Source organism: Streptococcus sp. ELY_86 (genome assembly GCF_058314495.1).
In genome coordinates, this window is sequence record NZ_JBZFUK010000002.1 from 115,343 (window position 1) to 173,013 (window position 57,671).

A 57,671-nucleotide genomic window follows, 5' to 3' on the forward strand; every position below is an offset into this window, starting at 1 on the left:
TTTTATTCCTTATCATCTTTAACCCATCTCTTCTTCCCATATTTCCAGAGTCTGACGAAAATAATTAGTCCGCCTATGTGTTTTTAAATTAAGGTGGGGAAATTGGGAAATCAGCTGTTTAACATTGGCCAGTCCGGTTCCTCGGCTCTCCCCCTTGCTAGAGCTGCCGAGCTCATATAATTGGTTTAAATTGATCTTTTCAGAATAATCATCTAAGGAATTACCAACAATAAGAACCGTCTTGTTGCCGTCCTTAAAATAGGAAAATTGCAGGAGGTGGTCTTTTGTCCCTTGAGCAGCCTCGATAGCATTATCCATAAGGATAGAGATAATACGGATAAAATCTACTAAAGGCATATTGGGTTTGCCTATAGGGCTAACAATCTCAAGGGTTAGATCGAGACCTTTATAGTGAGCCTGATTGATCTTGGACAGCACTACACTTTTAATGGCTTCATCTTCAATCAAGGAAAGATCTCCTATATCAAACTTTGGCGATTGTACATAGTCAGAAGTCTCACTTAAGATGCCCTCATAGATTTGCCGGATACTCTCTAAGTCTCCTTGGTTAATGCTATATTGCAAACTGGCCAGAATGTTTGTATAGTCATGCCGAAAGGCACGCAAATCATTGTACAGGGACTCAATCTGGTGGGTATAAGCTATTAAATTGTTATATTGCTCTTCTTCTTTTTGAAGGAGTTCTTCTTCCAGTCCCTCATTTACCCTTTGGTTCAGTCTGACAACAAAGAATATCAAAGTAAACATAGCGATTAAAGAAATATACTGCCGAATAGTCAGTTCAGTATTTTTACTTATTACGCCAAAAAAATTGAATAATATATAGCTTAACCATTGCGTACTGTAATAAATCAATAACAAGACTGAGGTGGCTCGGAATATCTTTAATACATTATTATAAGCTGATAATTTTTGAAATTTTACAAAATCTACTTTTAAAATTCTTATAAACAATTCATTCGTTGCCACTGCTAACAGGCATTGGACTAATATCAATACCGGTGACGCAATGACATCTGCTCCCGTTATTTTGGTGACACTTGGATATATCTGACTAATGACGTTTAAGGAATAAAAGCGAGCCGTAAGTTCATATATTCCTCTAGAGTAAAGCACAATAAAAATTTTCACCCAACGTATTTCGTAGTGCTGACGGCTTCTTGAGTATAGCCAATATAAAAGAGAGAGATCAAAAAAATAATCTAAATAATAAACATTGGATAAGGGGACATATAAGAGCAAACTAATCAGAAAAAAGACAATTAAGTCTTTTTTTCGATAGCTTATTTTGGTATTTCTTTTCAGAATGAATAAACTGGTTAGCAATACAACTATTCTTGAAATATACAAGGAGATCACTACTGCCATATCACTTTACCCCACTCTTTTGGTTAGACATCAGCTGAGTGATTTTTTTGAGGTTCTTTTTACTAACACTGCATTTCTCACCATTAGGAAAATAGACAAGGCCTTTCGTTTTATCCACATGAGTCATATTTTGAGGATTTAACGCAAAAGAACGATGACACCTGACCAGAGCTGTTTTCTCAGCAATCTCTGCAATCGTACCATAAAATTCCATATAGTCGTATTTACCATGAAGGATAAGCTTATGGACTGTTTCTGAAGTTTCAATAAAGTAAATTTCATCATAAGACAGCCGAATACGGCTGAAACGATTTTCAAAAATAAAGAGACCTTCCTTTTTAGTACTAAAGTTGCTCTTAGCATAATTGAGGGTATCAAAAATCTTTTGCTTGTACAATTCTTCATTAACATTCTTATCAATAAAATCCAAGGCCGAAACCTGATACTAAAAAGTCAGAGGCATATACTCCGAGTGTGTCGTTACAAAAACAATAACAGCCGATTGGTTCATCTCACGAATAGCCTTAGCAACCTCTAACCCCTTCTTGGTCTCCTCTTTAATCTCAATATCTAGAAAAAAGACCTGATTGCTGCCCTTAACAGAGATAGCCTCTAATAGCTGTTCGGACTTCCCATGTACCTCCAGCCGATAGGGAGTGTCTGTTTCATGACCATAATTTTTGATAACAGATTCGAGGCGGCTCTGCTGCTGAAAATCATCTTCTAATATATATATGGAGAGCATTGCGAGTACTCCTTTATTACTATTGGATTGCAGATAAATAAACTGACTAATATTCTTATTTTACCTTAATATTCTTATGCTAACAGATGAAAATGTCAAGCAAGTAGATAAGGAGTAACATTCCTATTACATACAACATCATTCAAAAATTTTTCTTACACTCAGAAAATCACACATAGCTCTCAAACCATAACCGAACAAGACAGTGATTGCCGACGATAATACCGCTCCAAGCTAGAATTGAAGAAATCAGCTAGCTCTTTTCCCAAACAGCCTTATAGCCTCTCTTTCAGCTTTTCCACAAAAAGATAGGCAGCCGGGCAGGTTAAGGTATTTTTTAGGGTCAGGTGATTAATCTGGTAAATCTTTTTACGGTCTGTATGCGGAAATTCGCGGCAGGCTTTAGGGCGCATGTCATAAATAGAACAGAGATTGTCATCACCTAAGAAGGGACAGGGCATACTTTTGAAAACCTTGTCGCCATCTTCATCCACGCGCAGATACAAATCTTCAAAAACTGGAAGTCTCATGCGAAAGTGCTTGGCAATTCTGGTGATGTCAGCTTCTGTGAAGAGCGGCCCCAAAGTTCTGCAGCAATTGGCACAGGCTGTACAGTCAATTTCCTCAAATACTTGGCTGTGCACTTCCTGAACAATTCTGTCTAAATTTTTCGGGGCTTTTTTCTTCAATGCCGCCAAAAAGAGACGGTGCTCCTTTTGCTTTTGCAGGGCTAATTCATGGTATTTGTCAATATCAAGGCTTGTCTGAGGCATATCGTTGCTTTCTAAAAATGTTATCAATAACATTATAACATAGAAAAAACACCTCAATCTTTAGCTTTTCTGTCTGACTTCTAAGACAAGGTTACTAAAATACCTGCCACATAAATTTACTTCTGTACTTTATTTTCTAAAATCTTTTTCTTTCTTCTCTTAAATTCTTTATACAGATCTGTACTATTTCCATAGAAGATTAGCAAGACAGTGTCTATAAGTAACCAATAAACCTTATTGACATCATTACCAGTATTATTTAATATTTTGAAAATCAAAACTATAAGAGCAATTGCCAAAGCCATTAATACAGCTACAATTGCTGGAGTGTATTAAAAATTAATAAGGGCTCAGCTCTCATTTCCAGTTGCCTTTTTACCAAATAGGCTGACAAACCAGACAAAGCCACTGTATTCATTCAGAAACTGCGAACAGCCAATATTAAAAGCCAATCCTCTATCACCTGTATAAGTAAAATTAAATGAGCAATCTAGTGTTTTTTATGTAATTTGATAAATCTTATCAAATTACAAATGATAGTAATAATTAAAATGATTAGAACAATAATTAAGGCCGCTCGTTGAGCTTCATCACCAGTGGTAACTGCTACATATAAAAGAAGAAAAAAAGTCAAAAATGCAACTATGAGTATACCAATCTGAGTTTGGTACTGTGTAAAGCTTTGTTCTTCTATAGGACGCCTTTTTATCTCTTTATAAGCAACATAGGTTACCACGAAAGATAATCCAGACAAAACACCTAGCGGCAGCCAGAGCCATATAGCATTATTATTATCTACAGCATAGATACAAAGATGAGCATTTAAAAGCCCCATGAGGCTAGCTCCCAGTCTGATGAACCGTAAAGTAGTAGAACTTAATTTTTTCATATACATTATTATGCTTCTAGTAACTACAAATAAGCAAAGTTTAGTAACTCCGTGTACACATAATTAATGAGGAAATACTATATTCATACCTGCACCAACCGCTCCACAAACTGCGAGATGGGCGGGAACAATAATACCATTAGTCGCACAAGCAGTTACACCCTGAGCAGCACCAGCAACACCGGAAAGAAATAAATCTCCATTTCTCTTACTGCCCCCAAAAATTTCTGATAATTCATTGTCATTTAAATTTCTGTAATTATTCATATACACCTCTATTTCTTTCTTATTTTCTAAGCAATCCCCAAGTGCCTACGCAATATGGAGTAATAAGAGTTGCACCTGCCAGTCCTCCAACAGCTGCTGAAGCAGTGGCACATATTCCAATTGCTGAAACTGCTTCTCCACCCAATACCTTCCCGCCTTCAACAGCAGCGAGTGCTTGGCTATCCATTGCTTCAAATTGTTCAAATATCATTGTATTCATACCAAAACTCCTTTTTCATTTTTTGATCTTATCCCTTGGCCATGAAACACTCATAGTATAACTTATTTTGATCCGTTTGTGTGGTGATTGTCGTAAATGGTATCAAATAGGTCGTGAATGGTCATTTTATTGAAAAATCAAGAACTATTTTCCCCATTCACGACATATTTAAGGGCGTTCACGACACTTGCCCCTAGCTCTTGCGAATTTTTTGCACAGTAAATATATAAGCCGCCATCAAAAAAGAGAAACCTAGGTTTGAGTCTCTCTTCTTGACTATCAGTAATTAGTAATTGACCGGAACTCAACGAACTTTAGCTTCCCAGGGAGAGGCCGTCTCTTCAAGTACCTTGTTGAGTTCGTCAATATTTCTGAATCCTTCTGTCCGCAGCCAATCTCTGGCTGCTGCTTCTCCTTTTTCAATATAAACCGGCACACAGCCTGACCAAGTCGCCCGACCGCAGAGAACACCGTTGAATTGGGCACCAGCTTCGTGAGCAAATACCAAGGTTTCTTGAAACAGCCGAGCACTGACCCCCGCACTCAGGTAAATATAAGGCAGATCAGTGGCGGCGTCTTGCTCCTGAAAGGCTTGAGCAGCCTCAGTTTTTGTGAAAAGAACCTCACCATCAGCATAGCCTTCCACAAAATGCATATCCACCGGCACTTCTACTTTCAAAACATCTACTCTAAACCGAGGGTCAGAAAAGACTGTCATAGCACCGTTTACCTTGTAAGGTTTTACTTTGGCAAAATCAGCACTGCTCTTGTCTTCAATACCTTCATCATAAGTCAGAATTTCAAGGAAGAAAGGAAGATCTTCTGCCTGGCACTCAGCCCCTATACGTTCGATATAGGCCTGCTTTTGCTGATTGACGTCGGCATTCCCATCAACATCATAATAAAGCAGAAATTTAACCGCATCAGCCCCCTGCTCTTTCAAACGTTTGACTGACCATTCCGGCAGGCAATCAGGCAGACGGCTGGTGGTTGTCGTGTCATAGCCTGTTTTTTCGTAAGCCATCAAGAGTCCTGACTGCTCATCCTTGACTTTGGCAGCAGGAAGACCGTATTCTGGATCCAGTAAGATAGATGAGGCGTATTTTGTCAGTTCCTCAGACACCAAAGCTTTCAGACGCACCATCTGTTCGCTCACCGGGGTGCTGTCTTGATAACGTGCCATCATTTTGCGAAGAGCGCCACGCTGATCAAATGCCAATGCGGAAATAATCCCCTTTCGGCTTATCTTTTCCAGACAAGCTCTTTTGTTAGGCGTTAATGTTAACATAGTACTTTTTTCATCCTACTTTCTATTAAAAACATATTGAATCAGACCCCCAATTGATCTTCGAGCAGCTCTTTTAACTCACTGGATGTCTGAGCAGCTTCAAAAGCTTTTTTGAAATCATCCCTCATCAGCAAACGCGCCAGCTGAGATAGTAATTTTAAGTGGGTTGTGCCGGCTTCGTTCTCCGGAATAAAGAGGGCAACAATATATTGAGCCGGTTTTCCGTCCATTGATTCCCAATCAATCCCTGCTGCCAGTTTTAAGATGGCAACGCCAGGCTTAGTGATAGTACTTGATTTTGCATGAGGAATAGCAAAGCCGTCCATCATTCCTGTCGTTCCTTCTGCTTCTCTGCCTTTTAACGCTTTTAAAACGTCGTCAGCTTCTTTCGCATAGCCTTCTTTAACGACCAGCTCAGACAGATAACGAAAAACGCCTTCTTGACTTTCCAAAGTCAAAGCGATTTTAATTAGCGATTCATCAATCATACTGTCCACCTCCTTTATGCTTTCTTAACTTTTGATTTTTGGATAAAACCCATAAGAATGCCTGAAACCACGGCACCGATGGCGATAGCCAGTACCCAGAGAAAGGCGTGCGTAACAACCGGCAGGACCAAAAAGCCGCCGTGCGGAGCAGGTACTTTCACCTTCCACATATAAGTCAGAACAGCTCCTATGGATGAGCCTAGCATAAGAGTGGGAATGTTGCGCAGCGGATCTTTGGCAGCAAAAGGAATGGCGCCTTCAGTAATATGGGTAGAACCCAGAATAAGATTTGCTAAGCCGGCATTACGGTCTTCAGCGCTGTAGGAATCTTTAAAAAGAGTGGTTGCAACAAAGGTTGTCAGCGGCGGTACAATACAAGCCGCCGACACTCCAGCCATAAAGGAGGTATTTCCCTGCGCCAAAAGGGCTGTTCCTGTAACATAGGCCGCCTTATTAACAGGTCCGCCCATATCAAAAGCACTCATGCAGCCAATAATAATACCCAAAACCAGCGGATTGGCATTTTCAAAGTCAGCCAGCCACTTCATCAAGCTAGTATTCACCCATACCATCGGAGAATTAATGAGGGCCATGACAAGACCTGTCAGCAAAACACCAAACACAGGATAAAGGAAAATTGCTTTCAAGCCATCTAATGACTTTGGCAGACCGCTGAATACTTTCATTAAGACTAAAACGATGTAACCTGCAGCAAAACCGCCGAGTATTCCTCCCAAAAATCCGGAACCGCCGTTTGCCGCCATCAAACCGGCTACAAGACCGGCTACAAAGCCTGGACGTTTGGCAATGGACTCAGCAATAAAGGCAGCTAAGACCGGCGTCATCATGCCCATGGCCACACCGCCAATATCGGTTTTTAAAAGGGCTGCAAACCAGTTATACTGAGCGCTGCTTTTGTCAGCGGAATAAATTCCAAAGAGAAAGGAAACAGCTACCAGCACACCGCCGGCTACAACAAAGGGCAGCATGTGCGAAACACCGTTCATTAAATGTTTATATATCTGGCGGCCGATACTTTCCTGCCCAGGATTATCTTTGCTTTTTGAGAATTCTTTTTGCTGCTTGCCTTCTTTAATACGGCCTTTGCCGGCAAGAGCATCGTCAATTAACTGATCGGCTTTTTTGATACCGTCTGCTACAGATACTTCAATCAGGCGCTTGCCGGCAAAACGCTCGGCTTGAACGTCTTTATCCGCTGCAATGATAACCGCATCTGCTGCAGCAATTTCTTCCGGTAACAGGGCATTTTCCACACCAACTTGTCCATGCGTTTCAACTTTGATGCTGACCCCTCTGTCAGCTGCTGCTTTTTCCAAAGCTTCCTGTGCCATAAATGTATGAGCAATTCCTGTCGGGCAGCCAGTTGCTGCAATAATTTTATATTTTGCCATTTTCTAACTCCTATATCTGATGACATTTAATTTGTTTTTGCAATAATTCAACATCGCTAAAATCTGTCAAGCCGCTTCGAAAAGCTGTCGATGAGCCGGCCGCAACGCTTCTCGGCAATACAGCAGCAATGGTCTCCTCTTTGATCAAGCCTGCTAAAAAGGCTGCAAGCAGGGTATCACCTGCACAGGCTGTATTGACGACTTCACCTTGCGGGGCGTTGCATTCAAAGACATCCAAAGCTGAATTCACAGCCACAGCACCTGCTCCGCCCAGTGAAACCAGAATGTTTTGGGCGCCTCGCTTTACCAGTTCCTTAGCACAGTCAATGACTTCATTGTGGCTGAGCGATTCTTTGCCAAACCAGTCGGCCAGCTCTTCTTCATTGGGTTTCAGCAGGTAAGGCCTGTAGGCTAAACTCTCCAAAATCGTCGGGTGACTGACATCGAAAATCAGATGCAGGCCTTTCTTCTTACCGATTTTAGCGATTTCTGTCAAAATTTCAGGCTTCACGCCTCGGGGCAGACTTCCTGAGACGACCAGATAATCTCCCTCCTCGAAACTTTTGATTTGTTCTAAAAGTTTTCTCTGAGCCTCTGTACCGACCAGCGGACCCCGGTTAACCAGTTTGAATTCTTTGTGATCGGCATTTACTTTGGTAAAGACATTGATACGGGTGAGACCGTCAACCTCAACAAACTGCGCCCCGATATCTTTAGACACTAAGGTATCAGCAATGAACTTGCCTGTAAAACCGCCTGCAAAGCCAATAGCCGTTGTCGGAATGCCCAGCTGCTTCATGATAAAGGAAACATTGACCCCTTTCCCGTTGGCTTGAACATCGTCGGATAAGGTACGATTCACTTTTGAGGCCAGCATGTGCTCAGTTTCGATAAACAAATCAATAGCCAAGTTCATCGTACACGTGTAAATCCTCGACATTATTTCCCTCCTCTCGTTTTTTTGATATAATCTTTTTACAGTCCTTATCTTACTATTTTATTGTTGAAAGTGTTTCCAAAAATAAGGGGAAGTCTGAAACGATTTTCAGGAGTTGTCATGAACAAACCAACAAAGCTGACAGATACCGAAAACTATCTCTGGTCTTATATCACTAAAAATACCGGTTCTATTGCAGATTACAGCATTTCCGAGCTCAGTGAAGCAGCCAATGTTTCAAATGCCACGATTACAAGAACCCTTCAGAAGAAAGGCTATACCGGTTTTTCTGACTTTAAACATTCTATTCTTATTCAAAAGAAAGATCAGCTCAACATCCTTGACTGTAAAAAAATGACCATGGATACCAAGCATTCCATCGTCAAAAATTATCAGGAGGTTGTCAGAACCCTAAACATGCTTGATGTAGATGCTTTAGAACAAGCTATCCCTCAGCTGACTGCAGCTAAAAGGATTATTATTTTTGCCAGAGGGTTTTCCGAAATGCTGGGCAATGAGATGCTGGTGAAATTTCAGCTGCTGCATAAATACTGTGAGATGCATACCGATCCAAATATCATTGTGCCTGTCAGCAAACAGCTGTCGCTGCATGATTTTGTTCTCTTTATTTCCTTAAACGGTGAGACCGCATCTCTTGTTGCGGCAGCCAAAAACTGCCAAAAAAACAAGATTCCCAATCTATTAATCACCGCTAACAAATCCGGAAGTCTGGCTAAATTTGCCGGATTAACAATATACGGCTTTAAAACAGAACTGTCCTATTTCCCGGATTTCGAGGTGCATTCCCGCCTGCCGCTTTATATTTTAGGCAGAGTTTTACTGGATACGTTTTCAGCCAGTATCCAATCAAAATAAAAACCATCTTCTGCTGAATGCAAAGATGGTTCCAATTGTTCTGTTGCTGTATTCATATAACCAGTGCTGCGGCAGCGCTAAAACTTGCTCTGCCGCTGGCACTGTCTATTTTTGAGGGATTTGTCATGACTTTTGAACAACTGCTCTATGCCGAAATTTTAGCACAGCACCATTCCATGCAAAAAGCTGCCGATGCACTCCACATCAGCAAATCCGGTCTGAGTCTAGCCATCACTCAGCTGGAAAACGAATTGGGGGTCAAACTTTTTGAACGTTCAGCTAAAGGAACTTATCTGACGAAAAACGGCCGCCAGCTTCTGGCTTCTATTTCCGATATTCTGCGGCATAAAAATAATCTTGAGAGTACTGCCAAACAAATCGCTGCTCATGATTATCAAAGAGTGGCTGTTCATTATATGAATACCTTGTTAAAACCCTTTATGACACCTTTTATCAGGGATTTTCATACTAAGTACAGCCACGTTCAGTTTGACATCAGCTGCCACGAGCTGGATTCTATCATCAGGCGCCTTCACAGTCAGGAAATTGATGCTGGTTTTATTGCCATCAAACAAAGTGATGACGACTTGCTGCAGCATCTGATTTTCACACCTGTCTGCGACACTAAGCTAAAGCTCATCTGTTCTCCGAACAATCCGTTGAGCCGATTAAAGCGGCCTATTACACTGGAGGATTTAAAAACCCAAAAATTTAGTCTTTTTAATGACCGCTTTCACGATAGCTTGTTTGAGCGCCTTCAGTTTCAAGGCGGTCCTTTGCAGCTTGTCCTGCGCGTTGACGATGCTTGGGCTATGAAAGAAGCTATCAGCAAACTCAATACCGTCTGCTTTGGCAGAACCCTGCAAAGCAGCCTCTCCAGCAGTACCGACTTTTCAGAATTTGTCAGTATTGATATCGGTCATCTTATTGATGATAATTTTAAACTCGGCTGGCTGACGAATCCCAACCACATGTTATCAAGCAAAGCTCAAGATTTAATGGCGGACATTACCGCTGAGATACAAATTTTAAACACTTAATACAGTGACTCGATACGTCAACAGTCTAAACTTATTGAATAAAGTAATAAAAAAGGAATACAGCAAAACACAAAAATTGATTTTGGCTGTATTCTTTTTTCTTTTACCAAAAACAGACAAACTAGATCCGACAAGCCAAAATCTGGTTATAAAAGGCAGTATTATTGGGTACCATCGTGGGTAACAACATCATCAAGACTGGTTGTTGATAGAGTTTTCAGATAATCCATACCCGGCATGGCAAAGTATTCAGCATTCGCTAGCAGATCAATCAAGCCCGGTGTCAGGTGAGAATTTTTAACCGATTCTTCATTAAATTCCAAGAAAATCTTATCTGCCTGACCCGTTTGTAATTTATGAGCAATTTGCGGATCAATCAGCGTTGCGCGGCCAAGCGCTGCAATATCCACATAATTCAGGGCATCTTCCATTTTTTCAACGGTGTGAATACCGCCGGCAATCAGCTCTAAAGTTGGTGCCTGAATCCCTTCACCCAGCAATTGGGCAAAATTCTTATCCGAATCAGCAGGAGTCGATGTGTAATCATTGGTTGAGAGATGAACATAGTCAAATTCAAAGGTTTCCGTCAGCTTTTTAACCAGCTGCTGCGACTCATGCCAGGTGTAGCCGACATTATCGCCATGGATTTCTTCCGGGCTGATGCGGTAGCCAATAATAAAATCTTTAGGGGCTAATTCTTCGGCAACTTTGAACACTTCACGCGCTACTTCAATAGCAAAATTCATACGTTTTTCCAGCGATCCGCCCCAGAAATCTGTACGAAGATTGGAAAAAGCCGAGAAAAATTCCTGATGGAGATAGTGGTTGGCACCATGAATTTCAACACCGTCAAAACCGCAGTCGATCGCACGTTTGGTCGCAGCACCAAAATCTTTGACAATTTGCCAGACCTCATCTTCAGTCAATTCATGCAAAGGGTAGTCAATCCAAGGAAAATCGATTGCGGACGGCACTTCAACACGGCCGCCGAGGACATGGCGGTACTGAGCTTCGCGCCCAGAATGCACCAGCTGCAAAATGGCCTTATTGCCATCTTTTTTAAGAACCTCAGCAATTTTAGCAAAGCCCGGCTTAAAATCATCGTTGTAAATGGCTAGCTGTTCACGGTCTTTTGCCCATGAGCGTGAGGGACCGCCATTTGGACTGACACTGGTATATTCTACAATAACCATGCCTGCAGACTGTGAACGTGCTGCATAATAATCAATGGTGTCCTGAGTTACTTTTTCGTCCAAGCCGCTGTTGGTCAGCATGGGGGACTGAGCTGTCCGCGTTTTAATACTTGCGCCATGGCGAAAAGTCACCGTATCTGTTAATTTTTTCATAATGAAAGCGCCTCCTTATTCTGATAAATCAAGTTTAACATTTCACAAGTTATTTAGGAAGTTCAGGAAACTTGATACTGTGTTGACTGTAACTAAACACTGAAAGTCACCGTACAATATCATAAAAATAAGGACTGGAAACTAACTGTTTCCAATCCCATTTTCTATCTATTAAGTCAGATAAATTTTACAGCACTTAGTCTTTTAAAGACAAGCTGAGGGTCACTTCCCCTTTCCCCGGAAGCTGCTTTAGCTGCTTGCCTGAGTATCCGGGTATATGGCCAAGTTTCGTATAAGACCAGCTGTTGGAACCGTAGAAAATCACTAATTTGTCACCCTGATATAGCATGACATCCCCTGCTTCAGCTGTTTGGTGAGTGTCCTCCGTCGGCAGAGAAAAAGGCAAGTCGCCTACTTTTTCAAAACCGCCGTAATCTGACAGAGAAATTTCGATATCACCCTGCGATAATTTATCTACTAAGGTGCGGGTAGCTTGATTATCCTTTAATTCCAGAGAAATTGTCTGATTTTTGAGTTTCAGAGTAATGTGATCTGTCATCTTATCCCTTTTCTCTTCTTTTGCCGTACGAGATTGATATCTTCTTGATTCAGGCCCTGCTTTTCTTGGCTGGCGGCAGGCACATAAGGCAGCAGCCGTCCAGCAGATAAGACACGAGAAGAAAAGGCGCTTGATCATAGGTTTTCTTTGACAAACTTTTCGATGTCCTCAAAAGGAATCTTATCCTTTTGATCATAAAGGTCAACATGACTTGCCCCTTTGATGGTAATCATCTTTTTGTTATCCCCTTTGAGTTTGGTAAAAGCGTCTTTACCCATATAGTAAGAATGGGCAGCATCCCCATGCACTAAGAGAACGCTGTTTCGGATTTCATCGCTGTAGTAGAGAAAACGCGTATTAGCAAAGCTGGTATTGGCTTGAACAGCCCAGCCATCATTTGAATTGACACTGCGGGCATGGTAACCGCGCGGCTGTTTATAGTAAGCATAATAGTCTTTGACAAACTGCGGCGCATCCTCAGGCAAGGGATCGACTACACCGCCGGCAAGAGCATAGCTGCCATTTTTATAATCAAGTGTCCGTTGCTTAGCCAAGTTCAAGCGCTGTTGGTAGCGGGCTTCTTCATTATCCCCTTCATCAAAGTAGCCATTTCCGGCAACACGCGACATGTCATACATGGTAGAGACCACAGTCACCTTGATACGAGGATCGATAGCCGCCGCATTGAGGGCAATACCGCCAAAACCACAGATACCAATGATTCCAATCTTTTCAGGATCTACTAGGTCACTGCTACTCAAATAATCAACTGCAGCTTGGAAATCTTCGGTATTGATATCCGGTGACTGCATAAAGCGCGGAAAACCAGTAGATTCACCAGTATAGGACGGGTCAAAAGCTATCGTTACAAAGCCGCGCTCTGCCATTTCTTGAGCGTAAAGTCCTGAAGACTGCTCTTTAACAGCCCCGAAAGGTCCGGCTACGGCAAGTCCCGGTAATTTAGCATCAGCATTTTTAGGAATATATAAATCAGCAGCCAAAGTGATGCCAAAATGATTTTGGAAAGTCACCTTTTGGTGATTCACGTGATTGCTCTTAGGAAAGACCTTATCCCATTCCTGTGTCAGGTTAAATCGTTGTTCAGTCATTTATCTTTCTCCTTGTTTTCTTTGTTTGTAAATACAGTATAAGCCAACAGTCGTGTTATTACAAATACTTATATTGTATTTATAAAATGCTTTTTAAGCATACATTTAATTTTCATGCTATACTATTTTAGAAAGGACTGTAACTAACTATGGATATACGTGTTTTACAATACTTTGTAACTATCGCTGAAGAAAAATCGATTTCCAAAGCTGCCCAGAAACGTCACATCACACAGCCAACCCTATCACGCCAAATGAAGGATTTAGAAGAGGAGCTTGGTACCCAGCTCCTCTATCGCGGGAGCCGTGAAGTAAGTCTGACTGAGGATGGTCACTACCTCTACAATCGGGCCTTAGAAATCCTAGCCCTGGTTGATAGAACCACCAATAATCTAATCGATAAAGACCCCATCTCAGGTCCGATCGCTATCGGTGCTGCAGAAGGACGGTCTGTTAAAACCATCATTGACCACGCTAAAGCTTTCCAAGAGAAATTCCCCAATACCAGATTTGATGTAACCAGCGGAAACGCCGATGATATTATCGAAAAGATTAATGCCGGTATCCTGGATTTAGGGATTGTTACGCGCGATGTCAATCATGAACAATTCAAGAGCATGACCTTGCCGTCTCAGGAAACTTGGGGTGTTCTCCTGCCGAAAGATCATCTACTTGCAGGCAAAAAGAGTCTCCACTTGAAGGACCTTGAGCCCTACCCCCTTATTATCACCAATCAGAAGGAAGCCAGAAATTTATTTCTTGAAAAGGTTGGCAAAAAAGCAAAGCTGGCTGCTACCTTTAATCTGGTTTACAATGCTAGTCTCATGGTCGAGTCCGGCATGGGGATTGCGATTGCTTGGCCCAACCTCGTCAATACCGATAGCCCAACCAGTCCTTTGGTCTTTATTCCTTTGACTGATGATTTGCCGGATATTAACCTTCATCTTATCTGGAAGCGGCACAGCCAGCAGTCACGGGTTGTCCAAAGTTTTTTAACGTTTCTCAAAGAAAATCTTTAGAAATTGGAAAAAGAGGGTGGGCAAAAACTCGTCCAGTATTCTTGTTTTGAAGTAAGTCCTTATTCCACTCTCTTTTTTCATATCCTAGATAGCATCGCCGTTCCAGATTGAGTTTTTAACAATGACATAATCAACATGCAGCAAACTCTCCAGATCACGTCCGCCGGCATAAGAGACAGCGCTTTGAAGATCCTGCTCCATTTCAAGCAGAGTATCTTTGAGATATCCCTTAGTTGGCAGAAGAATTTTTTTGCCTTCGACATTCTTGTGTTCACCCTTTTGATATTCCGAAGCAGAACCGTAATATTCTTTGAAGGTCTTGCCATCTACTTCTATCAGCTTACCCGGGCTTTCGATATGGCCGGCAAACAGTGAGCCGATCATGACCATCGTTGCGCCAAAACGGATAGATTTGGCAATGTCGCCATGGGTGCGGATACCGCCGTCTGCAATAATGGGTTTGCGTGCAGCTTTGGCACACCAGCGAAGGGCCGCCAACTGCCAACCGCCGGTTCCAAAGCCTGTTTTAACCTTAGTAATGCAGACCTTTCCCGGACCGATGCCGACCTTGGTCGCATCTGCACCTGCATTTTCCAGTTCACGAACCGCTTCAGGTGTTCCGACATTACCAGCAATGACAAAAGTCTCTGGCAGCTCGGACTTGATATGTTTAATCATCTTGATGACACTATCTGCATGTCCGTGAGCAATGTCAATGGTAATATATTCCGGTGCATCATCTTTTAAACTGCTGACAAAGCCATATTCATAATCCTTGACCCCAACTGAGACGGAAGCTATCAATTCTTGAGCATGCATGCGTGCTACAAAGGACTTACGACCTTCTTCATTAAAGCGGTGCATGATATAGAAATAACCTTCCTTTGCCAGCATCTCTGCCACATCTTCATCAATAATGGTCTGCATATTGGCAGGGACAACAGGCAGTTTGAATTGATGCTTGCCCAGTGTCACTGTCGTATCAGCCTCAGATCGACTGTCGATGATACATTTGTTGGGGATCAGCTGAATGTCTTCATAATCAAAAACGGGCAAATCATTATACATAAAAAATCCTCTTTCAGCCGCTAAACTGACAGAGGATTTTTGAGTATATCAAACGGTCACCTTCAGCTTGCAGCATTACTATGATGACCTTCCTATAACTCCGGCAGCCGATACAGCTTTCAGAGCATCGCTGGGCAATTTCTTACCCTTCCATAGCTATATTATAAAAATATCCCTCTTTTGTCTAAAAATATAATAATTTAAATAATTAATGTTCGTATTTTACTTAGTTACTGAGACAAATCAAATCAATTTTCAGATTAAGCCGACAGCACCTCAGCTGTTTTGATCTGATGACTTGAAATAGCTACATATTCGGCGCCTGACCATCGTGTGCGGCCCACTGGCAGTCTGTCAGACTAAAATCTGAGAAGACAGCCGTGAAAGAAGAATCTTCTGGTGAGCAGGCATAAACTCCAATATAGACGGTACCTGTTCCCTCATAGAAATGACAAATCCGCATCTGGCGAAAGGTCTTGCCATCCTCAGAGCATTCAATCAGAAAGTCACTTTCCCTGCGGCTGAGCCGATACCACATGCTTTTGGTACTAGCCGGAATCTCAGTCGTCGCCCAATCTGAATAACCGTGGTTGGTCACCACACTGCCTAAATGCTGGAAAGCATCATTTTCATATTCGATAGAACCCTTGATCCAGTTTTCACTGTCTTGGTAAAGCACGACCCCGCATTGGTCAAAACGATAGTGACTGTCCGCAAAGCTTGTCTTAACCGTAAATGAAAAATACTGCTCCTCTACCGGCGCCAGAAAAACAGGCGCATTGTCATTGATAAAGTGGTAATAGGTCTTCTGCCAGAGATCTGTATGCGGAGCGGTTGTGACTTGAATATCCGAAGAACCGTAAGTAACAGCTGCCGGCTGGCGCATCCAAGTAAAGTCTTTTAAATCAAGTGTTTTCATAGGCCAATCTCCAATTAAGCATTTTATTTCTATAGTTTAGTCTACTATAAATAACCTGAAATCTCTAGGACTAAGGTTGATTATAAGTGAAACTGACAGGCTCTGAAAGATCAGCCTCTAGCCAAATGCAGACCCGTATGATAAGATAAAACTATATCATATCCTAAGGAGATTAACGTGAATAAAAAACGATTACTGACAACAGCCCAAGCCATGCTTCTTTACTTCCTTTGCGTCGGCTTAGCGACTGCTATTGACTTAGTCCTTTTTAAAGTTACCAATATGGCCCACACGCCTGCCATGTCTGCCCTTTTTGCCAGCTGGGTCTATCTTGGTTTGATTAGAAAAACTGAGACTTTCGGTCCTATTACTGCCCTTGGCGCCATGATGTCCCTCTTCTTTCTGGCATCCGGACATTTTGTCGGTGCGGCACTCCCCAATATCCTCTGTGCCCTTGCGGCCGACTGCATTGCCAAGTCCGGTCAATACAGCAGTAAGAGCCGCAATCTGGTTTCCTATACTGTTTTTTCTCTGGGTAATCTGGCACCGATTCTAACCATGTGGCTGGCACCGAAAGCCTATATTGCCCAGCTCCTTGCCGAAGGTAAAACTCAGTCTTATATTGACAGTGTCATGATTCCTGCAAGTTTGTCTGAAATCAGCATGCACTTGCTGGGCATTATCCTATGTGCTCTGCTCAGCGGCTGTCTTTATCAAAAACTGACACAAAAATAATGCCAGACTTCTTGTTTTTAAAATGATTCATTAAGTATACCAACCGTAAAGAGTTTGGGACTTTTGTCTCAAACTCTTTCATTTTCTCGCTGCTGTGAGGCAGCTGGCCTTACTTCTTGGGTAACTCTTAAGAACCACGGTTGACCAAAATATCGCCTGTCAGCTCTTGCAGGTCTTTAGTCAGCACCAGACCTGCGCTTTTCTTGATATATTCCTTAAAATGCAAAGTTTCTTTGTGACTGTTATACGCTCTTTCATTAGCATAGACTTCATAAAAATACCAAGACTCAGGATCAGAATTTTCTGTTCCGGCATACATAACCAAAACACCCTCTTCTTTTTCCATGCTGACCTGCATTTCCGGCAGGACAATGGCCGCAAAGGCTTTGCTGTCACTCACCTTGATGTGGGCAAGATGGACAGACAGCTCATTGGCTTCAAAAACACGCAAGGCTTTCTCTTTTTCCAGCAAGGCTTGTGCATCTAAAGCAATCACTTCGCGGCTGGTCAGTGCTCGGGCTGCCAAACCGGCAAAAGCCTGAAAATGCGCGGAAACGGCATGTTCCTGATAAGCAGCGTCATCAGCATAGAGTTCCACAACAATCTGTCTGGCCCTGTCATCTTTAAGATGATTAGCATACATGGCAAGGGTCCCTGCCTCTTTTTCAATAGAAGTTGTCAAATTATCATAACCAACTTGAGCATAGTCCTCGGCATAAGCTTCATTTAATCCCAGTTTAAAAAGTCTAAAAATCGGTTTGGCCATCTCTTTCTCCTTCCGGCTGCCATCAAATAATATCCTGTTTTTCCTAAGAAATGCTTCCCTTGAGGAGTCATCCGTTTTGTAAAATCCAGTTTAACAGTTCAGCCTTTAACTTAAGCTTCACCGATTCCTGCTGAGACTCCTATACTGATGACAAGTCTAGCTTTGATTGCTAGAACAGTCCTTCTCTCCTATCTTTGCCAGCTCTCAATCAGCAGCAGAGCTAAGCTCAGTCTGTCCAAATTTCTTTAGCCAGATTAAAAACTGCCCAGCCCTTTGGCCAGCCGACATAGAAGGCTGCGTGCGTAATGATAGCTACAATTTCTTCTTTGCTGACACCGTTGTTTTTAGCATTTAACAAGTGGTACTTCAAAGAAGAATCCGTAATCCCTGATGACATAAGCGCAACGACCGTAATAATCGTTCTTGTTTTTAAATCAATATCTTCATTGTTCCAATTTTCACCAAAAAGAATATCATCGTTATAATGAGCAAATTCTGGTGCAAAATCGCCTAAACGGTCCCGTCCGGCAGTTTGTTTAATGGTCATAAAATTTACCTTCTTTTCTGCTTAATTGAACTGCCAGTTTCTTAGTTGGCCTTAGCGTATTGGCCGTTGCTGACAGCTTTCGATCATACAGCATTCTAAGCAGCAGCTGCAAGATAGCGGAACGGCGAATGGCCGCTTGCCAGCCTCTTTGCCGCCTAAAAAGAATAGCTGTTTTCAAAATTCTTATAGAATGTTAATCATGAATTTTAAGATTGAGGACACTTCTGACAAAATCGGGGTCAAAGTGCTTGGTGCGCGTATCTCCGTAACCCATATCCAAAGAAGCTATCTTAGCCATTTCATCATCAGTCAGCTTGAAATCCCAAATATCAAAGTTTTCTTCGATACGCTCTTTGTGGGTTGATTTTGGAATGACAACCACACCGCGCTGAACATTCCAACGCAGCATGACTTGTCCAACCGTTTTTTGATGAGTGCCGGCAATTGCTTTTAAAACATCATTATCAAAAGCCTCATACCGACCGCCCCCCAGAGGAGCCCATGCTTCTGCTACAACACCATAATGTTTAGCTGTCTCAAGAGCATCTTCTTGGATGAAAAAAGGATGCAGCTCAATTTGGTTAACCGCCGGAATGACATTAACGGTCTCACAAAAATTGGTCAAAACGTTGGGATAGAAATTACTGACACCAATAGCTTTTAGTTTACCTGCATGGTAAGCCTCTTCTAAGGCACGATAGGCGCCGAAATAATCACGCATAGCCTGATGCAGCAGATACAAATCAAGATAATCCAAGCCAAGATTTGCCAAAGAACGCTCAATCCCCTTCTTGGCAGCGTCATAGTCCATATCCTGAACCCAGAGTTTTGAGGTGATAAAAAGTTCTTCCCGACTGACTAGCCCTTGCTCAATCGCCTCACGGATTGCTTCTCCCAGCGCTTGTTCATTGCCATAAACTGCCGCCGTATCAAAGAGCCGGTAGCCTGTTTTGATAGCATCCAGTACAGACTGCTTACAAATATCCGGATCGGTCACTTGAAAAACACCGAACCCTTCCATGGGCATCTTAGCCCCTGTATTTAAACTAATATATTCCATAATTTCCTCCATCTATGATTTGCCGGAAACACATCTGCTGCAGGTAGGCAGCATCTGATAGGATAGCTTTCACTTTGGTGCAAACAAAGAATCTCTGCCAAATCAGGAACTTGATAGAGATCAAAGCCAAGAATCGGCATTTGCACGCCGTTTGATAAGCTAATATATTCCATCAGTTTTCTTCACTTTCATCGAACAATTCATGCTCTCGCTTTTGAATTTTATTTTCATAGTTTTCGATTTTATAATTCAGACGCTCACGAGCCTGATTGAGTTCATAAATCCGAGCATCCATTTCTTCACGCTGCTCTACAAGCAAAGCCAAGCGAGCCTCTTCGGTACCTTCCCCTTTTTCCAATAAGGCAATATACTCAATAAGCGACTCCACGCTCATACCGGCCTTACGAAAGCAGCGGACAAACTCCAAAATACCGATTTCATGTTCTGTAAAATTCCGGACACCTGACTTCTGGCGCGGCACAGGCGGAATCAGACCAATCCGCTCGTAATAGCGAATGGTATCTGCAGACACGCCTGTCAGTTCACTGACTTTTTTTATATTCATTGTCTCTCCTTGATTTTTTAAAACATAGCAGAGCTTAAGAGCTAGCTTTCACTGACAACAATCAAAGATTTGACAGCCTCACGCTTATCCATCGCTTCATAGGCTGCTTGGATATCATCCAGCCGGAAACGCTTGGTAAAGACGCGGCCGGGGTGGATATCACCATTTAAAACAGCATCCAAAAGAATTTCCTTATCATAGGTTGTCACAGATGCTATACCGCCGCGCAGCCCGATATTCTTCCAAAACAAGTCATTGGTAGCAATCTCCGAATTGTGCGGTACACCGACACGGCCGATAATGGCACCCGGACGGCAGATTTTTGTGGCTGTATCAACAGACTGATCTGTTCCGACGCATTCAAGAACAGCGTCAGCTCCATTGCCTTCGGTCAACTCAAGAACCCTTGCCACACCTTCATCGCCGCGCTCTGCCACAATGTCTGTCGCACCAAATTCCTCAGCCAGAGCCTGACGATCGGCATGGCGGCTCATGGCAATAATACGGCCGGCACCCAACAGCTTAGCACCGATAACTCCGCAAAGGCCGACAGCACCGTCTCCCATAACAACAACTGTATCGCCTGCTTTCACTTCTGCTGTCTTAGCCGCATGATAGCCAGTGGCCATCACATCTGCAAGCGTTAAAAAAGAATTCAGCTGCTCATCAGAATAGTCGGAAGGCTGACCCGGAATTTTGACCAGAGCCCAGTTGGCATTGGTATAGCGCAAATACTCTCCCTGATAGCCTGCATTGCCGCCCTGTTCTTTGTTGGTACAGTTGCCGTCAAAGCCGGCCCGGCACGCCGCACAGTGCCCGCAGCCGTGTGTGAAAGGAACAACAACGAAGTCCCCAGCCTTTATGTCTGTCACAGCAGCACCAACCTCTTGGACAATTCCGATAGCCTCGTGGCCGGTAAACGAGCCCTTTTCACGCTGGGAAATACCGCGGAACCACCACAAATCAGACCCGCACACACAGGCACGTACAATTTTAATAATAGCATCCGTATCTTTTTGCAGTTCAGGCTTGGTTGCCTCAGTCACAGTCATTTCCCCCGGTTCAATAAATGTCGCTACTTTCATCTACATTCCTTCTTTCCTTAATCTTAGCCGGGCATCCGTGCTGATTTGCTCAGACTCACCCGCTGACACCTATCATTATACACCTTGGAGTGAACTTCAAGGCAAGAAAAAACTTCAGGGAAACAAATTTCTCCCTGAAGCAGTGAAATATAACTACAATAAGCTACTACAACAAAATTACAGATAACTTGTCAATGCAGACAAAAACAATATTTCTAGTTTTTTATATTCTTAAATTAAAATAGTTTTTTCTTTAAAAAATTTTTCATATCATTCCAAGCTTTTGTTGCCTGTTGTTCATTGTATTCGCTAAAGCAATCGTGTGTAAAACCATGCATACATTCTGGAAATACTTTATACTCAGCTTTAATTCCCGAAGAAATAAGATTATTATAAAATTCTTTTTCTTCTTCTGCTAAAGAATCATATTCTGCCGAAATAATTAGCGCTGAAGGGAAAATTTCGCCAGGTGCATTGCAAGGGGAGGCTAGCCATTCCGATGGATTATCCTCGGGATTAAAGTACCAGTTATAATACTGCTGCATTCTTGATACTGAGATTGCTTTATTCGTATCAATAACCTTTCTAAACATAGGATTTTTATCTTGCCTCAATACAGCGTAATCAGCAATCAAAGCTTTAAAGAACAAAGTGGGGTTTTCAGCATCTAGAATACACAATGCTGCGGAAATATAACCACCAGCACTATGTCCCATCACAGCAATATTATTTGGATTGAGATGGTATTTTTCAGCATCTCGTTTCATGGCCACGGTGAATTGATAAGATGCAAGAATAGGCAAGGGGTATTTATATTCAGGAGCTACTGGATAGTCAACATTAATAACCGCTGCTTGGATGTCATCAGCAATAGATTGGCAATATTTACCATCTTGTTCACAATAAGCCAGTACCATACCTCCGCCATGAAAATTAAAGACAATTGGTAATCGATCCTTCCCGTCATAATTAGAAGGTCTGTAAATATAACCATCTACATAGCCACACTCTTTTGTAAAATAAGAAACTTTTTCCGCGCGGCCTAACAAGCGTTCTTTTTTGATTAAGTCAGTATATTTAATTTCTTTTCCCATTCGATATTCAAAAATACTTAAATCTTCTTTTCTCATCCTAGCTTTTACTTTCTATTCTAAATTTTAACCAATTAAAGGCTAAGGGAAGCCACAAAGCAATTCTTTGGTTAATGTCTTCATTTGTTTTTGCATAAAGCTCATTTGCTGCAGCCAAGCCATGCTTCCCACCGCTAAAAAGATGATACTCAGTTTCAATTCCTATTTCTTGTAAACGAGCAACAAATGCTGTTGTCACTTTTGCATCTGTCACATCATCCCCTGTTGTATGCCAAACAAAAGTTGGAATCGTCAGAGGTGATACAGCACGAATTAACTCTAAATTCTCTCTTTCAGATAGAGAAGGATTTTTATGCCCATAAAGACAGCGCTCCATTAATAATGTCTGTTTTTGGAGAGCTTCATTTGGATGGGAAGCTATCGGTCCAGTTAACATGGGATAGCATAAAATACATCCAGCTAATTGTAATTCATCTTTCTTAGGAACAAATGACAATAAATTAGAAAAATATCTATCGTTCCATCTTGTTGCAGCCATTCCTACGATGTGAGCACCTGCAGAAAAGCCAGTAGCAAATATTAAATCAGTATCTATATTCCATCTATCTGCATTTTCTCTGATAAGATGAATAGATTCTAGTAATTCTACAATCTGTCTAGGATAGTAGGCTTTTTCATTAATATTTGGAGAAGCAAGAAACAAACTTTCTCTATCACGCAAAAACGTTGAATATCTCAAAACAAAACAGGAGAACCCTTGAGAAAGAAATTGAGATGCCACTGCTTCTCCTTCTTTAATAGCTGAGATAAGATAAGCACCACCAGGACAAATAATCATTGCAGGTCTTCTTCGACTAGTCTGATATGAAATTTCAGCATCTAGAGCATACACTTCTAAAAAAGCTGTTTTTTCTCCATCGAAATAAATTTTCTCATGTAACATATTTTACCCTTTAACATCAGAATCATTTTTATCAAATCCAAAGAAGTAAGTTACCAATGCCGCTACAACCAATGCAATAATGGAAGCAATGGTTCCATTAGTAATATTAGCAGACGATTTTCCTAAAAACGCAAATAAAGCTGTTACACTTGATGAAGGTACCAATGTTGCAGAAATAACCTTGGTTAAACCGCCATATAAGCCTCCAACAAAGCCTCCGGCCATCAAGCCAATAAACGGTTTTTTATATCTTGTACAAATACCGTAAATTGTAGGCTCAGACGTTCCTGCAACTAAGGCAGTAATAGCGTAGCTTGCTGCTAATGATTTTTGCTCTTTATTTTTTAGTCTAAAGAAAGCTCCAATACCCACACCCATTACTGAAAAGCTAGCATAACACAAAGCAGGAGCTGCAAAACCATCCCAGCCTTTAGTTGCAAAAATTTGGAAAAGCGTTATAATCAAGACCATGTGCATTCCAGTCATGACTAAAATCGGATATAAAGCTGCAATAACTGCAATTCCTAAAAATCCAACATAACCTTCCAGCGCAAATAAACCATGAACAATATAATTCCCTAAAAATGCACCTGCTGGGGCCAGTAAACATAGTGATAGAGGAACCATTACAAGCAATGTCAAAGCGGGTGCAAAAACACTCCTGATTGATTGCGAAATATGCTTATTAAAAAAAGCTTCAACATAACTCATTACCCATACAGATAAAATGGCAGGAATAATTGTGCTGCTATAATTTGATAAATACATTGGAATGCCAAAAACATCAAAAGGTTTACCTTTTGTAACAATTTGAAGCAATGTTGGGTGAATTAATATGGCTCCCATCAAAATCCCCAAAGTAGGTGTAGTATTAAATTTTTTAGCAGCTGTATATCCAACAATTACTGGGAAAAAATAGAATCCAGCATCACCAACAAACGATAAAACTGTATAAACGTTACTTTCAGTGGAAAGAATTTTTAGCATATCTGGTCCCAAAATGGCAACGGCCATTTTAAAGAAAGCACAAGCCACAATAGCAGGAATAACAGGTCCCATGGTTCCAGACAGGACGTCTAAGATATTTGAGACGATCACTTTTAGAGACAGTTTTTGTTTTTCTTGATCAGCATCAACATAGTAATCTTCAAGATTACTACCATCAAGATCCATTACTTTTGCTATTTCTTCAAATACTTTTTCAACATCAGTTCCAATAACCACTTGAAACTGCTCACCAACTTTCATAGTCCCTAGTACACCATCTATCTTTTCAATTTCATCGGCAGCAATATCATTGTGATAAAAATTAAAACGAAGCCTTGTTGCACAGTGCAAAACTTGCTTAATATTTTGCTTACCGCCTACTGCTTCAATAATTTGTTTAGCAAGTTGTTGATAATCTCTTGTTACCATAATAACACTCCTTGATAGTTTTTAAAGAATGATTTGCAAATCATAAGCAATGGTTGCGCTTACATTTATATAGTAAACTTTTTTTACTTATTTAGTCAACTAGTTTATTGAAACTTTAATTTTTCCGAAAGCAGCAATAAAATAAACACCTGTAAAAATTATGTACACAATCTTTACAGGTGCTCTTCATTTCAAAAACTTAGGTTGTCCCATTTTGTTCAATTGAAACAGGAACAATAGTGACTTTATTATGGTTGTTATCATGTTCAGCTTCATTTTCAATTAAATCAACAAGCTGAGATATAGCTGTTTGAGCTATTTGTTCTGTATTTTCCTTAATATAAGACAATTTCGGGTAGGTATAATCACTCAAACTTGAGTTACCATATCCCATAATCTTCAACTCATTTGGTACTGAAATTCCTAAATCTGCAGCAACTTGAAAGCATTTTGTGGTTAAGGAATGAGATTCTGCAAAAACGCCGTCTGCTTCGCTGTGATCAACGAACATCTGAGATATCACACTAGGGACATTCTTTTTTCTTTCATCCATTCCAGTAAAATAAGGGATAACATGCAATCCATATTGATTTGCCGTGTCAGAAAAACCTTTAAAGCGCTCATCATTTTTATCTCCAACCTGATATCCAGAAATATAAAGTAAGTGGCGACAGCCCTTACTATGTAGATGCCTTGCTGCCAACACTCCTGCCATATAATTATCTGATCGAACAACTGGTATTTTTGAAGATAATTGATATCCGATTGTAACGATTGGTAAATTTTCTTGAATCATCACATCATTTGTAAAACTTCCATAAATGACACCATTTATCTTACGCTCCTGAAGATATTTAAACAGCGCTTCTTCTTTTTCCTTATCAAAAAGAGAATTACAAATCAGCAGGCTATAACCATAACTATATGCTGCTGCCTCCAGATAAGAAGCCAAGATGCTGTAGTAAACCATATTGCTAATTGGTAAAACGGCAGCAATAATTTTAAAATCTAATTCATCAAAGGCTTGAATTTCACTCGGCAACATATAATCAAGATTCTTAGCTGTTCTGAAAACTTTAGCAATTGTTTCCTTACTAAAAGAACCCTTTCGATTTAAAATGCGTGAAACTGCTGCTTTAGAAATTCCAACTTCATTTGCAATATCTTGAATAGTTGCCATTAATGGTCACCTCTTGTTTACTATTTGTTTACTTACTAGTATACGAGACTACTAAAATAATTACAAGTGCCAATATATTTTCTCTAAAACTATACAAACTTACTAATAACACAGATATAGCTTATTGCCAACTTTATTGAATAAAATTACACTAATTACTTCAACGGTAATTGGAAATGCTTTAGGAAATCCGGCCATTGGCTGCTGACGCTTTCTTTCGTATTTTCTAAAGAATGTTCTGCAAAATGGCTGACCAAAGCAGCCAGCGACTTGCGCATGAGGCGGCGTTTGTCATCATCAAGATCTTGAAAATAATCCGTCATGACATGCCCTAATTTCTGCGGAATATCCGGATTCCAGCCTGAAAAATCATTGAGACTGTCAATGCCGTTATCTATAAAGAGATTAAAGAAAGTGTCAAAAAAGATTTTCAGCTCCTGACTGGATAATTCCTCATTCCAAGTTTTAAAGGTTTTCTCCAAGGCAAGGCTGAAGTCTGTTCCTTGGCTGACTTCGATGAACCGCCCCAGCAGCAAATCAACCTGCCAGTTAGCCACATTATGCTGATTGATGCCAAAAGAAAGACTGTCTACAATTTTAACATCAACGCCGGCAGTAAGCATAACGCCAACAATAGATTCCTTGGGACGGATTGCCAGGATTTTTGACTGAATATTGCCATAGCCAAAAGAAGACAGCACACTTTGGTGAAGTCCGGGAGCATCTAGCATGTAAACAGCTGAAATCTTTTCTTGATAGGAACTGAGCAAATGACTGGCCGCATAAACAGCCAGATTGCCGCCTTTAGAATGACCGGAAACCACTATTGACCCCTCAAAGTCCTTTAAAAAATCAGAAAGATAACGGCTGGCCATCCGCTGAGCAGGAATTTCACGCATATAGGTCATCCGAAAATCTTCCTGCCAGCCAATCAAGCTGTCATCAGTTCCCCGGAAAATCAGCTGTGTATGCCCGAGAGACGGCAAACTTAAAACCATTGCTGCGAACTGACGCTCAAATTCTTGGCTGACTTCATTGACATAGTAACTAAGAGACAAATCTGCAAAACGACGGCTGGAAAGGACACTCTCAAGCAGCAGCAGACGCTCTTTGGTCACTAAAAAGTCGCGCTTAAAACGAGCCAGCATTTCTTCATCCAGATAATCTTTAAGGCACAGGCTGTCTCTGGTTAAATACGGCTGCTGCAGCCACTCTCCCAAAGGCAGATAGCCCAGCTCATTTAAACAGGCAATATCCACTTCATTTAAAGGCAAATCCTCAAAGGACCGCTCGGCATTTGTTTTCACATAATCAATAAAATTAGCCACAGTTTTCCTACTTTAAGATTGGTTTGTTTACTTTCATTCTACAAAGTTTTTGCTTACAGGTCAATGAAAATATGATATGATAAGAAAGGTTTTACACACAGCACATTAGAAAGGTCAGTCCATGTCAAAAACACTTGTTTTTAGAATGCTTATTGCCCTGTCCGGTATTATTGGCGTTTCTATCCAAATCATGCAGTCCGGCTGGGGCATGCTTTTATACTATACAACTCTCTCCAATGTTTTCGTTTTTAGCTTTCTTATTTACCTCATTATCAAAGAAATGCTGGAGCCTCATAAACCTCTTGATTATCGGCTGCTGCGCCTCAAAGGCGGCATCACCATGATTATTGTCATGACTTTTATGGTTTATCATTTTATCTTAGCTCCTAAGGTGAGCGCCTATGATTACTACACACTGCGGAATTTTCTGGTCCACTACATTCTTCCTTTGGGAATGATTGCTGATACCTTGATTATGGATCGACCAAAAGTCTATCGCTGGTTTGACCCGCTGACTTGGACGGCTTTTCCTTTAGTGTATTTTGCGGCAGCGCTCTTTAACGGGCTTATCGTAAAATGTGAGGTACCTGGTTCTGCAGACAGCCCTTTCCCCTATTTTTTTATCAATGTGACCAACTATGGCTTCAAAAGCGTCCTGATCAATGCCCTCGGCATTGCCCTTATTTATCTTTTGTTCAGCTATATGCTGATGTTTCTCAAATGTTTTATCGGTTCCGGAAACAAAGCAGTTAAGCATCAAAGGGCAATGAACATTTCCTCAAATTAAAAAAGCGGAGCGGCAAAACTGTCAGATATAGACAGCTGTCGCTCTGCTTTTTCGTTATTCGCTATCAGATTTATAAAGAACATTCTTGCTGAAGTCATCACTTCCAAAGAGGGTTTCTGCACTGACGTAAAGACGGTCGCGGGAGGTATCTGATGTATCACTGTGACCTTCCGTAAAGAAGTCAGCAGGAATCGTTGTTCCGCCCTTAACAAACAAGAGGTTATAAACGACTGTTCCGTCAGCAGAAGTCAAGGTTGCCTGATAAATAGCATCGTTTGTAGCCTGACCGGGAGTCAGTGTAAAATCTGTTGCCTTTTGAATAGTGGCACTTTCAAGACCTGCTGCATTTAATTTCAGGCTGTCACCTGCTTCGTTGGTCCAAGTGCCTGCTGCAGAACTGTAGTCCCCTGCTGCAATGGCTGCTAGATCAAGGCTTGGCGCCGGTGCTTGCGAAGACGTTGTTGTTTCCTCTTTTTCTTCCGGATCTTTCTTCGGATTGACCACATGTGTCTGTGTTTTGCTGTCTGCAGCTTTGTCCGAATCTTTAAGATTGGCAGAAATAAAATAGACAGCCAGACCTATGATAATAAGAAGCAAACCCAGCAATAAGATACTAAGTACCGTTTTTCTTCTGGATTTTCTGCGGCTAGCACGACGTCTTGGCATAATCAGCCCTCCCATTCAATATTACTCTTGCCTTTATTTTACACAAATTTCCTTTAAAAAAACAGACTTTTTAGGGTTTTTTAAAGGATTTTTTCCATTTTGGTTTCCCTAGGTTTTAATCCCTGACGCTCATAAAAAGCCAAGGCTCCTTTATTGTCATTCCAAACATTGAGCGTTAAATTATAACAACCCTTGTCTTTAGCGTATTGTAAAGCAAATTCATACAGTTCCTGGCCAATCTTATGCCCTCTGGCTTCTTCAGACACACACAAATCATCAATAAAAAGCGTCTTCATGGGCTTGGAAACAGGAGAATCCTTACTTTCTTTCAGCACCAGAAACACGTGAGCCAAAATGCGCTCCTCATCATCGGTATAGACAAAAATCGGTCTGGATGCATCTTGTAAGAGTTCTTCCAGTTCTTTTTCAGAATATTTGCTTCCTGCCTCAGTTTCTTTAAAAAAATCCGGCCGCACCTGATAATGAACTTGAAATATCTGATGCAAGAGCTTTTCAATAGCCGGAATATCCTTTGATTGGGCTAGTCTAATGGCCATACTGCTGCTTCCTTTCCTTTTTGCCGTCAAATCATCCTCCTGCCAGTAAACGGTCTTCAAGAGACACCGGCCTAGCTTGGAGCTGATTTCTCAGTCTTACTTATCATCATCATCCATTGAAAGCACACTTAAGAAGGCTTCTTGCGGTACTTCAACCGAGCCGATAGATTTCATCCGTTTCTTGCCGGCCTTTTGTTTTTCAAGCAGTTTGCGTTTTCTGGAAACATCCCCGCCGTAACATTTGGCAAGAACATTCTTGCGCAGAGCTTTGATGTCTGAACGAGCCACAATTTTTTGACCGATAGCTGCCTGAACAGGCACCTCGAATTGCTGCCGCGGAATAATTTTCTTCAGCTTCTCAACAATTAATTTACCGCGTTCATAGGCAAATTCCTTGTGCACAATAAAGCTGAGCGCATCAACCTTGTCTCCGTTAAGCAAAATATCCATTTTAACCAGCTGTGATTTCCGATATTCAGAAATTTCATAGTCAAAGCTGGCATAGCCGCGTGTTGAGGATTTTAATTTATCGAAGAAATCAAAAACAATTTCAGCCAAGGGAATCTGATAAATAACATTGACACGGTTATTGTCAATGTAATCCATGGTCACAAAATCACCGCGCTTGCGCTGTGCCAATTCCATGACGCTGCCGACATATTCCTGCGGCACCATGATTTGTGCTTTGACATAAGGTTCTTCAATCGTATCAACCATAGTCGGATCCGGAAATTCAGACGGGTTGGATACTTCCAGCATATCACCGTCAGTCGTATTGACATGGTAAACAACCGATGGCGCTGTCATGATGAGATCAATGTTAAACTCACGTTCCAAACGCTCTTGGATGACGTCCATGTGCAGCAATCCCAAGAAACCGCAACGAAAACCAAATCCCAAAGCCTGAGAGGTTTCCGGTTCAAACTGCAAACTGGCATCGTTGAGCTGCAGTTTTTCCAAGGCTTCCCGCAGATCATTGTATTTACTGGAGTCAATCGGATAAATCCCTGCAAAAACCATAGGATTCATCTGTTTGTAGCCATGGAGCGGTTCCTCCGCCGGACGGTCAGCCAGTGTGACGGTATCGCCGACACGTGTATCTGCCACCGTTTTGATAGAAGCTGCCACATAGCCAACATCGCCGGTTGCAAGAAAGTCACGTCCTATAGCCTTAGGCGTAAAGATACCTACCTCTGTGACATCAAACGTTTTACCGTTACTCATCAGCTTGATCTTATCTCCAGGTTTAACCATGCCATCCATGACACGGATCTGCAGGATAACACCGCGATAAGCATCATAAACAGAATCAAAGATCAGCGCTTTAAGCGGTGCTTCAACATCACCCGCAGGAGCCGGAACTTTTTCCACAATCTGCTCAAGAATATCTTCAATACCAATTCCCGCCTTGGCAGAGGCTAAAACAGCTTCGCTGGCATCAAGGCCGATTACATCTTCAATCTCAGTCCGCACACGTTCTGGATCCGCAGCCGGCAGATCAATCTTATTGATGACCGGCAAAATTTCCAAATCATTATCCAGCGCCAAGTAAACATTAGCCAAAGTCTGCGCTTCAATCCCCTGCGCAGCATCAACCACCAAAATCGCTCCCTCACAGGCAGCTAAGGAGCGAGAGACTTCATAGGTAAAATCCACATGCCCCGGTGTGTCAATCAGGTGAAAAATATAAGTCTCGCCGTCTTTAGCCGTGTAATTCAGCTCAATAGCGTTTAATTTTATAGTAATACCGCGCTCACGCTCCAGATCCATGCTGTCCAAGAGCTGGGCCTGCATCTCACGGCTAGAGACTGTTTCTGTCTTTTCTAAAATACGATCCGCCAGCGTGGATTTCCCATGGTCAATATGAGCGATAATCGAGAAATTTCTAATTTTCTCCTGACGTTTTTTAAGTTTTTCAGTATCCATTTGCTGTCCTTGTCAAAATTAATCAGTAGCTCTATTATAACAAAAAAGAAGGGCTCTTACCATAGATTATTAAATGGAAGACGCAAGCATCCGGAAAGCTGATAGCCTTTAACGGTCTGCTGTTTTTTCAAAGCAGGGTAAGAGAGAAGAAATCTATATTTTTTTCTGCTAACCTCAGGTGAATACTCTCTAGTTTTGCTGTTTAGCTAGCCGCTCACCATCAGCCACCCCCAAAATGGCCGTGCACCGTACCTGTAAACAGACAAACGATTTGGACAAAACACATATGTCTGTCCTAAAAACAAAAAAACTGAGGAATAGATATCCCTCAGTTTTTTCTATCATGTCTATTGCTCTTCGCGCTTTTTAGCAGCCAACAAGGTAGCTGCGGCGAAAGCCGCTGAAACCAGACCGATAACACTCAGGCTATTATGGCGATCATCTCCGGTTTGAGGGAGAGTTGGCTGATATTCACGCTCTCTGACACGTGTCTCATCTTTTCGAGCCGGTCTAAAATCATTTGATTTAACAGCTGCCATAACGCTGGTTTTTTCTGCCCTTGGCGGAGTTGGCGGCTGCGGTGTTTGAGGCGTCGGCGGCATTGGCGGTTCCGGTGTTGGTGATTCCGGATCTTCCGGCGGAATGCTTTGTGTTTCCACAATAAAGTTTTTATGCCAAGTTACTTTCGGTTTTTCCAGTTTTGGTTCGTTGGGCTTCTTAGGTTCCTCACCCGGATTTTCAGGAACAGCCACTGTGGAGTTAGTCGCAAACCAAATAGCTGTCGGTACTCCCTGATCATTGCCCCCGACAGTAAAGGTGAACGGTTCACCCTTATAAGTCATGGCACCGGCACCGTAGTAAGCTGTGGCAGAACGAGGGTCACCGTCTGCATTGACCGCATCCCAGCCATCATCGCCGTCACCGTCAAAAGTGGCACCGTTTTTCTTATACTGATTATCATTCATCGAGTAGATCTCATTGCCATGTAAGCTTATAGATGACCCCGGAATTTGAATGAACTCATTATTTCCTAACTCAACTTTCTCAACATGATCGCCGTAATCTGCCGTCCAGTGGTTAAGCGATGACAAACTCATAATAGATCTGTTATCAAGCAAGTCAATAGCATTGCCATTTTCATCAAAGAAGGTAATATGCATCGTCACACTAATCTTACCATCTCTGCCGGCATTAGATGTCTGTGCACCGATAAAAATTGTCTTGGTCGGATCATGGAACAACTCAACAATAGCAGTTCCATCGTTATTTGTGGAGCTGTTCAGCTTATAAGTGATAACAATCTTGCTGATTTTTTGCTTATTATAACTTGAATTGACAATATTTTCATAAGTGACCGCAATCGTATCACCAACAGCCATCTTAAACCAAGTATCCTCGTTGGGATCGTAAGGATTGGTTAAAGTAAAGTCGGTATCCACATACTTATCCGTATTAAACTGTTCCAGAATATCATCTGTTTGATGAGCCGCTCTGGCTGTTTTGTTCAAATAATGGTTAACTCCATGAATAGTTATGGTAGCATGTGGCTCGTTTTCAAAAATGAGTCCCTGAGCCTTCTCAACTCTGCCGGCATCTTGACCGGAAGAAACCTGCTGCTGGTATTCATCATAGGCTGTCTTTTGGGCATCGTATTCAGCCTTTTGGGTATTATAAGCCGCTAAATCCTGTTGGTACTGATTTTGATTCTGGGCATACTGAGTTTTGGCCGCATCATAATCAGCCACTGCCTGATTAATTTTTTGTGCCTGAGCCTTGTTATCGGCATCTGCCGCTGCCACAGAAGGCTGCTCCACAGGAGAAGTTTCCGTAAGATTCAGATCGGCATTTTGCGCTGCTGCTTTTGCATCCTCTAACTCTTGAGAAGCAACTTCAGATGTTGTTACCGTCGTATTGCCTGCTGTTTCTGTATTTGTAACCGTCACTGACGGGGACTGTGTCTGCTGGCTGGAAGCCGCAGGAACTGTCTCAGCAGTGTTGCTGCTGACATTGGTATTTGCAGGCGTACTAGGTGTTTGACCGGCGGCTGCATCTTCTGCCAATACATTTGTAGTTCCAAATGCGGCTAAAGCAAGACCGCTTAATAAAGTAATCCTAGCAGTTTTCGATTTCATAAAAAGCCTTCCTTTATCGTATTAATTCTAAATATAAAATACAACTCCATTATAACAGGATATGCTGTAATTTCAACCATTTCGACTATAAATTAAGATTTTCTGAAAGGTCTGCTGATGCTTATCTTATAAAAATGAGAGAATCCTTAAATTTAACGAACAAAAGAGCCTAATTACCGTTTTTAGGCTCTTTTCCAAGTTTACTCTCTTTGAATTTCTGTTTTAAATCGGATATAGGACCTAAAAAAACAGAATCCAGATTAACATCGTAGTAATCAGCTAAAGCGTTAGCCAGATGAATGGGGATATCAGAGCTATCATCTTCATATTTCAGCAGAGTTTCTTGTTGAATGCCCAGACAATCAGCCACCTCTTTAGGACTTAAACTATAGTTCACTCTGAGAGCTCGCAATGCCAACTTCTCCACTGTCACATCCCCTTTCATCTCACCAACATTCCCACACAGCCCGTTTTTAGGAGCATGGTCAAAAATAGCAGCGTTATAGCAGCGCTCTTTACTTTCAGAAGGGGACCGACTTAGAAAAAGGGAAACCAGCCAGTCGTTTTGACGTAAACGAAGATTTTGAAATTTTAAAATAATGTTGAGGTGAAGATTTTATATTGTCAAAACTTGGCCCCAATGAAAACTATTTTTAATAGGAACATTATAATTCGTTTTAAAACGAAAGTCAAGCCTTTGCTCTTTTTTTATTTACTTTTGCGATTGAAAGCGGTATTATGTAAATAGTATTTTTCTAAAGAAGGTGAAGTATGGGACGCGGAAAATTAACGCCACAAGATTTAGAAGACATGAAAGTGATCTCCTCCAATATTCAGCGCCTGCTGGCAGAAAGCGGCATGAAACAATCTCAATTAGCATCTGTTCTCAATATTCCCAAAAGCAGCCTCAACGAATACGTCAAAGGGCGAACGCTGCCAAAGGCCGGAAATATTCAAAAGATTGCTGATTATTTTGGATTGCAGAAATCTGATATTGACCCTAGATTTTCAAAAAGATCCGGCTCTTCTGTCCTCGAAAAAATTACCTACACCGCTCGGCAGCTGGATGCAAAAAGACAGCAAAAAGTCCTTGATTTCAGCCAACAGCAGCTGACGAAACAAAGGCAAACCACAGAACTGCCTGCTCAAAAGCACTTGGTCGACAGGCAAATTTCAAAAGATACGGGCGGCGCTGAATACCAGGAAATTGTTGATAAATTTATTGCGGATGAAATAAAGCATCAGGATACTGTTCGTTTAGACAGTATTAAAAAAGCCAAGGACCTCTATCAGGCCTTGGGGCACAGTTACGAGTCTATTGTACTTTACGGGGAAGTCTCAGCCGGAACCGGCATTTGGGTCGGTCATGAAAAACAAGAAACCATTAACTATCCGGCGCCTATCCCCAAACACGATATCGCTCTCAGAGTAAACGGCAACAGTATGGAACCTCTCTTTTACAACGGGGAAGTCATCTTTGTCAAGAAAACACAGGAGATCTACCACGGCCAGTTTATTGTTGCCATCGTTAACAATGAAGCCTATCTCAAAAAACTCTACAAACAAGACCATGAGATCAGGCTGATTTCGCTCAATCCTCATTATGACGATCTCATTTTGCAGGAAGATGATGACATTGAAATTATCGGCACCGTTATCACCTGATAAACTTTGTACTTAACAGCCAAAACTGCAGCATATGCGCTGCAGTTTTTTTGATGATAAAAAAAGAAAATCCGCAGATTCTCTTTTTTCCCTTGAAATATGGTTTCACAAAATCACATAAACCATTATGAATATATTCCTTGTGGCATTGGAACCATTCGAAACAACACAGCTCTAAAACAGCCATCATAAAAAAGCCGTTTAGCCTCTTTGTTTTGGAACCATTCGAAACAACACAGCTCTAAAACATGAAATTTATCGCTTAGCATATGCGGACAGTTTTGGAACCATTCGAAACAACACAGCTCTAAAACGGTCGGATAATACGAAACGGACACTGAACAGTTTTGGAACCATTCGAAACAACACAGCTCTAAAACGCCGCGGTGTTTATCGACACGACATCATCTGTTTTGGAACCATTCGAAACAACACAGCTCTAAAACTTGTTTTTCAAAAGACCTAACTCATCTTTGGGTTTTGGAACCATTCGAAACAACACAGCTCTAAAACTTATGCTCATACTTGGCAGTACGGTTTGGTGTTTTGGAACCATTCGAAACAACACAGCTCTAAAACCTATCTTTTTGAATATAAATCGTTTCGGTAGTTTTGGAACCATTCGAAACAACACAGCTCTAAAACCTCGTGGACCAATTTTCGTCTCGAAATTTCGTAATCGCGCCATTCATCTCAGCCAGATTTCAGCTTCAAAATGATTCCTTTTTAAATGTTTTAATTACTTATATTATACTCAAAAAAGCGCTAGAAATCAAGCTTTCCAGCACTTTTATTCTTGTTTCATAATTGTAATTTCTTCTCTAAAGCCCTGGTTAATACCTCAGAATAATTCACTTGATCACGATCTGCCAATCGCACCAGCCACTCAGGAACTGTGACATTTTTCCGAATAGCTTTATTATTTCTAAGGTAGGGACTGGGATCAGCCTGAATCAGGCTAACAAAACCATCCTCAACAGATATTTTTCTTATATCACTCGGCTTAGGCAATTTCATTCCCTCATCCAGATAAGATGCCAGCACACTTTCTAACATTTGACGAGCATTCTGCATAGCTTCTTCCAAGTCTTCTCCCTGCGTACCGCCGCCAAATTCAGGAAATTCAACCCAATATCCTTCTTCTTCCTTATGAAACATTGCCGGATATGTTTTCAGCATAGCTACTCTCCCTCTATCATCGCAAACCTAAATCTTTTAAGATTTTCTTTTCAAGCCCAACTTTAACTGATTGATTCCCATGAATCGGAATCGTCACAATATAAGGTATGCCATCTTTCTTGAACTGATGATGACTCCCTCGTACTCTAACCTCTTTCCATCCATTCTTTACAGCCAGCTTAGCTAATTCTTTTCCAGTTAAGGGCAAACTGCTAACCTCATTTCTATATTATACGCATTATACGTATTTGTCAAGTAATAATAAAAGACAGTTCCCCATTTAGGAACTGTCTTATTATTCGTATTTAGTTATTGCTTTCTATCATTAAAAAATAGTCTTCATCTAAAACATACTGCGTAAAACCATCAATTTTGTGCGGTTCAAGAAATAGAACATTCATATTAGACAAGTGAATATATTCCAGAATTTGAGCTATTTCTTCCTTCTGAAAATACGACAAAGAATTGATAAAAACCAGAATTTTCTTTTTACTTAAATATTTATAAACTTGAAGGATTTCAAACATTTTTTCAAAAATAGTGTCACTTTTCGTTTCAATTTTAACACCTAAAGCCTTGATCAATTCTAAAATAGTAATTTCATCATACTCCAAATCTAATTCATTTTCTAAGCATTCATAAGCAATTAGCTCTGTAATAGTGTTAGCCAGCTTATCAATCATAGACTTCACTTCCGGCTTCTCATTAAACTGATTTTCTAAGTCAGCGTGAACCAGCTTCAAGAGCGACGGTGCATTGACATCATAGCCTAGAATATCTGTCACAAGCATCAGCTCGGATACTTTTAAACCTTTCAATTTTTCATCAAATAATTTGAGCTCACTGTCTTCGTCATATTGATACAGACTTTTTACGATTTGAGCAAAAACCTGCACATCTTCTATGACTAAAATCGTTGTTCCCTCAAGCTCAATCGGTTCATCTAATATTGGAAAATTAAGCTTCATCCAAGAAGTCCTCCCCCAGAAATACCAGACGTGAATCTGAATTAGAAATACTGGTATTGCGCTCACCGTTGAGATAAATCATGCGGGCAAACTGCTTTTCAGTCACTGTCAGCAAAGTGATGCTGCCCTTTTTAGGGTTATTTTCTTTCAAACGAGCAATCATTGCTGTATTGGCAGAGTTATTCAAAAGCAGCTTGCTGTAAACGGAAAACTGATGCATGGTAAAACCTTCGCTCAGTAAAAACTGCCTAAATTTACGATAAGCTTTGCGTTCCTCAGCAGTATCTGTTGGCATATCAAACATTAAAATCATTCGCATATATCGGTAACTCATATCCTAAACTCAGGAACTCCTTTCCCATCATTATTCAGCGCCTTAATCACCTTCTTGGTATAATCACTGACAATATTCGTCAGGTACATCTCTTTATTATTGTAAAGATAAGTATCCGAAAACATACTGAACAGCTCACGTTTTATTTTGACAAAAGTGCTGTTTCGATTTTCATAAACAATACGGTCAACGATCGGACGGAAAGGTTCCATAATATCACTGGCAAAGTTAAACTGATTAAACTGGTTAACATGCTTGAGACCAAACTGTGTCATGCAGCCAGACACAACTACTTCACGCGCAAACATGCTTAAAAGCAGAGTATAACCATAGTCAAGACCTGCATTGATATCATTATCTTGTTCCCTGGAAAAATCGTTACCAAATAAGGTATTAAAATAAATCCTCGCAGAATGTCCTTCTCTATTGCTAGGATCAAAAGGCTCTAAGCCATGGTATAAATCCATAATGGACTGGGATTTTTCAAAAAAAGAACATTCTCCCAAATAACAAGATTGGTTCAAAATCTTTTGTGCAATAATAGTCGTCCAAACATCGCATTTCACTTCTTCTGCCCAAGAAATCTGATGACTCAGCTGCAAGCTGGAATCGTGACGCGCATAATAAGGCATGAGCATAGCTGTTGGCAGACGTTTATCATCACAAAAAATGACTAAAATATTCTCATCAACCAAGCGTTTCATTAACATGGTTGATAAAACAATATCCGTTGTCTCAAGTAATAAGATGTCAATTTCAGACAGATGAATCATCTCTGTCTGATAAGCATCTTTAAAAATCAAGTGATTGTTTTTGTAAGACAACTTAGAATGCGTATTAACAACCACTGTTCTCCATCCTGCCATCAGTCTCCCCCTAATTTACTAAGATCAATCCGCGTTTCGTAAAGACCAGTGATAGATTGGTGGATGAGGGTGGCGTTGAGAATTTCAGTAGTTGAAGTATAACGTTTTCGATCGATGTTCTTATCAAAGAATTTAAAAGCAGCTGGTGCTCCTATAGCAGTAAATGTTAATAAATTGATAAATGAACTTGCTAATTCTTCGACATCTTTACCATTATTTTGTGCATATAATTCTTTTATCTTTTCTAAATTTCCTTCTGCCAAAGTATACTTTTTAGAAAAGTTTGACACTACATCTAACAATTCCTTAAATTCATCACTATATTTCTCAACATAACTTAAATGTTCTGGTTCATCAACTTTATGAATGTTTTTAGAGTGATAAAGTAATGTTTCTAAATGGTTTGGCAAAACAATTTCATTTCCCTTTTGAAGCTCTCTAGCACTTGCTAATAACCGTCTTCTCCCATTTTCTAGTTCAAATAAACTATATTTTGGCAACTTTATAATATTTTCTTCTTGAACATTTTGATAACCTTTGCGTTTTAGGAAAGCAATCGGATTTTCTTCAAAAGTCGTTCTTTCCATGATAGTAACACCAACTAGTTCTTTGACTGTTTTCAATTTCTTGGATTTGCCTTTTTCAATATCAGCAACAACTAAAATAGAATAGGCAACAGTTGGGCTATCAAATCCTCCGTATTTTTTAGTGTCCCAGTAAAAGTTCTTCGTTTTCCGGGGAATAAGCTTATTAGAGTTACCTTTGGGTAAAATAGATTCTTTAGAAAATCCTCCCGTTTGTACTTCTACTTTTTTCACAATATTAGCTTGTGGATAAGAAAGCACTCTTTTGATATTAGAAATATGCTCATCTTTTTTCCAAATAATCTCACCATTTTCATCGGTACGGACATCATCTTTTTTAAAGAAATTCATTATATTTGAATAGAAAAATTTTTTAGCAGTTGCTTTATTTTCTTTATGTCCATGAAAATGAGGATATTCACCATAGACAAATTCAGGCTCTAACTGTGGATAAACACCTAGTAAAGCTTTTCCTACAATTGCATTTAAATAAGCATCATGAGCATGGTGATAATCATTAATCTCACGCACTTTGTAGAGATCAAACTCTTTACGGAAGTTAGATACCAGATTGGATTTTAGAGTGACTACTTTGACCTTACGAATCCGTTTCTTATCTTCATCAAATTCTTTATTAAAACGTTCATCAAGAATACGTGCTACATGTTTAGTAATTTGACGTGTTTCAACTAATTGACGCTTGATAAAACCAGCTTTATCATCATCAGTTAAACCACCTCGTTCTGCTTTGGTTAGATTATCGAATTTACGTTGGGAAATGAGTTTCGCAGAGAGAAGCTTACTCCAGAATGGTTTCATTTTATGAACAACTTCTGCACTTGGTACATCATCCGATTTTCCACGGTTCTCTTTTGAATTGGTTAATACTCTATTATCAATAGAATTATCCTTAATGAAAGCTTGTGGGATAATATGGTCAATATCATATTGGCTTAGATAATCAATATCCAGCTCTTCCCCAGTATACATGTCTCTTCCGTTTTGCAAGTAATAAAGGAACAGCCTATCATTTTGTAACTGTGAATTATCAACCGGATGTTCTTTAAGAATTTGACTTCCAAATTCTTTAATAGAGTCTGTCAACCCTTTTAAACGTTGCTGCGAATTTCGCCGACCTTGATTTGTAAACTGACTTTCACGCGCCATTTCAACCACGATATTTTCAGGGTTGTGCCCCATCACTTTGACAAGTTCATCAACAATCTTTAGGCTCTGTAAAATTCCCTTTTTGATGGCAGGGCTGCCAGCAATATCACTAACAACTTGATTTAAATCATCGGTTTCTCCGATAACCTGTGCCTTAGCAATTTCTTCTTTGAAAGAAAGGGCATCGTCGTTAATCAGCTGCATAAAATTACGATTGCTATTGCCATCATCAATGAGATAATCAAGAATTGTTTTTCTGCTTTCTTTATTGCGAATACCATGAATTAACTTAGCTGATAATCTTCCCCAACCAGTGTAATGGCGCCTTTCCAGCTTTTTCATTTGTTCTTTGGTCAATAAATCACAGTAGTTTTCTAGACGTTTCCGAATCATTTCTCTATCTTCAAATAGCGTTAAGTTCAGTACAATATCCTCTAAAACCTTTTCATTCTTCGGATTATCGAGAAACTCCTTATCTAAAATTTTACGCAAGTCATGATAAGTTCCATAAGAGGCATTAAATGCTTTATTTTCTTTATCCAGACCTGTTAAATCAACAATACGGAACTCATCAAATTCTTTTTCAAGGAAGTTCATCAATTTATCTTTAGTTACTTTTCGATAAACCTTAAAGACACCATCAAAGATTTCTTGCTTCATATTGGCATCAAAAAATGATGTTTTCCCTTGCTCTGTCTTATATTTGACCTTTGTTAATTCATTGTAAACAGTAAATTTTTCATATAATAAACTATGCTTAGGAAGAACCTTTTGATTTGGCAAATATAAATCATGATTGGTCATGCGATTGATAAAAGCTTCAGCAGAAGACTCCTTATCAACAATATCGTCAAAATTCCAAGGTGTAATTTTTTCATTTGATTTTCGGCTTAACCAAGCAAAATCACTATTGCTCCGTGCTAAGGGACCGACATAGTAAGGAATACGGAAAGTCAATATTTTCTCAATCTTATCCTGATTCTTTGCTAAAAATGGATAAAATTCAGCCTGTCTGCGAATGATGGCATGCATCTCTTGAAGATGAATCTGATGCGGAATGGAACCATTATCAAAGGTACGTTGCTTTCTCAGAAAATCTTCACGATCAATTTTATCAAGAAAATAGTCACTTTCCTTAATATTATTTAATAGACCTTTAAGGTATTTATAAAAAACTTCTTGATTTGTTTTTCCATCAATATAACCAGCATAACCGTCTTTTGAAACCTCAGAAAAAACTTCATTATATTTATCTGGTAAATTCTGACGGATGAATTTCTTAAACTGAGCTAAATCAATCTGATGTTCTTCGTAACGCTGAATCATCGAAGCAGACAAAGGTGCCTTGGTGCTAACGTCAGTAACAGTTAAAATCCCTGATAAAAGAATGCTGTCATATAGTTTCTTAGCTGATAAAAAGAGCTCTGCGTAATCGTCTCCAATTTGAGCTAATAGTGCTTCTAAATCCTCTTCATAAGTATCTTTAGAAAATTGAAGCGGTGCTTTTTCTTCTAATTCAAAATGCTTTTTAAAATCAGCTTGATTCCCAACAATTAATTTTAGAAACTCTGCAAAACGACCATTAGATTTTTCATTAGGAAAGAGTTTTAAAACCCTATCTTTCTTAGCAGATTTACTAATTTTATCAGTCAGAATTTCCTCAACTTGAACATCTTGTTCTTGAAGCGGGCTATTCTCAAAAGTACTATCATAGACCGTTAAAAATTCTTGAAATAATCTTTGTACACCATTATTCTGTGTATCAAATTCTCCCTCAATTAAAAAATGACCTCTAAACTTAATCATATGTGCCAAAGTCAAATAAACCAAACGTAAATCAGCTTTTTCTGGAGTATCTGCAAGATATTTTCGTAAATGATAAATGGTAGGAAACTGTTCATGATATTTCACTTCATCCACAACATTTCCAAAAATAGGATGGTGGTCTCCTCGCTTATCTTCAGCAACAAGAAAAGAATCTTCTAAACGATGGAAAAAACTCTCATCAACCTTATTCATTTCATCTGAAAAAATATCTTGTAAATACAGCAAACGATTTCGCCGACGTGTATAACGACGGCGTGCTGTACGTTTCAAGCGTCTATCTTCCGCAGTATTTCCACTATCAAACAATAAAGCTCCCAATAAATTTTTCTTAATGTAATTTTTGTCTGTATTTCCCAGAACTTTCATCTTCTTGGCAGGAACTTTGTAGTCATCTGTTATGACAGCCCAGCCGACAGAGTTGGTACCAATATCAAGTCCAATAGAGTAAGGCTTTTTCATCAAATTCTCCTTCAAAAATCTCTTGCAAAATAGCATTAAAAATTGTAAAATAAATGTGTTGGAATTATTCGAAACAACACAGCAAGTTAAAATAAGGCCGTGATTTTTAATCCAGTCCGTACACAACTTGAAAAAGTGCGCACCGATTCGGTGCTTTTTTATTTTATAATCCCAATATCTAAATCTAAAATTTTTCCGTTTGTCATAAAGAACTCCCTTTTATTTTATGTAAGCGCTTCTATTATACCACTATCTATGAAATATTTTAACAATATAAACGAAAAAATACAGAAATATTTCTGTATTTTTTCAATTAGATATATTGGGTAAACTTTAAAAGGGTATGCCTACTTTTCTTTTAAACTGCCAGTCAGATTGATAAAACGGATAAAGTGCTGTAAGCTGCCGGCCAGGCGGGCAATGAGATCAGGGTCATTGATTTGACCGTTTTCGTCAAAAGCGGCTGAGGCGTTTTTCAGAAAGAAAGGCTTATCAGCCATGACCCATGCTTTTAAACCGGGAGCTGCGAGAACTCGTTTCAGATCTTCTTGAGCCTTTTGCGGGATATGCCCGTCAAGGGAGATTCCAACAAGCATAATCGGTTTATTTTCAAAGGGGCTCTGCTGGCGGGAAAACCATTCTAACAGAGATTTGAGATTAGGCGTCAGGCTGTGATTGTATTCTTCTACGGCTAAAATAAGGCCGTCTGCAGCTGAAATGCTGCTCTCTAATTCTTCTAAGATAGGATATTGATCAAAGCTTTCATCTTGATTAAAAAGGGGAAGCATCTCCAGTTGAATCGTTTCAAAATCAACTGCCAGTCCAAATCGCTCTTGAATAAAAGCCATCAATAAATGATTATAGGAAAAAGAGGTGCTCGTATCAACAATTCCCAGCAGTTTCATTTTTTTCTCCTTTGCACCATGATTGTTTTATTATACACAAAAATTTGGCCAGCTCCCAGAATTTGATTTGAGGAATAAAAAACGAAACAAAAGATGTTAATCTGATGTTTCGCTTGTTTGTTTTTATTCTGTCCGCAGTGCTTCTACTGGGTCCTTTTTAGCGGCCACGCGTGATGGCATAATGCCGGCAAAGACGGTCAGCAAAATCGAAATGGCAATCAGCACTACTGCTGACCAGACAGGCAGAGAAGAGATACTGCTGATATCCAGCAGATTTTTGACAATCATATTGATCGGAATATTGAGAAGGAGGGTGATCAGAATCCCAAGAATACCGGCAATGGCTCCTTCAATGACGGTTTCTGCGGTAAAAATGCGCATGACATCTTTTTTAGAAGCTCCCATCGCACGCAGAATACCAATTTCTTTGGTCCGTTCGAGAACTGAAATATAGGTGATAATACCAATCATGATAGATGACACAACCAGTGAAATAGCTACAAAACCAACCAAAATATAAGTAATGGCATTGATCATTGTAGTAACGGATGACATCATCAGGCCAATCGTATCCGTGTAATGGATGACTTTTGATTTTTGCTTATCTTTTTTGACCTGCTTATTATAATCACTAATCAAATCTTTAAGGGCTTCTTTATTTTCAAAAGAATCCGCATAAAAGTTGATGGTTTCAGGATTAGCGGTGTCTATAATGCCGATTTTTTCTAAATTGTCATCGTAGGTAGCAGTCGCATTTTCATTATAGCGATTGACATAATCTGCCATCTCCTCTGCTGACATTGAAGCCAAAGCAGCTCCCTGTTCTGCGCTTAAATTATCAGATGAGAAGGGCTTGCCGGAAGCTGAAAAATCCTGACCGGTAAAGATATTGCGCTTCTTATTGGCCAGCTGCTCTTTGGCAATGCTGCTGGCATTAATCTTTTCAGAAATATAGTTGGTTAATTTCTGGCTGTAGCCGACTCCGCCATTGGAACTGCCTGAAGCAGTCCCATCCTGAGGTTTGACAATACCCACAATTTTAATCGGTTCAGCTGCCTGTACAACCTTTTTCATATAAGCATCATTATCAGAGCGATCAACCCAGATTCTTCCTTCTTTTTGATAGACATCTGAATTGACAACCAGCTTATAGCTTTTACCGACTAAATCGGAGTACTTATAGCTGCTTTCTTTGGTATTTTTCAGATCTTTGCGGTTGTTTAATTCGCTGACGTCCTTAATTCCCAGACTGTAGAGGACATAATCATCGATTTTGTCATCTTCGTCTGCTATGAGAACAACTTCATTATATTTTTCAGGCAGATGACCGTTAACAACTTGATATTGAGAAGACAGCATTTTGGCATTTGACGACAGTTCCTGCCAAACATTAAGATTGGACAGCAAAACCTGAATGTTGCTGCCGGCATTTTTCACTTCCTTGCTCAGATTGCTGGGATTAACCGGTCTGACACCTTTAGAAGTATCAGTTTGATAAATTCTTGGTGACAGCTTATAAGAATACTGGATGTCCTTAGTGACCTTGCGGAATTTGCGGGAATGCTTTTCAATATAAGATTTAAAGGAAACTAGATCATTATCCACAACCTGAGTTGAAATCAGATTTTTCAGGATATTATCACTTTTAATAGTCTTCTTGTCTGATTTCTTCTTGTCACTGCTGCTTTCTTCATTGCCGGCTGCAAGCAAGCCCATAAAGTTTTCATTGGAAGATTTTTCAATCGATAAGGGATAAGCAACTAAGGTATCTTCCTGAGTTTTTGCGATGTATTTTTGTGCACCGTTTGAAAGAGATAAAATCAGGGCAATTCCAATGATACCAATAGAACCTGCAAAAGCGGTCAGAAAGGTTCGTCCTTTTTTGGTCAGCAAATTATTAAAGGACAGTGACAGAGCTGTCATAAAAGACATCTTGGTTTTCTTAAAATCAACTGCTGACTGATCGAGGTCCTTATCGTGATAAGGATTGCTGTCATCAATAATCCGGCCGTCCAAAACCCGAACAATGCGGTTAGAATACCGCTCAGCCAAATTCGGATTGTGAGTTACCATGATAACCAGACGTTCCTGAGCAATTTCTTTAAGCAAATCCATGATCTGCAAGGAAGTTTCCGAATCCAAAGCCCCGGTCGGTTCGTCAGCCAATAAAATATCCGGATTGTTAACTAAAGCACGCGCAATAGCAACCCGCTGTACCTGGCCGCCCGACATCTGACTGGGCTTTTTCTGGATATGATCTTCTAAGCCGACACGTTTCAAAGCTTCTAAAGCGCGGCTGCGGCGCTCTGACTTGGAAACACCTGACAGTGTCAGTGCCAACTCAACATTAGCAAGTGCTGTCTGATGTGAAATCAGATTATAGGACTGAAAGACAAAGCCAATCGTATTGTTGCGATACCGGTCCCAGCCCCTATCTTTAAAATCTTTGGTTGACTTACCGTTAATCAGCAAATCACCAGATGTATATTGATCTAAACCGCCTATAATATTCAGCAGGGTCGTTTTCCCAGATCCGGACTGCCCCAAAACAGAGACAAACTCATTGGCCCGAAAATTGATACTAACATCATCTAAGGCTGTCCGCTTAATCCCCGCTGTATCATAGATTTTAGTAATATGTTTTAGCTCTAACATGCACAGCTCCTCATTAAATAGTCATATATCATTGTAAGGGTTTAGGCCGAAAACTGCAACGAAAAACGTTAAAAAAAGTCTGTCCCACGCTAAATACATCTAAAAATCACTCAGGTATCAAAAAAAGCAAGTCCTTAGGACCCGCTAGAGCTCATTTTGCTGTGCCTTTGCCGCCGAATTTTCCATAAAAGACTGCAAAAAACAATTTCATAGATAAGGAAAAAAAGCAGAAAGCAGTGCAGGAAGAAAGACTCAGGCAAGATATAAATCACAGGATCAGTGTAGGGGTTAAAAAGCCAGGTGCTGTCTCCGGCAAATAAAACCTGATGGAAAAGCGTAAAAAACGTGTTAAAGCCAATAAGTCCTGCAACCACCGTAAACAGAACAGGGATAAGAGCGCAAATTCTGAGCGCCCGCCTGTACAAAAGACCATAGCCCTTTTGAATACTATTTTTCATAAACATCAAAAAACTCGGCAAACTTATAAGAGCAGCCAGCTGAGCCAGATGAAAGAGCAGCTTGACCTGTTTAAAATGGTGGAGGCCGTCTTTAGAAGAGGGAAAATCCGGCATAGACAGCTGCCAGTTAAAAGGATTTGTCAGATAAAGCATGAGACGGTTGAAATTATAGTGAATCTGACTGCTTTTCATATAAACCGTTTTCTCTAAGTTCAGCCAGGAAATCTCCAAAGGATAAAAAAGCCAGACGAAATAAATAGTTGCTAAAATGGAAAAAGACAGTAAGAAAAGGATTGTCAGTCCGAAATGCAGCCTATTTTTCATCGAAATCCCACTCCGCAAGACTCGATAAGACATAATCCGGCTGAATTGGCAGACCGGGCACCTCTTCTGCTTTGGTAAAGCCTGTTGTCACTAAAAGGGTAGCAATATCATTTTTGATGCCGGCTGTGATGTCCGTCAGGTAGTTGTCACCGACCATGAGTGCCTCGTGGCGCTTGACACCCAGATGCTCCAAGGCTTTATTCATAATAACAGCCTCAGGTTTACCGATAATAATGGGTTTAACCCGTGTTGCTTTTTCTAAGAGCGATAAGATAGCACCTGCTCCCGGCAGGAGGCCCCTTTCAGTAGGAATGTTAAGATCAGGGTTAGTGCCGATAAAAACAGCTCCTTTTTGAATAGCCAAGGTAGCTACCGTCAGCTTTTCGTAAGTCAGCTCTGTATCCAAGCCCACAACCACATAGGCTGGATTGCTACTGTCATGGGCATATCCCGCCTCAGCCACTGCTGTCTTCAGGCCGGTCTCCCCGATAACATAGGCTGTTTTGCCGCGTTTCATATCATTCATATAATCAATGGTCGCTAGGGTCGCTGTGTAAATAGTTTTTAGCGGCGTCTGAATATTAAAAGAAGTCGCCAGCATCTCCTGCACCATTTCAGGAGTTCGAGTTGTGTTATTGGTTACTAGGATATAAGGGATCTGCCTCTTTTGCAGCTCTTTCACGAAGTCTTCCCCTGCAGGGATTCTGTCCTTGCCCTTATAAATCGTACCATCCAGGTCAATCAGATAACCCTTATATGCCATTCGTTTTTTGCCCTCTCTCTTTTTGATTTTCTTTTGTAGCTGCCACTGTGGAGTTTTCCTGCCCTTAGCCATACAGGGTTTTTAAACAGCTGTTATTGTATACTGTCCCACTCTGTGATAGCCTGGGCGTTGATGCTGCCGTTTGACGCAATCTCATGCTTGGTCAGGAGTCCTTCTTGTTCCAGGCGTGAATTGATATCATGACCGTATTGGACTTCTTTAACATATTTAAGATTGATTTTTTTAGGAATATGGTGTTTTAAAAATTCGAAGTCAAGCACATCATACATCCATTCCAAATAGCGGCTGTTGTTGACATGCCCATTGATATCAAGGTCAAAATAGCGGACATGGTACAGTGTGCTGTCTGCATTTTCCAGCGGTCTGTACCTAGGACCCCGCAGAATTTTTCGAATTTTTTCCGATCCGTAAGGCGTAATAAGTTCCTCCGGAACATCATGAACCTTGCGCGTATCATAGTCCATGAGAACAAAGGTGGAAAGAATATCTATAATCTTTTCACCCTGAGCATCGAAAAGTCTGAATTTTCGGTAGCAAAAATAGCGGTTGTAAGAAATCGGTTCGGTTTCAATTTCCACGGTTTCTCCAAACTGAGGCAGCCGTTTAATGGTTATTTCGTGCTCGGAAACAACCCAGACCAGATTATAGTCTTCAAGCAGCCGCTCATCGCCGATGCCTAACTCTACAGACTGGCTGCTTGCAATCTGCAAAGCAACCGATAAGATATGCGGGAGCTTAACATGATGGTTGACATCGCATTCATAAAAAGGTATTTGATAACGTGTTTTGTATTTTTTTCCCATGATTTTACTCCAAAATAAATTTTTCAGCGACCGTATCCCCTAAAAAGAGGCCTTTTTCAGTCATCCTAATCCTGTCTTTATCTGCTGTAATCAAGCCGTTTGCTTCTAAATCACGAAGAGCCGGACCGTAAACTTCCTCAAGCGGCCGACCAAATTTTTCTTCAAAGCGCTTGACAGAAACACCTGATTTCTTGCGCAGGCCCAGAAAAAGTTCTTCTTCCATTTTTTCGGACTGACTCAGTCTTTCCTCCTGCAATCTGGCATGTCCGTCTTCCTTGATGGCCTTTAAATAATGCTGAATAGGTCCGCGGTTCCGATAGCGGACACCATTGATATAACCTGAAGCACCGGCACCGCAGCCAAAATATTCGACATTGTCCCAGTACATGAGATTGTGGCGGCTTTCAAAGCCGGGCTTGGTAAAATTGGAAATTTCATAATGGTCAAAGCCGTTATTTTCAAGTTCTTTAATAATGTACTCAAACATTTCGGCTTCTAAATCTTCTGTCGGCAAGTTCAGCTTGCCGCGGCGCATTTTATTCATAAAAACAGTATGGTGTTCCAAAATCAAACTGTAAAGACTGAGATGAGGAATATCCAAGGCCAGAGCCTTAGCAACATTTTCTCTGACATCGGCCATGGTTTGATTGGGCAGGGCATAGATCAGATCAATCGAAATATTGTCAAAGCCTGCCTTTTTCAGACTGTCAATGCTGTCATAAATCTGCGCCTCATTGTGCCCTCGGCCAATTTGTTTGAGATGTTTATCATTAAAAGTCTGCACCCCCAAAGACACACGGTTGACCGCTGATTGCTCCAAAACTGCTATCTTATCCGGAGTCAGATCACCAGGGTTAGCCTCAATGGTAAATTCTTCCAGCATGTCTAAATTAAGATTTTTGGACAAATGGCTCAGCAAATAATCCAGCTGCTCTGCTGAAATGGCTGTCGGTGTACCGCCGCCGATATAAAGGGTTCGCAAATCCTTAATTTGATAATAATCGTTAAATTCTTTAATCAAAGCTTGCAGATAAGCATCAACAGGCTGATTTTGGATAAAAACTTTTGAAAAATCACAATAGTAACAAATCTGTGTGCAAAACGGAATATGCACATAAGCTGATCTTGGTTTTGAATACATGATATTATTTTACCACTTTTAGTTTAAAATAGCAGAAAATCCTAATTTTTACAGCAGCGACTTGACAAAATAAAGTAGACAGTGTAAACTTATTTCAAAAAAGTAGACACTGACTACTTTTTGGAAACCACAAAGAAACAAAGCAGAAAAAAATAACGACCGAATCAGAAATAATTGCTGCCTTTGTCAGATTAAGGAGATTTTACCATGAAGCGAAATACTGCAGAACTCAAAGAAAAACTGATCCAAACCGGTATGGCTGAGATAAAAAAACACGGCATTGACAGACTCTCTTTACGGACAGTAGCCAAGACTTGCGGGGTGACTCACGCCACCCCCTACCGCCATTTTAAAAGTAAAGAAGACTACCTGAGGGTCGTTTTAAAGCGTCTTTCTGCTTTTCTCAGTCAGGAGATGCAGCAAGGACTTCAGCAAGAGACATCTGCCCGCAGTCAGCTGGCAAAGATAGGCTTTAATTTCATTGCTTTTGCCCAGACCTATCCGTATTTTTTCGAGGCTCTCTTTGTCAAATTCCCCTTTAAATATATGGAAGTCACTCAGGAAACTATCGTGACCTATTATGATTTGCCGGGATTTGACCTTTTCAAAAGCATCGTTAAAAAGGTTCGCAAAGAAGAAAACTTTTCAAACAGTGAAACGGAAACCCTTTTTCATTTTTGGAGCTTTATTTCAGGCTTAGCGATTTTGACCAAGAGCCCGATTGGCGCGGACTTAGATAATAAGGCCATTCAAACAACCATCAATCACATGCTTGATATCTATATCAAAGGAGAACGCTCATGAATACCTTAATCGTTTATGCACACCCCAACCCTAAAAGTTTCAATGCTGAAATTCTCAAAACGGTTCAGACTAACCTCTCCAAGGCTCATACAGTTAAAACCATTGACTTGTATGCTGAAGCGTTTGATCCGCTGCTGCGATTCGACGAGCAGCATAAACGCCGCGATTTAGATAAGGTCGCTGAAATGGAAAACTATCGCCAATCTGTCACTTGGGCGGACCAGCTGATTTTTATTTTTCCAATCTGGTGGAGCGGCATGCCGGCTATTCTCAAAGGATTTATTGATCGGGTCTTTGTCAGCGGTTTTGCCTATTCCTATAAAAAAACAGGACTTGCAGGCCATTTAAAGGGAAAATCTGCCTGGATTATTACGACTCACAATACACCGGCCTTAATTACTCCTTTTGCTCAGGATTACGGAAAGGTCTTAAAACGTCAAATTTTAAAATCCTGCGGTATTTGGCCAGTGAAACTAACCCAGTTAACCCCTGTCGAAAAAATATCTGCTGGCAAACGTCAGAAACTGCTGGACAAGATTGCTCAGACAGCATGCAGCATATAATTTGAATCAAAGAAGGGACCGAAATTATTTCTCGATCCCTTTTAATTTGTCAGCTCTAAGCCTTGTTGCTTAGAATATCAAGCTGTAAGCATCTTCCAAGTAGGAAACAATTGTTCCTAGGAATTCAGCAGCAGGTGCACCGTCTAAAACTTGATGGTCAAAGGTCAAGCTAAGCGGCAGGTATTGTTTTTCGACTACTTGTCCTTCTTCATCTAAAGCAAGAGCTTTTTGAATAGTACCGACACCCAAGATAGCCACTTCCGGCGTGTTCAAAATTGGGGTAAAGTATTCAACGCCCTGACCGCCAAGACTGGTGATACTGAATGTTGAGCCAGAATAAAGTGAAGCATCTAAAGTTCCCTTTCTGGCCTGTGCTGCCTGTTCTTTAATAGTCCGTCCCAAATCCGACAAGGTCCGCTTGTCTGCATTATGGATAACCGGCACTACTAAACCATCGCTTAAAGCAGTCGCTATACCAATGTGAATTTCCGACTGCAGCTGGTACTGTCCGTCAGCATACCAGGCATTAGCTTCTGGGTGATCCCGCAAAGCTTTAGTAACTGCCTTGGTTAAGAGTGTTGTGATTCCGATTTCGCCGTTTTCCAACGGTTCCTTAACCTTAGACTGGATATCTTTTCGGAAAGCCAGCAAAGATGTTATATCTGCCTTACGGTGAATGGTTAACTGCGCACCTGTCTGCAGACTCTTCATCATGCGCTCAGCGATAACTTTGCGCATACCTGTCAAACCAGCTCCGTATTCAGCAGACACTGGAGCTGCTGCCTTGACAGCGGCAGGCTGAGCAGCTGGAACACTTGCCGGATTAAAGGCTTCAACATCCCGCCGTGTAATTCGGCCATTACCGCCTGTTCCTTTAATAGAGGAAATATCCAAACCTTTTTCCGCAGCAATTTTACGTGCCAGAGGTGTAATAAAGATTCGTCCGCCTTCGTGCTTAACAGCTACCGCAGCCGGAGCTGCTTCTGTCGCTTCAGCTGCGGTTGAGGAAGTGCTGCTTTCTTCTGCTGTCAGATCCGGTTCAGGCTCTGTACTTTCTGCATCGGGAACAGCTTCACCTTCTTGGCCTACCCAGGCAATGACTTGCTTGCAAGGGACAGTTTCCCCTTCGTCTTTGAGAATCTTTAAAATGACACCGGCTGCCGGAGCTTCAACTTCACTTGTTAATTTTTCAGAACTGATTTCCAATACAGGATCGCCCATAGCAACGGTGTCGCCTTCTTTGACGAGCCACTGATTAATCAGTCCTTCTGACATCGTTAAACCTAATTTAGGCATCACAATTTCTGTTGCCATATTATCCCCCCTTCTAGGCCTTCAAGTCATCAATTAATTCAGCTGCTTCTTCAATGACACGGTCTGCATTAGGGATGTATAGCTGTTCAAGGTTGGTGGCAAATGGCACCGGCACATTTGGTGCACAGACACATTTGATTGGGCCGTCTAAGTAGTCAAATGCTTTATCATTAACCACAGAAGCAATATCTGTCGCGGTGTTGTTATGCGGATTGGATTCATCCACAACAATCAAGCGTCCGGTCTTTTTAACTGATTCGATGACTGTTTCCTGATCCCAAGGCGCAACAGTTCTCAAGTCAATAACTTCAACAGAAATACCATCTTGTGCCAAGCGATCAGCCACTTCATAGGCTACATAGAGCATCTTGCCGATCGTTACAATAGTCAAATCACTGCCTTCGCGGCGAACAGCAGCCTTTCCGATTGGAACCGTATAATATTCTTCCGGAACTTCGCCTTTTAATCCATAGAGGGTCTTGTCTTCTGAAAAGATGACAATGTTGTTGTCCTCAATAGATGAAAGAAGGAGACCTTTAGCATCATAAGGTGTTGCCGGAACAACAACCTTAAGGCCCGGAATCGAACCAAAAATACCATAGTAGGTGCCTGAGTGCTGAGCTGCTGCTGAAGCTCCTGCTCCGTGCATGGTTCTTACAGTCATAGGCACCTTGGCCTTACCGCCAAACATGTAGCGTACTTTAGAGCCTTGACCGATAAGAGCATCAAAACAAAAGCCCAGGAAATCATTGAACATGAGCTCAGGAATCGGACGTAAGCCCGTCAGAGCCATGCCGACAGCTGCTGACATGTAGCCGTGTTCTGAAAGAGGAGTGTCAATGACACGGTCACGGCCGTATTTAGGCATAAGTCCCATCGTAACGCCCATAACGCCGCCCCAAGCTTCTTCATTTTGTTCTTCCAAACGTCTAACTTCGACACCGCCTGCGATATCTTCACCAAGTAAAACGACTGTGTCATCTTTGGCCATTGCCATATCAAGCGCTTCGTTAATTGCTTTCATAAATAACAGTTCTCTAGCCATTTCTAACCTCCTTCATTTACTCAGCAAATACATCTTCAAGCAGGGATTCCGGAGCAGGAATCGGACTGTCTTGGGCGTATTGAATAGCCTCTTCGACATCTTTTTTGGATTCTTCCAGAATTTCATCCAATTCTTCTTCTGTCAGCAAATCGTGTTCAATCACATGATCGCGGAAGACTTCCAAAGGATCAACATCTGCCCATTCCTTTTCTTCACCCTCAAGTGCCTTGTATTTTTGCTCATCACCTTCAAAGTGACCGTAATTACGGTAAGTAACAGCTTCGATAAGAGTCGGTCCTTCACCTCTTCTAGCCCGTTCAACTGCTTCTTTAGCCACTTGGTAAACAGCAAAGAGGTCTTTACCGTTAACCCGGATACCCGGCATGTCGTAAGCCAGAGCTCTTTCAGCAATTGTTGGAGATGCGGATGAATACCACTGAGGTGTTGATTCAGCAAAGAAATTGTTTTCATTGACAAAGATGACAGGCAGTTTCCAAATAGACGCCATGTTCAGGCATTCGTGAAACAGCCCTTCATTAGCAGCACCGTCACCGAAAAAGCAGACAGCGACATTGTCGGTTTTGAGATACTTGTTGCGCATAGCTGCTCCGGTTGCCAGGCCGAAACCGCCGCCAACCATGCCGTTGGCACCTAAAATGCCCTTATCGATGTCCGCAATGTGCATGGAGCCGCCCTTGCCTTTGCCAAGACCGGTCGCCTTACCGAAAATTTCAGCCATCATGCCTTTCAGATCGCCGCCCTTAGCCACACAGTGGCCGTGACCGCGGTGAGTACTGGTAATGTAATCTTTGTCTGTCAGATTGGCACAGACCCCTGTAGCAACTGCTTCTTCACCTGCATAAAGGTGAACAAAGCCCGGAATTTGTCCTGCTGCAAAAAAGCGGCGGGCATTTTCTTCAAAATTCCGGATATCCCACATGGTCTTGTACATGGCCTTAGCCTTTTCTTTTGAAACTTCCTCAGCTTCAATGTCCGTTGCTGTATGAACCTTCAGGTCAACAAGTTCTGAAACAGATGTATTGCTTCTGGTTCTCGTTAATTCTTGTGGTAAATCTTTATAGTTTGGCATTCTGCTTCCCTCCTATGTTAAAGTCTTTACTGAACAATTCGTTTAGCAACTTCCTGTATCAGTTCTGAAATAGTTGGGTGAGCAAAGACAGTGTCAACAACTTGATCCAAGGTTCCCTCTGCCTGCCTCAGTAAAATCAGCTGCTGCAGTAAATCTGTTGCGTGCTCGCCAACAATAACAGCTCCTAATAATTGGTGGTACCTCCTTTCTGAAATGATTTTGACAAATCCGTCTGATTCAGCTGCTGCCAGAGCCCGGCCGTTGAAAGAAAACGGCAGCTGCTCAGTCTGAACATCGTAGCCTTGTTTTTTAGCTTCTTCTTCACTGAGTCCAAAAGAAGCTACTTCCGGGCTTGTATAAAGCGAACGAGGCACTCCTAAAGCATCAACAGGCTCTTCTGCCTTTCGGCAAATAGCCTTGACTGCCTTGATACCTTCCATGCTGGCAACATGAGCCAGCATATAACTTTCTGTCAGATCACCAATAGCGTAGACATGGGGAATTGATGTTTCATAGTAGTCATCAACCTTGATGAATCCTCGCTCTGTTAAAGCGACACCCATTTCCTGAGCCAGTTTTGTGTTTGGTTTTCGTCCTGTCGCCACCAATAATTGGTCAAACTCCTGAGCACCGCCGTCTTCCAAGACCACCGCCTGTTTTGTTACTTCTTTTATTACTGCGCCTTCAAAAATACGCACTCCTAATGCCTTTAACTTATTTCTGATAATGCTGCGGGCAGCTTCATCTTCTGTTAAGAGAATTTGCGGTGCTACTTCAATAACCGTAACGTCCACGCCCAGCGGTTTCATGGCAAAAGCCAATTCAATAGCAATAACGCCGCCGCCAATAATGACAAACTTCTCAGGCAGAACCTTTAGATCGAAAAAGGTATCTGTTGTCAGATAAGCTGCCGAGTCAATCCCCTTAATGGGCGGGATAAAAGGATAGCTTCCAGTTGCCAGAATAACATCTTTTCCGGAAATTTTTTCGCCATTGACAATAAAGGTCTTATCCTTATCAAATATCGCCTCACCTTCATAGTAATCGATTTTCAGTGTTTTAAAAGTTGCATGGATCCCGCCCTGCAGGGCAGAAACAACCTGATCTTTGCGATGGACCAGTTTTTCAAAGTCAATGCCTTCAAGATTAGCTGAGATTCCGTGCTTTGCGGCCTCTTTCATTGACAAAAGCCAATGGCTGTGCTGAAGATAGGCTTTCGAGGGAATACAGCCAACATTCAGACATGACCCGCCAATCGACTTCTTTTCAACAACGGCAACTTTTTTGCCAAGCCTGGCAGCTTCTTCAGCAGCCACATAGCCGCCAGGTCCGGCACCAATAATTAAAACATCGTATTTAGCCAAAATATCACGCTCCTTTCTCCTAAAACCAAAGGGCATTAGATACTGTTGCTGAAAACGCTTTCTATAACTTGATTGTAGTACTTTCCATAAGGAATTTCAAGCAAAAAAAGTTTGTGAAATTTATTTTTTATCATAATTTTTTAAAAGAAAAAACCACCGGTTAAGGTGGTTTTATCAAGCGATTTCCCAATAAATTATTTTCCAAAAAATCAAAAAATTAGTGAAACATTAAAAACTAAGAAAAGCTAAAGGAAAGCTTCCCATCTTTGAGCGAGACCTTGGCAAAAAGGTCTTTTTTAGAGTCTGTCTGGTTCTTAATAATATGCAGAGCAAGCGGATTTTCCAGTTCCTGCATGATTGTTCTCTGTATGGGACGGGCACCAAAGGCCACATCAAATCCTTTTTCTGCCAAAAATGAATAGACAGCTTCTGTCAGCTCAAGATGGACAGCCTTATCCAAGAGACGTTTCTGCAGATCAGCGACCATGACTTTAACTACACCAATCATATTTTCTGCAGAGAGTGCGTTAAAGACAACGGTCTCATCGATCCGATTGAGAAATTCAGGCCTGAAACTATGATTTAACTCCTCTAAAACTTCTTGCCGAATGTCATCAGTCAGATGGCCATAGTCATGCAGACTCTGCAAGATCTTAGATGATCCGATATTGCTGGTCATGATCAGAATCGTATTTTTAAAGTCAATGGTCCGCCCCTTGGAATCAGTCAAGCGGCCTTCATCAAGAACCTGCAAAAGCGTGTTAAAAACATCCGGATGAGCTTTTTCAATCTCATCAAGAAGAACGATGGAATACAGCCGCTGGCGGACAGCTTCTGTCAGCTGGCCGCCCTCCTCATAGCCGACATAGCCCGGAGGCGGTCCGACCAAACGGGCAACGGCATGCTTTTCCATATATTCAGACATGTCCAGACGCACCATTTCAAGTTCACTGCCAAAAAGGACTTCGGCCAAGCGCTTGGCTAAGGCAGTCTTTCCGACACCTGTCGGACCAAGAAAAAGGAATGAGCCGATCGGCCGTTTAGGATTTTGAATCCCGGCACGCGAACGAATAATAGCTTGTGATACCTTTTGAACAGCCTGATTTTGGCCGATGATTTTTTCATGCAGCAAATCTTCTAAGTGCAAGAGTCGGTCACGCTCGTTTTCCATAACACCTTGTACTTTAATACCGGTCAAGCGCTCAACAATGGCCGCAATATCTTCTCTCGTGACTGAAATGTCAATCATTGATGTTTGAGACAGGCGCTCCTGCTCCAAGTCTTTGATAATCTGATGCTGCTTGGCAATTTTACTGTCTTTTAACTCAACGTACTCAGCAATCTGATTGTTTTCTAAGGCACGGTCAGCTTGATCTTCCAATTCTGCCAGTTTCAAATGAATGTCCTGTTCCTGATCCAAAAGCTGACGCTCATTTTGCCACTGTGCCAACAAAGCGTTTTGTTGATCTTCCAATTTTGCCAAACGATCTGTTAACGGGTCTGTTTCTTCGGCATCCGCCAAGCGCAGGAGATGAATCTTCTGGGAAACAATCTGTACGGACAGATCATCGATTTGCTTAGGATAGGCTCTGGCAGCAATTTGTTTGACCGCACAGGCTTCATCTATCAAATCCAAAGCCTTATCCGGCAAAAAACGATCAGAAATGTAACGTTTGGACAGTGATACTGCTGCTTCGAGCGTGTCGTCTGCAAGCCTGACCCCGTGAAAATTTTCATAGATCGGCTGCAGGCCCTTCAAAATGTCCATGGTCTGCTCTGTATCCGGTTCATGGATCAGAATCCTTTGAAAACGTCTTTCCAGAGCCTTGTCATATTCAATGCTCTCCCGATATTCCGCATAGGTCGTTGATCCTAAAATCCGAATATCACCTCTTGCCAGAAGCGGCTTTAAAATGCTGGCGGCATCAACCGAGCCTTCTGTCCGCCCGGCACTGACAATGGAGTGGATCTCATCCACAAAAAGAATAATTTTACCTTCTGAAGCTACAACTTCATTTAAGAGAGCCTTGAAACGCTCTTCAAATTCACCTCTGTATTTGGTTCCTGCTAGCAGTGCCCCCATATCAAGGCTGTAAATCAATTTTCCTTGAAGATTTTTAGGAACCTGATTTTTGACCAAACGCTGGACAAAGCCTTCCATAACAGCTGTCTTACCGACACCCGGATGTCCTACCAAAACGGCATTGTTTTTAGTTTTCCGTGACAAAATCCGGATGATGTCAT

57 protein-coding genes and 1 CRISPR repeat array (1 of these 58 cut by a window edge) are annotated in these 57,671 nt (G+C 41.1%); of the genes, 8 read left to right on the forward strand and 49 right to left on the reverse strand.

Annotated elements, in window-relative coordinates; translation table 11 throughout:
* Positions 1 to 18: 18 nt before the first annotated feature.
* The 11 genes from AC4HAN_RS03575 to pfkB form a co-directional block, all read right to left on the reverse strand.
* Entirely contained in the window at positions 19 to 1,389 is a 1,371-nt protein-coding gene (locus tag AC4HAN_RS03575) for a sensor histidine kinase (RefSeq protein WP_491091226.1), read from the reverse strand.
* 1 nt (position 1,390) lies between these two features.
* Positions 1,391 to 1,819, reverse strand: coding sequence for a LytTR family DNA-binding domain-containing protein (locus AC4HAN_RS03580; protein WP_491091227.1), 429 nt, complete (start codon positions 1,817 to 1,819; stop codon positions 1,391 to 1,393).
* Between the two features lie 15 nt (positions 1,820 to 1,834).
* On the reverse strand, positions 1,835 to 2,134 hold the full coding sequence (locus tag AC4HAN_RS03585; RefSeq protein WP_491091228.1) for a response regulator: 300 nt from the start codon (positions 2,132 to 2,134) through the stop codon (positions 1,835 to 1,837).
* Positions 2,135 to 2,409: 275 nt separating this feature from the next.
* A complete protein-coding gene (locus AC4HAN_RS03590; RefSeq protein ID WP_491091580.1) occupies positions 2,410 to 2,907 on the reverse strand; it encodes a YkgJ family cysteine cluster protein in 498 nt (165 codons plus the stop codon).
* 490 nt (positions 2,908 to 3,397) lie between these two features.
* A complete protein-coding gene (locus AC4HAN_RS03595) occupies positions 3,398 to 3,796 on the reverse strand; it encodes a hypothetical protein (protein WP_491091229.1) in 399 nt (132 codons plus the stop codon).
* 63 nt (positions 3,797 to 3,859) lie between these two features.
* Complete coding sequence (locus AC4HAN_RS03600; RefSeq protein ID WP_491091581.1) at positions 3,860 to 4,075, reverse strand: Blp family class II bacteriocin; 216 nt, start codon at positions 4,073 to 4,075, stop codon at positions 3,860 to 3,862.
* A gap of 7 nt (positions 4,076 to 4,082) precedes the next feature.
* Positions 4,083 to 4,283: a Blp family class II bacteriocin gene (locus tag AC4HAN_RS03605; protein WP_491091230.1), complete on the reverse strand. Its 201-nt coding sequence runs from the start codon at positions 4,281 to 4,283 to the stop codon at positions 4,083 to 4,085.
* Between the two features lie 304 nt (positions 4,284 to 4,587).
* Positions 4,588 to 5,571: a tagatose-bisphosphate aldolase gene (gene lacD, locus AC4HAN_RS03610; RefSeq protein ID WP_491091231.1), complete on the reverse strand. Its 984-nt coding sequence runs from the start codon at positions 5,569 to 5,571 to the stop codon at positions 4,588 to 4,590.
* Between the two features lie 41 nt (positions 5,572 to 5,612).
* Positions 5,613 to 6,059, reverse strand: coding sequence for a PTS sugar transporter subunit IIA (locus AC4HAN_RS03615; RefSeq protein ID WP_491091232.1), 447 nt, complete (start codon positions 6,057 to 6,059; stop codon positions 5,613 to 5,615).
* A gap of 14 nt (positions 6,060 to 6,073) precedes the next feature.
* Positions 6,074 to 7,471, reverse strand: coding sequence for a PTS fructose transporter subunit IIC (locus tag AC4HAN_RS03620; protein ID WP_491091233.1), 1,398 nt, complete (start codon positions 7,469 to 7,471; stop codon positions 6,074 to 6,076).
* 10 nt (positions 7,472 to 7,481) lie between these two features.
* Positions 7,482 to 8,411 (reverse strand): 1-phosphofructokinase, encoded by a 930-nt coding sequence (gene pfkB, locus AC4HAN_RS03625; protein ID WP_491091234.1) that lies wholly within the window; start codon positions 8,409 to 8,411, stop codon positions 7,482 to 7,484.
* 117 nt (positions 8,412 to 8,528) lie between these two features.
* Between pfkB and AC4HAN_RS03630 the strand changes: the two genes are divergently transcribed.
* Together AC4HAN_RS03630 and AC4HAN_RS03635 are read left to right on the forward strand one after the other, a co-directional pair.
* The gene (locus AC4HAN_RS03630; RefSeq protein ID WP_491091235.1) at positions 8,529 to 9,284 is read left to right on the forward strand and encodes a MurR/RpiR family transcriptional regulator; all 756 of its coding nucleotides are present in this window, start codon (positions 8,529 to 8,531) and stop codon (positions 9,282 to 9,284) included.
* A 125-nt stretch (positions 9,285 to 9,409) separates the two neighbouring features.
* Positions 9,410 to 10,324 (forward strand): LysR family transcriptional regulator, encoded by a 915-nt coding sequence (locus tag AC4HAN_RS03635; protein ID WP_491091236.1) that lies wholly within the window; start codon positions 9,410 to 9,412, stop codon positions 10,322 to 10,324.
* A gap of 161 nt (positions 10,325 to 10,485) precedes the next feature.
* Here the strand turns inward: AC4HAN_RS03635 and AC4HAN_RS03640 are convergent, their stop codons facing one another.
* The 3 genes from AC4HAN_RS03640 to AC4HAN_RS03650 all read right to left on the reverse strand — a co-directional run bounded on the left by AC4HAN_RS03640 (position 10,486) and on the right by AC4HAN_RS03650 (position 13,338).
* On the reverse strand, positions 10,486 to 11,670 hold the full coding sequence (locus tag AC4HAN_RS03640; protein ID WP_491091237.1) for an oxidoreductase: 1,185 nt from the start codon (positions 11,668 to 11,670) through the stop codon (positions 10,486 to 10,488).
* Positions 11,671 to 11,866: 196 nt separating this feature from the next.
* Entirely contained in the window at positions 11,867 to 12,229 is a 363-nt protein-coding gene (locus tag AC4HAN_RS03645) for a cyclophilin-like fold protein (RefSeq protein WP_491091238.1), read from the reverse strand.
* Positions 12,230 to 12,363: 134 nt separating this feature from the next.
* Positions 12,364 to 13,338, reverse strand: a complete 975-nt coding sequence (locus AC4HAN_RS03650) for an alpha/beta hydrolase (protein WP_491091239.1) — start codon at positions 13,336 to 13,338, stop codon at positions 12,364 to 12,366.
* Between the two features lie 149 nt (positions 13,339 to 13,487).
* Between AC4HAN_RS03650 and AC4HAN_RS03655 the strand changes: the two genes are divergently transcribed.
* Entirely contained in the window at positions 13,488 to 14,357 is an 870-nt protein-coding gene (locus AC4HAN_RS03655; protein ID WP_491091240.1) for a LysR family transcriptional regulator, read from the forward strand.
* An 84-nt stretch (positions 14,358 to 14,441) separates the two neighbouring features.
* On the opposite strand, the gene guaC is transcribed toward AC4HAN_RS03655, so the two are convergent.
* Together guaC and AC4HAN_RS03665 are read right to left on the reverse strand one after the other, a co-directional pair.
* Positions 14,442 to 15,425 carry a GMP reductase gene (gene guaC, locus AC4HAN_RS03660; protein ID WP_491091241.1) on the reverse strand — a complete coding sequence of 328 codons (984 nt, stop codon included), beginning with the start codon at positions 15,423 to 15,425 and terminating at the stop codon, positions 14,442 to 14,444.
* Positions 15,426 to 15,732: 307 nt separating this feature from the next.
* Entirely contained in the window at positions 15,733 to 16,344 is a 612-nt protein-coding gene (locus tag AC4HAN_RS03665) for a DUF1349 domain-containing protein (protein ID WP_491091242.1), read from the reverse strand.
* A gap of 177 nt (positions 16,345 to 16,521) precedes the next feature.
* Between AC4HAN_RS03665 and AC4HAN_RS03670 the strand changes: the two genes are divergently transcribed.
* Positions 16,522 to 17,079, forward strand: coding sequence for an MptD family putative ECF transporter S component (locus tag AC4HAN_RS03670; RefSeq protein ID WP_491091243.1), 558 nt, complete (start codon positions 16,522 to 16,524; stop codon positions 17,077 to 17,079).
* Between the two features lie 127 nt (positions 17,080 to 17,206).
* Here the strand turns inward: AC4HAN_RS03670 and AC4HAN_RS03675 are convergent, their stop codons facing one another.
* From AC4HAN_RS03675 to AC4HAN_RS03725, 11 genes are all read right to left on the reverse strand, one after another.
* Positions 17,207 to 17,845 carry a putative quinol monooxygenase gene (locus AC4HAN_RS03675; RefSeq protein WP_491091244.1) on the reverse strand — a complete coding sequence of 213 codons (639 nt, stop codon included), beginning with the start codon at positions 17,843 to 17,845 and terminating at the stop codon, positions 17,207 to 17,209.
* Between the two features lie 226 nt (positions 17,846 to 18,071).
* Positions 18,072 to 18,392 (reverse strand): carboxymuconolactone decarboxylase family protein, encoded by a 321-nt coding sequence (locus AC4HAN_RS03680; protein ID WP_491091245.1) that lies wholly within the window; start codon positions 18,390 to 18,392, stop codon positions 18,072 to 18,074.
* The gene (locus AC4HAN_RS03685) at positions 18,382 to 18,570 is read right to left on the reverse strand and encodes a hypothetical protein (RefSeq protein ID WP_491091246.1); all 189 of its coding nucleotides are present in this window, start codon (positions 18,568 to 18,570) and stop codon (positions 18,382 to 18,384) included. Before AC4HAN_RS03685 ends, AC4HAN_RS03680 begins: the two co-directional genes overlap by 11 nt.
* Before the next feature lie 15 nt (positions 18,571 to 18,585).
* Positions 18,586 to 19,452 carry an aldo/keto reductase gene (locus AC4HAN_RS03690; protein ID WP_491091247.1) on the reverse strand — a complete coding sequence of 289 codons (867 nt, stop codon included), beginning with the start codon at positions 19,450 to 19,452 and terminating at the stop codon, positions 18,586 to 18,588.
* Between the two features lie 172 nt (positions 19,453 to 19,624).
* A complete protein-coding gene (gene nmlR / locus AC4HAN_RS03695) occupies positions 19,625 to 20,017 on the reverse strand; it encodes a stress response transcriptional regulator NmlR (protein WP_491091248.1) in 393 nt (130 codons plus the stop codon).
* Between the two features lie 41 nt (positions 20,018 to 20,058).
* Positions 20,059 to 21,102: a zinc-dependent alcohol dehydrogenase family protein gene (locus tag AC4HAN_RS03700; protein ID WP_491091249.1), complete on the reverse strand. Its 1,044-nt coding sequence runs from the start codon at positions 21,100 to 21,102 to the stop codon at positions 20,059 to 20,061.
* Between the two features lie 236 nt (positions 21,103 to 21,338).
* Positions 21,339 to 22,232 (reverse strand): alpha/beta hydrolase, encoded by an 894-nt coding sequence (locus AC4HAN_RS03705; protein ID WP_491091250.1) that lies wholly within the window; start codon positions 22,230 to 22,232, stop codon positions 21,339 to 21,341.
* A gap of 1 nt (position 22,233) precedes the next feature.
* Positions 22,234 to 23,136, reverse strand: a complete 903-nt coding sequence (locus AC4HAN_RS03710) for an alpha/beta hydrolase (RefSeq protein ID WP_491091251.1) — start codon at positions 23,134 to 23,136, stop codon at positions 22,234 to 22,236.
* A gap of 3 nt (positions 23,137 to 23,139) precedes the next feature.
* Positions 23,140 to 24,552 carry a PTS transporter subunit EIIC gene (locus AC4HAN_RS03715; protein ID WP_491091252.1) on the reverse strand — a complete coding sequence of 471 codons (1,413 nt, stop codon included), beginning with the start codon at positions 24,550 to 24,552 and terminating at the stop codon, positions 23,140 to 23,142.
* A 199-nt stretch (positions 24,553 to 24,751) separates the two neighbouring features.
* A complete protein-coding gene (locus AC4HAN_RS03720) occupies positions 24,752 to 25,732 on the reverse strand; it encodes a substrate-binding domain-containing protein (RefSeq protein WP_491091253.1) in 981 nt (326 codons plus the stop codon).
* A 155-nt stretch (positions 25,733 to 25,887) separates the two neighbouring features.
* Entirely contained in the window at positions 25,888 to 27,060 is a 1,173-nt protein-coding gene (locus AC4HAN_RS03725) for an Mbeg1-like protein (protein WP_491091254.1), read from the reverse strand.
* Between the two features lie 121 nt (positions 27,061 to 27,181).
* On the opposite strand from AC4HAN_RS03725, the gene AC4HAN_RS03730 reads away from it, so the two are divergent.
* Positions 27,182 to 27,847 carry a Pr6Pr family membrane protein gene (locus tag AC4HAN_RS03730; RefSeq protein ID WP_491091255.1) on the forward strand — a complete coding sequence of 222 codons (666 nt, stop codon included), beginning with the start codon at positions 27,182 to 27,184 and terminating at the stop codon, positions 27,845 to 27,847.
* Positions 27,848 to 27,901: 54 nt separating this feature from the next.
* Here the strand turns inward: AC4HAN_RS03730 and AC4HAN_RS03735 are convergent, their stop codons facing one another.
* The 5 genes from AC4HAN_RS03735 to AC4HAN_RS03755 all read right to left on the reverse strand — a co-directional run bounded on the left by AC4HAN_RS03735 (position 27,902) and on the right by AC4HAN_RS03755 (position 33,573).
* Positions 27,902 to 28,513 carry a DUF6287 domain-containing protein gene (locus AC4HAN_RS03735; RefSeq protein WP_491091256.1) on the reverse strand — a complete coding sequence of 204 codons (612 nt, stop codon included), beginning with the start codon at positions 28,511 to 28,513 and terminating at the stop codon, positions 27,902 to 27,904.
* An 80-nt stretch (positions 28,514 to 28,593) separates the two neighbouring features.
* On the reverse strand, positions 28,594 to 29,070 hold the full coding sequence (locus tag AC4HAN_RS03740) for a GNAT family N-acetyltransferase (protein WP_491091257.1): 477 nt from the start codon (positions 29,068 to 29,070) through the stop codon (positions 28,594 to 28,596).
* Positions 29,071 to 29,166: 96 nt separating this feature from the next.
* Positions 29,167 to 30,996 (reverse strand): translation elongation factor 4, encoded by a 1,830-nt coding sequence (lepA, locus tag AC4HAN_RS03745; protein WP_491091258.1) that lies wholly within the window; start codon positions 30,994 to 30,996, stop codon positions 29,167 to 29,169.
* Positions 30,997 to 31,343: 347 nt separating this feature from the next.
* Positions 31,344 to 33,128 (reverse strand): GbpC/Spa domain-containing protein, encoded by a 1,785-nt coding sequence (locus AC4HAN_RS03750; RefSeq protein WP_491091259.1) that lies wholly within the window; start codon positions 33,126 to 33,128, stop codon positions 31,344 to 31,346.
* Between the two features lie 169 nt (positions 33,129 to 33,297).
* Positions 33,298 to 33,573: a helix-turn-helix transcriptional regulator gene (locus AC4HAN_RS03755; protein WP_491091260.1), complete on the reverse strand. Its 276-nt coding sequence runs from the start codon at positions 33,571 to 33,573 to the stop codon at positions 33,298 to 33,300.
* A 326-nt stretch (positions 33,574 to 33,899) separates the two neighbouring features.
* Here AC4HAN_RS03755 and AC4HAN_RS03760 point away from each other — a divergent pair, with 326 nt between their 5' ends.
* Positions 33,900 to 34,793 carry an XRE family transcriptional regulator gene (locus AC4HAN_RS03760; protein WP_491091261.1) on the forward strand — a complete coding sequence of 298 codons (894 nt, stop codon included), beginning with the start codon at positions 33,900 to 33,902 and terminating at the stop codon, positions 34,791 to 34,793.
* Positions 34,794 to 34,938: 145 nt separating this feature from the next.
* A CRISPR array of direct repeats spans positions 34,939 to 35,438; the repeat unit is 36 nt; unit sequence GTTTTGGAACCATTCGAAACAACACAGCTCTAAAAC.
* 156 nt (positions 35,439 to 35,594) lie between these two features.
* Here AC4HAN_RS03760 and AC4HAN_RS03765 read toward each other — a convergent pair.
* From AC4HAN_RS03765 to hemW, 12 genes are all read right to left on the reverse strand, one after another.
* On the reverse strand, positions 35,595 to 35,972 hold the full coding sequence (locus AC4HAN_RS03765) for a type II toxin-antitoxin system HicB family antitoxin (protein ID WP_491091262.1): 378 nt from the start codon (positions 35,970 to 35,972) through the stop codon (positions 35,595 to 35,597).
* Between the two features lie 16 nt (positions 35,973 to 35,988).
* Complete coding sequence (locus AC4HAN_RS03770; protein WP_491091263.1) at positions 35,989 to 36,180, reverse strand: type II toxin-antitoxin system HicA family toxin; 192 nt, start codon at positions 36,178 to 36,180, stop codon at positions 35,989 to 35,991.
* A gap of 97 nt (positions 36,181 to 36,277) precedes the next feature.
* Positions 36,278 to 36,940 carry a type II-A CRISPR-associated protein Csn2 gene (gene csn2 / locus AC4HAN_RS03775; protein WP_491091264.1) on the reverse strand — a complete coding sequence of 221 codons (663 nt, stop codon included), beginning with the start codon at positions 36,938 to 36,940 and terminating at the stop codon, positions 36,278 to 36,280.
* A complete protein-coding gene (gene cas2, locus AC4HAN_RS03780; RefSeq protein ID WP_491091265.1) occupies positions 36,930 to 37,274 on the reverse strand; it encodes a CRISPR-associated endonuclease Cas2 in 345 nt (114 codons plus the stop codon). Before cas2 ends, csn2 begins: the two co-directional genes overlap by 11 nt.
* Positions 37,271 to 38,140, reverse strand: a complete 870-nt coding sequence (gene cas1 / locus AC4HAN_RS03785; RefSeq protein WP_491091266.1) for a type II CRISPR-associated endonuclease Cas1 — start codon at positions 38,138 to 38,140, stop codon at positions 37,271 to 37,273. Before cas1 ends, cas2 begins: the two co-directional genes overlap by 4 nt.
* On the reverse strand, positions 38,140 to 42,177 hold the full coding sequence (gene cas9 / locus AC4HAN_RS03790) for a type II CRISPR RNA-guided endonuclease Cas9 (RefSeq protein WP_491091267.1): 4,038 nt from the start codon (positions 42,175 to 42,177) through the stop codon (positions 38,140 to 38,142). The genes cas1 and cas9 overlap by 1 nt, the downstream gene beginning before the upstream one ends.
* Before the next feature lie 347 nt (positions 42,178 to 42,524).
* Positions 42,525 to 43,082: an NADPH-dependent FMN reductase gene (locus AC4HAN_RS03795; protein ID WP_491091268.1), complete on the reverse strand. Its 558-nt coding sequence runs from the start codon at positions 43,080 to 43,082 to the stop codon at positions 42,525 to 42,527.
* 123 nt (positions 43,083 to 43,205) lie between these two features.
* Complete coding sequence (locus AC4HAN_RS03800) at positions 43,206 to 45,737, reverse strand: ABC transporter ATP-binding protein/permease (RefSeq protein WP_491091269.1); 2,532 nt, start codon at positions 45,735 to 45,737, stop codon at positions 43,206 to 43,208.
* 134 nt (positions 45,738 to 45,871) lie between these two features.
* Positions 45,872 to 46,519, reverse strand: coding sequence for a TIGR01906 family membrane protein (locus tag AC4HAN_RS03805; protein ID WP_491091270.1), 648 nt, complete (start codon positions 46,517 to 46,519; stop codon positions 45,872 to 45,874).
* Positions 46,509 to 47,282 carry a TIGR01457 family HAD-type hydrolase gene (locus AC4HAN_RS03810; protein ID WP_491091271.1) on the reverse strand — a complete coding sequence of 258 codons (774 nt, stop codon included), beginning with the start codon at positions 47,280 to 47,282 and terminating at the stop codon, positions 46,509 to 46,511. The genes AC4HAN_RS03805 and AC4HAN_RS03810 overlap by 11 nt, the downstream gene beginning before the upstream one ends.
* 92 nt (positions 47,283 to 47,374) lie before the next feature.
* The gene (locus tag AC4HAN_RS03815) at positions 47,375 to 48,106 is read right to left on the reverse strand and encodes an acyl-ACP thioesterase domain-containing protein (RefSeq protein WP_491091272.1); all 732 of its coding nucleotides are present in this window, start codon (positions 48,104 to 48,106) and stop codon (positions 47,375 to 47,377) included.
* A 4-nt stretch (positions 48,107 to 48,110) separates the two neighbouring features.
* The gene (gene hemW, locus AC4HAN_RS03820) at positions 48,111 to 49,247 is read right to left on the reverse strand and encodes a radical SAM family heme chaperone HemW (RefSeq protein ID WP_491091273.1); all 1,137 of its coding nucleotides are present in this window, start codon (positions 49,245 to 49,247) and stop codon (positions 48,111 to 48,113) included.
* 207 nt (positions 49,248 to 49,454) lie between these two features.
* On the opposite strand from hemW, the gene AC4HAN_RS03825 reads away from it, so the two are divergent.
* Together AC4HAN_RS03825 and AC4HAN_RS03830 are read left to right on the forward strand one after the other, a co-directional pair.
* The gene (locus tag AC4HAN_RS03825; protein WP_491091274.1) at positions 49,455 to 50,051 is read left to right on the forward strand and encodes a TetR/AcrR family transcriptional regulator; all 597 of its coding nucleotides are present in this window, start codon (positions 49,455 to 49,457) and stop codon (positions 50,049 to 50,051) included.
* Positions 50,048 to 50,614, forward strand: coding sequence for an NAD(P)H-dependent oxidoreductase (locus AC4HAN_RS03830; RefSeq protein WP_491091275.1), 567 nt, complete (start codon positions 50,048 to 50,050; stop codon positions 50,612 to 50,614). The genes AC4HAN_RS03825 and AC4HAN_RS03830 overlap by 4 nt, the downstream gene beginning before the upstream one ends.
* 69 nt (positions 50,615 to 50,683) lie before the next feature.
* On the opposite strand, the gene AC4HAN_RS03835 is transcribed toward AC4HAN_RS03830, so the two are convergent.
* From AC4HAN_RS03835 to AC4HAN_RS03855, 5 genes are all read right to left on the reverse strand, one after another.
* Positions 50,684 to 51,928 carry a dihydrolipoamide acetyltransferase family protein gene (locus AC4HAN_RS03835; protein WP_491091276.1) on the reverse strand — a complete coding sequence of 415 codons (1,245 nt, stop codon included), beginning with the start codon at positions 51,926 to 51,928 and terminating at the stop codon, positions 50,684 to 50,686.
* Positions 51,929 to 51,941: 13 nt separating this feature from the next.
* Positions 51,942 to 52,973 (reverse strand): alpha-ketoacid dehydrogenase subunit beta, encoded by a 1,032-nt coding sequence (locus AC4HAN_RS03840; protein WP_491091277.1) that lies wholly within the window; start codon positions 52,971 to 52,973, stop codon positions 51,942 to 51,944.
* A 16-nt stretch (positions 52,974 to 52,989) separates the two neighbouring features.
* A complete protein-coding gene (locus tag AC4HAN_RS03845; RefSeq protein WP_491091278.1) occupies positions 52,990 to 54,063 on the reverse strand; it encodes a thiamine pyrophosphate-dependent dehydrogenase E1 component subunit alpha in 1,074 nt (357 codons plus the stop codon).
* A gap of 26 nt (positions 54,064 to 54,089) precedes the next feature.
* Complete coding sequence (gene lpdA, locus AC4HAN_RS03850) at positions 54,090 to 55,427, reverse strand: dihydrolipoyl dehydrogenase (protein ID WP_491091279.1); 1,338 nt, start codon at positions 55,425 to 55,427, stop codon at positions 54,090 to 54,092.
* 235 nt (positions 55,428 to 55,662) lie between these two features.
* Positions 55,663 to 57,671, reverse strand: partial view of an ATP-dependent Clp protease ATP-binding subunit gene (locus tag AC4HAN_RS03855; RefSeq protein WP_491091280.1) — the 3' portion only. 568 nt of this gene lie beyond the right edge of the window; 2,009 of the gene's 2,577 nt are visible here — the last part of the coding sequence; the start codon falls outside the window, past its right edge; it ends in the stop codon at positions 55,663 to 55,665.

Coding starts and splice junctions, on each gene's coding strand:
- AC4HAN_RS03585 (WP_491091228.1), bottom strand. CDS start 2,134: ATGCTCTCCATATATATATTAGAAGATGATTTTCAGCAGCAGAGCCGC.
- AC4HAN_RS03730 (WP_491091255.1), top strand. CDS start 27,182: ATGTCAAAAACACTTGTTTTTAGAATGCTTATTGCCCTGTCCGGTATT.
- guaC (WP_491091241.1), bottom strand. CDS start 15,425: ATGTATAATGATTTGCCCGTTTTTGATTATGAAGACATTCAGCTGATC.
- AC4HAN_RS03595 (WP_491091229.1), bottom strand. CDS start 3,796: ATGAAAAAATTAAGTTCTACTACTTTACGGTTCATCAGACTGGGAGCT.
- AC4HAN_RS03735 (WP_491091256.1), bottom strand. CDS start 28,513: ATGCCAAGACGTCGTGCTAGCCGCAGAAAATCCAGAAGAAAAACGGTA.
- AC4HAN_RS03795 (WP_491091268.1), bottom strand. CDS start 43,082: ATGAAACTGCTGGGAATTGTTGATACGAGCACCTCTTTTTCCTATAAT.
- AC4HAN_RS03825 (WP_491091274.1), top strand. CDS start 49,455: ATGAAGCGAAATACTGCAGAACTCAAAGAAAAACTGATCCAAACCGGT.
- AC4HAN_RS03590 (WP_491091580.1), bottom strand. CDS start 2,907: ATGCCTCAGACAAGCCTTGATATTGACAAATACCATGAATTAGCCCTG.
- hemW (WP_491091273.1), bottom strand. CDS start 49,247: ATGTATTCAAAACCAAGATCAGCTTATGTGCATATTCCGTTTTGCACA.
- AC4HAN_RS03700 (WP_491091249.1), bottom strand. CDS start 21,102: ATGAAAGTAGCGACATTTATTGAACCGGGGGAAATGACTGTGACTGAG.
- AC4HAN_RS03750 (WP_491091259.1), bottom strand. CDS start 33,128: ATGAAATCGAAAACTGCTAGGATTACTTTATTAAGCGGTCTTGCTTTA.
- AC4HAN_RS03640 (WP_491091237.1), bottom strand. CDS start 11,670: ATGAAAAAATTAACAGATACGGTGACTTTTCGCCATGGCGCAAGTATT.
- AC4HAN_RS03840 (WP_491091277.1), bottom strand. CDS start 52,973: ATGGCTAGAGAACTGTTATTTATGAAAGCAATTAACGAAGCGCTTGAT.
- AC4HAN_RS03720 (WP_491091253.1), bottom strand. CDS start 25,732: ATGGCAACTATTCAAGATATTGCAAATGAAGTTGGAATTTCTAAAGCA.
- AC4HAN_RS03810 (WP_491091271.1), bottom strand. CDS start 47,282: ATGGCATATAAGGGTTATCTGATTGACCTGGATGGTACGATTTATAAG.
- AC4HAN_RS03675 (WP_491091244.1), bottom strand. CDS start 17,845: ATGGCCAAACCGATTTTTAGACTTTTTAAACTGGGATTAAATGAAGCT.
- AC4HAN_RS03715 (WP_491091252.1), bottom strand. CDS start 24,552: ATGGTAACAAGAGATTATCAACAACTTGCTAAACAAATTATTGAAGCA.
- lepA (WP_491091258.1), bottom strand. CDS start 30,996: ATGGATACTGAAAAACTTAAAAAACGTCAGGAGAAAATTAGAAATTTC.
- AC4HAN_RS03650 (WP_491091239.1), bottom strand. CDS start 13,338: ATGACTGAACAACGATTTAACCTGACACAGGAATGGGATAAGGTCTTT.
- AC4HAN_RS03740 (WP_491091257.1), bottom strand. CDS start 29,070: ATGGCCATTAGACTAGCCCAATCAAAGGATATTCCGGCTATTGAAAAG.
- AC4HAN_RS03645 (WP_491091238.1), bottom strand. CDS start 12,229: ATGACAGATCACATTACTCTGAAACTCAAAAATCAGACAATTTCTCTG.
- AC4HAN_RS03765 (WP_491091262.1), bottom strand. CDS start 35,972: ATGCTGAAAACATATCCGGCAATGTTTCATAAGGAAGAAGAAGGATAT.
- AC4HAN_RS03680 (WP_491091245.1), bottom strand. CDS start 18,392: ATGACCATTAAACAAACTGCCGGACGGGACCGTTTAGGCGATTTTGCA.
- AC4HAN_RS03620 (WP_491091233.1), bottom strand. CDS start 7,471: ATGGCAAAATATAAAATTATTGCAGCAACTGGCTGCCCGACAGGAATT.
- cas2 (WP_491091265.1), bottom strand. CDS start 37,274: ATGAGTTACCGATATATGCGAATGATTTTAATGTTTGATATGCCAACA.
- AC4HAN_RS03655 (WP_491091240.1), top strand. CDS start 13,488: ATGGATATACGTGTTTTACAATACTTTGTAACTATCGCTGAAGAAAAA.
- AC4HAN_RS03835 (WP_491091276.1), bottom strand. CDS start 51,928: ATGGCAACAGAAATTGTGATGCCTAAATTAGGTTTAACGATGTCAGAA.
- cas1 (WP_491091266.1), bottom strand. CDS start 38,140: ATGGCAGGATGGAGAACAGTGGTTGTTAATACGCATTCTAAGTTGTCT.
- AC4HAN_RS03705 (WP_491091250.1), bottom strand. CDS start 22,232: ATGAGAAAAGAAGATTTAAGTATTTTTGAATATCGAATGGGAAAAGAA.
- AC4HAN_RS03755 (WP_491091260.1), bottom strand. CDS start 33,573: ATGAAAGGGGATGTGACAGTGGAGAAGTTGGCATTGCGAGCTCTCAGA.
- AC4HAN_RS03630 (WP_491091235.1), top strand. CDS start 8,529: ATGAACAAACCAACAAAGCTGACAGATACCGAAAACTATCTCTGGTCT.
- pfkB (WP_491091234.1), bottom strand. CDS start 8,411: ATGTCGAGGATTTACACGTGTACGATGAACTTGGCTATTGATTTGTTT.
- AC4HAN_RS03760 (WP_491091261.1), top strand. CDS start 33,900: ATGGGACGCGGAAAATTAACGCCACAAGATTTAGAAGACATGAAAGTG.
- csn2 (WP_491091264.1), bottom strand. CDS start 36,940: ATGAAGCTTAATTTTCCAATATTAGATGAACCGATTGAGCTTGAGGGA.
- AC4HAN_RS03665 (WP_491091242.1), bottom strand. CDS start 16,344: ATGAAAACACTTGATTTAAAAGACTTTACTTGGATGCGCCAGCCGGCA.
- AC4HAN_RS03805 (WP_491091270.1), bottom strand. CDS start 46,519: ATGAAAAATAGGCTGCATTTCGGACTGACAATCCTTTTCTTACTGTCT.
- AC4HAN_RS03815 (WP_491091272.1), bottom strand. CDS start 48,106: ATGGGAAAAAAATACAAAACACGTTATCAAATACCTTTTTATGAATGC.
- nmlR (WP_491091248.1), bottom strand. CDS start 20,017: ATGAATATAAAAAAAGTCAGTGAACTGACAGGCGTGTCTGCAGATACC.
- AC4HAN_RS03615 (WP_491091232.1), bottom strand. CDS start 6,059: ATGATTGATGAATCGCTAATTAAAATCGCTTTGACTTTGGAAAGTCAA.
- AC4HAN_RS03635 (WP_491091236.1), top strand. CDS start 9,410: ATGACTTTTGAACAACTGCTCTATGCCGAAATTTTAGCACAGCACCAT.
- AC4HAN_RS03575 (WP_491091226.1), bottom strand. CDS start 1,389: ATGGCAGTAGTGATCTCCTTGTATATTTCAAGAATAGTTGTATTGCTA.
- AC4HAN_RS03830 (WP_491091275.1), top strand. CDS start 50,048: ATGAATACCTTAATCGTTTATGCACACCCCAACCCTAAAAGTTTCAAT.
- AC4HAN_RS03605 (WP_491091230.1), bottom strand. CDS start 4,283: ATGAATACAATGATATTTGAACAATTTGAAGCAATGGATAGCCAAGCA.
- AC4HAN_RS03845 (WP_491091278.1), bottom strand. CDS start 54,063: ATGCCAAACTATAAAGATTTACCACAAGAATTAACGAGAACCAGAAGC.
- AC4HAN_RS03690 (WP_491091247.1), bottom strand. CDS start 19,452: ATGGAATATATTAGTTTAAATACAGGGGCTAAGATGCCCATGGAAGGG.
- lacD (WP_491091231.1), bottom strand. CDS start 5,571: ATGTTAACATTAACGCCTAACAAAAGAGCTTGTCTGGAAAAGATAAGC.
- AC4HAN_RS03800 (WP_491091269.1), bottom strand. CDS start 45,737: ATGTTAGAGCTAAAACATATTACTAAAATCTATGATACAGCGGGGATT.
- AC4HAN_RS03710 (WP_491091251.1), bottom strand. CDS start 23,136: ATGTTACATGAGAAAATTTATTTCGATGGAGAAAAAACAGCTTTTTTA.
- cas9 (WP_491091267.1), bottom strand. CDS start 42,177: ATGAAAAAGCCTTACTCTATTGGACTTGATATTGGTACCAACTCTGTC.